This is a genomic window from Alistipes sp. cv1 (assembly GCF_900240235.1).
In the GTDB taxonomy this organism is placed as follows: domain Bacteria; phylum Bacteroidota; class Bacteroidia; order Bacteroidales; family Rikenellaceae; genus Alistipes_A; species Alistipes_A hominis.
In genome coordinates, this window is sequence record NZ_OEPW01000001.1 from 230,687 (window position 1) to 288,357 (window position 57,671).

Annotated in this window: 48 protein-coding genes (2 of these 48 running past the window's edge); 31 read left to right on the plus strand and 17 right to left on the minus strand. The window is 54.3% G+C overall.

The window, feature by feature from the left end:
- From C1A08_RS00990 to C1A08_RS01040, 10 genes are all read left to right on the plus strand, one after another.
- Positions 1 to 989 carry the 3' portion of a phospho-sugar mutase gene (locus C1A08_RS00990; protein ID WP_055203981.1) on the plus strand. Its footprint begins 751 nt before the window's first position, so the window shows 989 of its 1,740 coding nt (coding positions 752-1,740); its start codon lies off the left edge, out of view; its stop codon occupies positions 987 to 989.
- Positions 990 to 1,011: 22 nt separating this feature from the next.
- Positions 1,012 to 1,398, plus strand: coding sequence for an HIT family protein (locus C1A08_RS00995; RefSeq protein ID WP_055203979.1), 387 nt, complete (start codon positions 1,012 to 1,014; stop codon positions 1,396 to 1,398).
- Positions 1,399 to 2,041: 643 nt separating this feature from the next.
- A complete protein-coding gene (locus C1A08_RS01000; protein WP_055203977.1) occupies positions 2,042 to 2,530 on the plus strand; it encodes a helix-turn-helix domain-containing protein in 489 nt (162 codons plus the stop codon).
- A gap of 569 nt (positions 2,531 to 3,099) precedes the next feature.
- A complete protein-coding gene (locus C1A08_RS13020) occupies positions 3,100 to 4,731 on the plus strand; it encodes a hypothetical protein (protein WP_145996487.1) in 1,632 nt (543 codons plus the stop codon).
- Between the two features lie 19 nt (positions 4,732 to 4,750).
- Positions 4,751 to 5,305, plus strand: coding sequence for a hypothetical protein (locus C1A08_RS01015; RefSeq protein WP_145996488.1), 555 nt, complete (start codon positions 4,751 to 4,753; stop codon positions 5,303 to 5,305).
- A gap of 379 nt (positions 5,306 to 5,684) precedes the next feature.
- A complete protein-coding gene (locus C1A08_RS01020) occupies positions 5,685 to 5,954 on the plus strand; it encodes a hypothetical protein (RefSeq protein WP_055203970.1) in 270 nt (89 codons plus the stop codon).
- Between the two features lie 478 nt (positions 5,955 to 6,432).
- Positions 6,433 to 6,594 carry a hypothetical protein gene (locus tag C1A08_RS13185; protein ID WP_180951501.1) on the plus strand — a complete coding sequence of 54 codons (162 nt, stop codon included), beginning with the start codon at positions 6,433 to 6,435 and terminating at the stop codon, positions 6,592 to 6,594.
- Positions 6,595 to 6,768: 174 nt separating this feature from the next.
- Positions 6,769 to 7,251: a hypothetical protein gene (locus tag C1A08_RS01030; protein WP_101570782.1), complete on the plus strand. Its 483-nt coding sequence runs from the start codon at positions 6,769 to 6,771 to the stop codon at positions 7,249 to 7,251.
- Positions 7,252 to 7,437: 186 nt separating this feature from the next.
- Positions 7,438 to 8,298 carry a metal ABC transporter solute-binding protein, Zn/Mn family gene (locus C1A08_RS01035; protein WP_257937025.1) on the plus strand — a complete coding sequence of 287 codons (861 nt, stop codon included), beginning with the start codon at positions 7,438 to 7,440 and terminating at the stop codon, positions 8,296 to 8,298.
- Positions 8,295 to 9,053, plus strand: coding sequence for a metal ABC transporter ATP-binding protein (locus C1A08_RS01040; RefSeq protein WP_101570786.1), 759 nt, complete (start codon positions 8,295 to 8,297; stop codon positions 9,051 to 9,053). Before C1A08_RS01035 ends, C1A08_RS01040 begins: the two co-directional genes overlap by 4 nt.
- Before the next feature lie 68 nt (positions 9,054 to 9,121).
- Here the strand turns inward: C1A08_RS01040 and C1A08_RS01045 are convergent, their stop codons facing one another.
- From C1A08_RS01045 to C1A08_RS01095, 11 genes are all read right to left on the minus strand, one after another.
- Positions 9,122 to 9,406, minus strand: a complete 285-nt coding sequence (locus C1A08_RS01045) for a hypothetical protein (RefSeq protein WP_055203957.1) — start codon at positions 9,404 to 9,406, stop codon at positions 9,122 to 9,124.
- Between the two features lie 40 nt (positions 9,407 to 9,446).
- On the minus strand, positions 9,447 to 10,928 hold the full coding sequence (locus C1A08_RS01050; protein ID WP_101570788.1) for an NAD(P)H-hydrate dehydratase: 1,482 nt from the start codon (positions 10,926 to 10,928) through the stop codon (positions 9,447 to 9,449).
- A 25-nt stretch (positions 10,929 to 10,953) separates the two neighbouring features.
- Complete coding sequence (locus C1A08_RS01055) at positions 10,954 to 11,739, minus strand: gamma-glutamyl-gamma-aminobutyrate hydrolase family protein (RefSeq protein WP_153498015.1); 786 nt, start codon at positions 11,737 to 11,739, stop codon at positions 10,954 to 10,956.
- A gap of 79 nt (positions 11,740 to 11,818) precedes the next feature.
- Complete coding sequence (gene nqrF / locus C1A08_RS01060) at positions 11,819 to 13,063, minus strand: NADH:ubiquinone reductase (Na(+)-transporting) subunit F (RefSeq protein ID WP_055203952.1); 1,245 nt, start codon at positions 13,061 to 13,063, stop codon at positions 11,819 to 11,821.
- Between the two features lie 22 nt (positions 13,064 to 13,085).
- Positions 13,086 to 13,718, minus strand: a complete 633-nt coding sequence (nqrE, locus tag C1A08_RS01065) for an NADH:ubiquinone reductase (Na(+)-transporting) subunit E (protein WP_055203950.1) — start codon at positions 13,716 to 13,718, stop codon at positions 13,086 to 13,088.
- Positions 13,719 to 13,733: 15 nt separating this feature from the next.
- The gene (locus C1A08_RS01070; RefSeq protein WP_055203948.1) at positions 13,734 to 14,384 is read right to left on the minus strand and encodes an NADH:ubiquinone reductase (Na(+)-transporting) subunit D; all 651 of its coding nucleotides are present in this window, start codon (positions 14,382 to 14,384) and stop codon (positions 13,734 to 13,736) included.
- Complete coding sequence (gene nqrC / locus C1A08_RS01075) at positions 14,377 to 15,159, minus strand: NADH:ubiquinone reductase (Na(+)-transporting) subunit C (protein WP_101570790.1); 783 nt, start codon at positions 15,157 to 15,159, stop codon at positions 14,377 to 14,379. Before nqrC ends, C1A08_RS01070 begins: the two co-directional genes overlap by 8 nt.
- A gap of 9 nt (positions 15,160 to 15,168) precedes the next feature.
- Positions 15,169 to 16,353 (minus strand): NADH:ubiquinone reductase (Na(+)-transporting) subunit B, encoded by a 1,185-nt coding sequence (locus C1A08_RS01080; RefSeq protein ID WP_101570792.1) that lies wholly within the window; start codon positions 16,351 to 16,353, stop codon positions 15,169 to 15,171.
- A gap of 12 nt (positions 16,354 to 16,365) precedes the next feature.
- The gene (locus tag C1A08_RS01085) at positions 16,366 to 17,727 is read right to left on the minus strand and encodes a Na(+)-translocating NADH-quinone reductase subunit A (protein WP_101570794.1); all 1,362 of its coding nucleotides are present in this window, start codon (positions 17,725 to 17,727) and stop codon (positions 16,366 to 16,368) included.
- Positions 17,728 to 17,783: 56 nt separating this feature from the next.
- Positions 17,784 to 19,001: an aminopeptidase C gene (locus C1A08_RS01090; RefSeq protein WP_101570796.1), complete on the minus strand. Its 1,218-nt coding sequence runs from the start codon at positions 18,999 to 19,001 to the stop codon at positions 17,784 to 17,786.
- 114 nt (positions 19,002 to 19,115) lie between these two features.
- Positions 19,116 to 20,321, minus strand: coding sequence for a CapA family protein (locus tag C1A08_RS01095; protein ID WP_101570797.1), 1,206 nt, complete (start codon positions 20,319 to 20,321; stop codon positions 19,116 to 19,118).
- A 49-nt stretch (positions 20,322 to 20,370) separates the two neighbouring features.
- Here C1A08_RS01095 and C1A08_RS01100 point away from each other — a divergent pair, with 49 nt between their 5' ends.
- Both C1A08_RS01100 and C1A08_RS01105 read left to right on the plus strand, forming a co-directional pair.
- The gene (locus C1A08_RS01100; RefSeq protein WP_055203936.1) at positions 20,371 to 21,000 is read left to right on the plus strand and encodes a TatD family hydrolase; all 630 of its coding nucleotides are present in this window, start codon (positions 20,371 to 20,373) and stop codon (positions 20,998 to 21,000) included.
- Positions 20,997 to 21,716 carry a tRNA threonylcarbamoyladenosine dehydratase gene (locus tag C1A08_RS01105; protein ID WP_180951502.1) on the plus strand — a complete coding sequence of 240 codons (720 nt, stop codon included), beginning with the start codon at positions 20,997 to 20,999 and terminating at the stop codon, positions 21,714 to 21,716. The genes C1A08_RS01100 and C1A08_RS01105 overlap by 4 nt, the downstream gene beginning before the upstream one ends.
- Before the next feature lie 224 nt (positions 21,717 to 21,940).
- On the opposite strand, the gene gpmI is transcribed toward C1A08_RS01105, so the two are convergent.
- Both gpmI and alaS read right to left on the minus strand, forming a co-directional pair.
- Positions 21,941 to 23,464 (minus strand): 2,3-bisphosphoglycerate-independent phosphoglycerate mutase, encoded by a 1,524-nt coding sequence (gpmI, locus tag C1A08_RS01110; RefSeq protein ID WP_101570802.1) that lies wholly within the window; start codon positions 23,462 to 23,464, stop codon positions 21,941 to 21,943.
- 46 nt (positions 23,465 to 23,510) lie between these two features.
- Complete coding sequence (gene alaS, locus C1A08_RS01115; RefSeq protein WP_101570804.1) at positions 23,511 to 26,132, minus strand: alanine--tRNA ligase; 2,622 nt, start codon at positions 26,130 to 26,132, stop codon at positions 23,511 to 23,513.
- A gap of 173 nt (positions 26,133 to 26,305) precedes the next feature.
- On the opposite strand from alaS, the gene C1A08_RS01120 reads away from it, so the two are divergent.
- From C1A08_RS01120 to C1A08_RS01130, 3 genes are all read left to right on the plus strand, one after another.
- A complete protein-coding gene (locus tag C1A08_RS01120; RefSeq protein ID WP_055203928.1) occupies positions 26,306 to 27,274 on the plus strand; it encodes a peptidoglycan DD-metalloendopeptidase family protein in 969 nt (322 codons plus the stop codon).
- 4 nt (positions 27,275 to 27,278) lie between these two features.
- Positions 27,279 to 28,250: a M23 family metallopeptidase gene (locus C1A08_RS01125; protein WP_055203926.1), complete on the plus strand. Its 972-nt coding sequence runs from the start codon at positions 27,279 to 27,281 to the stop codon at positions 28,248 to 28,250.
- A gap of 103 nt (positions 28,251 to 28,353) precedes the next feature.
- On the plus strand, positions 28,354 to 30,540 hold the full coding sequence (locus tag C1A08_RS01130) for a glutamine synthetase III family protein (RefSeq protein ID WP_055203924.1): 2,187 nt from the start codon (positions 28,354 to 28,356) through the stop codon (positions 30,538 to 30,540).
- 201 nt (positions 30,541 to 30,741) lie between these two features.
- On the opposite strand, the gene C1A08_RS01135 is transcribed toward C1A08_RS01130, so the two are convergent.
- The gene (locus tag C1A08_RS01135; protein ID WP_055203922.1) at positions 30,742 to 31,992 is read right to left on the minus strand and encodes an aminotransferase class I/II-fold pyridoxal phosphate-dependent enzyme; all 1,251 of its coding nucleotides are present in this window, start codon (positions 31,990 to 31,992) and stop codon (positions 30,742 to 30,744) included.
- A 356-nt stretch (positions 31,993 to 32,348) separates the two neighbouring features.
- Here C1A08_RS01135 and C1A08_RS01140 point away from each other — a divergent pair, with 356 nt between their 5' ends.
- The 8 genes from C1A08_RS01140 to C1A08_RS01175 all read left to right on the plus strand — a co-directional run bounded on the left by C1A08_RS01140 (position 32,349) and on the right by C1A08_RS01175 (position 42,044).
- Positions 32,349 to 33,416, plus strand: coding sequence for an outer membrane protein assembly factor BamD (locus tag C1A08_RS01140; RefSeq protein WP_101570806.1), 1,068 nt, complete (start codon positions 32,349 to 32,351; stop codon positions 33,414 to 33,416).
- A complete protein-coding gene (locus tag C1A08_RS01145) occupies positions 33,397 to 33,741 on the plus strand; it encodes a DNA-directed RNA polymerase subunit omega (RefSeq protein ID WP_101570808.1) in 345 nt (114 codons plus the stop codon). The genes C1A08_RS01140 and C1A08_RS01145 overlap by 20 nt, the downstream gene beginning before the upstream one ends.
- Positions 33,742 to 33,771: 30 nt before the next feature.
- Positions 33,772 to 34,986: a bifunctional phosphopantothenoylcysteine decarboxylase/phosphopantothenate--cysteine ligase CoaBC gene (coaBC, locus tag C1A08_RS01150; RefSeq protein WP_101570810.1), complete on the plus strand. Its 1,215-nt coding sequence runs from the start codon at positions 33,772 to 33,774 to the stop codon at positions 34,984 to 34,986.
- Positions 34,987 to 35,038: 52 nt separating this feature from the next.
- Positions 35,039 to 36,706 carry a DNA repair protein RecN gene (recN, locus tag C1A08_RS01155; protein WP_101570812.1) on the plus strand — a complete coding sequence of 556 codons (1,668 nt, stop codon included), beginning with the start codon at positions 35,039 to 35,041 and terminating at the stop codon, positions 36,704 to 36,706.
- A gap of 207 nt (positions 36,707 to 36,913) precedes the next feature.
- On the plus strand, positions 36,914 to 38,428 hold the full coding sequence (locus C1A08_RS01160) for a 2-isopropylmalate synthase (protein WP_055203916.1): 1,515 nt from the start codon (positions 36,914 to 36,916) through the stop codon (positions 38,426 to 38,428).
- Positions 38,429 to 38,444: 16 nt separating this feature from the next.
- Positions 38,445 to 39,848, plus strand: coding sequence for a 3-isopropylmalate dehydratase large subunit (gene leuC, locus C1A08_RS01165; RefSeq protein WP_055203914.1), 1,404 nt, complete (start codon positions 38,445 to 38,447; stop codon positions 39,846 to 39,848).
- 38 nt (positions 39,849 to 39,886) lie between these two features.
- Entirely contained in the window at positions 39,887 to 40,480 is a 594-nt protein-coding gene (gene leuD, locus C1A08_RS01170; RefSeq protein ID WP_055203912.1) for a 3-isopropylmalate dehydratase small subunit, read from the plus strand.
- A gap of 13 nt (positions 40,481 to 40,493) precedes the next feature.
- Positions 40,494 to 42,044 carry an alpha-isopropylmalate synthase regulatory domain-containing protein gene (locus C1A08_RS01175; protein WP_101570814.1) on the plus strand — a complete coding sequence of 517 codons (1,551 nt, stop codon included), beginning with the start codon at positions 40,494 to 40,496 and terminating at the stop codon, positions 42,042 to 42,044.
- 88 nt (positions 42,045 to 42,132) lie between these two features.
- On the opposite strand, the gene C1A08_RS01180 is transcribed toward C1A08_RS01175, so the two are convergent.
- From C1A08_RS01180 to C1A08_RS13190, 3 genes are all read right to left on the minus strand, one after another.
- A complete protein-coding gene (locus C1A08_RS01180; RefSeq protein ID WP_101570816.1) occupies positions 42,133 to 43,050 on the minus strand; it encodes a ThuA domain-containing protein in 918 nt (305 codons plus the stop codon).
- 79 nt (positions 43,051 to 43,129) lie between these two features.
- Entirely contained in the window at positions 43,130 to 43,909 is a 780-nt protein-coding gene (locus C1A08_RS01185; RefSeq protein WP_055203906.1) for a 3-keto-disaccharide hydrolase, read from the minus strand.
- Between the two features lie 38 nt (positions 43,910 to 43,947).
- A complete protein-coding gene (locus C1A08_RS13190; protein WP_153498012.1) occupies positions 43,948 to 44,514 on the minus strand; it encodes a hypothetical protein in 567 nt (188 codons plus the stop codon).
- 497 nt (positions 44,515 to 45,011) lie between these two features.
- Between C1A08_RS13190 and C1A08_RS01195 the strand changes: the two genes are divergently transcribed.
- The 8 genes from C1A08_RS01195 to C1A08_RS01230 form a co-directional block, all read left to right on the plus strand.
- Entirely contained in the window at positions 45,012 to 45,941 is a 930-nt protein-coding gene (locus tag C1A08_RS01195; RefSeq protein WP_101570820.1) for an HAD family hydrolase, read from the plus strand.
- Between the two features lie 19 nt (positions 45,942 to 45,960).
- Positions 45,961 to 46,995 (plus strand): glycoside hydrolase family 43 protein, encoded by a 1,035-nt coding sequence (locus tag C1A08_RS01200; RefSeq protein ID WP_101570822.1) that lies wholly within the window; start codon positions 45,961 to 45,963, stop codon positions 46,993 to 46,995.
- A 68-nt stretch (positions 46,996 to 47,063) separates the two neighbouring features.
- On the plus strand, positions 47,064 to 48,374 hold the full coding sequence (locus C1A08_RS01205; RefSeq protein WP_101570824.1) for a family 43 glycosylhydrolase: 1,311 nt from the start codon (positions 47,064 to 47,066) through the stop codon (positions 48,372 to 48,374).
- A gap of 83 nt (positions 48,375 to 48,457) precedes the next feature.
- Positions 48,458 to 50,287 carry a hypothetical protein gene (locus C1A08_RS01210; protein ID WP_101570826.1) on the plus strand — a complete coding sequence of 610 codons (1,830 nt, stop codon included), beginning with the start codon at positions 48,458 to 48,460 and terminating at the stop codon, positions 50,285 to 50,287.
- Positions 50,288 to 50,316: 29 nt separating this feature from the next.
- Positions 50,317 to 52,164, plus strand: a complete 1,848-nt coding sequence (locus C1A08_RS01215; protein ID WP_145996491.1) for a hypothetical protein — start codon at positions 50,317 to 50,319, stop codon at positions 52,162 to 52,164.
- Between the two features lie 2 nt (positions 52,165 to 52,166).
- Complete coding sequence (locus tag C1A08_RS01220) at positions 52,167 to 53,978, plus strand: hypothetical protein (RefSeq protein ID WP_101570830.1); 1,812 nt, start codon at positions 52,167 to 52,169, stop codon at positions 53,976 to 53,978.
- Positions 53,979 to 54,012: 34 nt separating this feature from the next.
- On the plus strand, positions 54,013 to 55,899 hold the full coding sequence (locus C1A08_RS01225; protein ID WP_101570832.1) for a hypothetical protein: 1,887 nt from the start codon (positions 54,013 to 54,015) through the stop codon (positions 55,897 to 55,899).
- A gap of 130 nt (positions 55,900 to 56,029) precedes the next feature.
- Positions 56,030 to 57,671: the 5' portion of a hypothetical protein gene (locus C1A08_RS01230; protein WP_257937026.1), read on the plus strand. It continues 257 nt past the right edge of the window; the window shows 1,642 of its 1,899 coding nt (coding positions 1-1,642); the start codon lies at positions 56,030 to 56,032; the stop codon falls past the right edge of the window.

The window sequence follows — 57,671 nt, forward strand, 5'->3', positions numbered from 1 at the left end:
GCAAATTCGGCTTTACGAACGTCGTCACGGTAAAAGAACAGAATATCCCGGACGGCAACTTTCCGACCGTAGCGTCCCCGAACCCGGAAGAACGCGCGACCATGAAAATGGCGATCGACCTGGCCGCCCGGCAACAGGCGGAGATCGTCCTGGCCACCGACCCCGACGCCGACCGCATCGGGATGGCCCTGCGCGACCGCGACGGATCGTACATCTTGCTGAACGGCAACCAGACATGCGCCCTGCTCGTATATTATATCGTAAGAAGGTGGAGCGAACTGGGAAAACTTCACGGCCGGGAGTACATCGTCAAAACGATCGTTACGACGGAACTGGTCGCCCGAATCGCCGAATCGTTCGGCGTGAAACATTTCGAATGCCTGACCGGCTTCAAGTATATCGCCACGGTCATCCGCAACCTCGAAGGGAAAATGCAGTACGTCTGCGGCGGAGAAGAGAGCTTCGGATTTCTCGCCGAAGATTTCGTCCGCGACAAGGACGCCGTCAGCGCCTGTTCGCTGGCCGCAGAGGCCGCAGCCTGGGCCAAGAGCCAAGGAATGACGCTGTATGACCTACTGAAGGAAATCTACGTAAAATACGGCTTCTTCGACGAAGCGCTCGTCTCGATCGTCCGCCAGGGCAAAGAGGGACAGGAGGAAATCGCCCGAATGATGACCCAGTACCGGAACAATCCGCCGCAAAGCCTCGGAGGATCGCCCGTAATCACCGTGAAGGATTATCTGACCGGAGAATCGCTCGACGTAAAGAGCGGCCGCAAAACGCCCATCGATATGGAAAAATCGAACGTATTGCAGTTCATCACAGCGGATTCGACCATCGTATCGATCCGTCCGTCGGGCACCGAGCCGAAAATCAAATTCTATTTCGGCGTCCGGGGAGAATTGTGCTGCGAAGATAAATTCGAAGAAACGCGCCAAACGATGGAACGTAAGATCGAATCGATCAAACAGGAGATGAAACTGATTTAAACCGAACCAAAAACCGTAAAAAATGGCTTCCGTATTCACACGTATCGTAAAAGGGGAGATCCCGTGCTACAAGGTAGCCGAGGACGACAGATATTTTGCATTTCTGGATATCAATCCGCTTGCAAAGGGTCACACGCTGGTCATCCCGAAAGAGGAGACCGACAATATTTTCGACTTGGACGACCGGACGCTGGCGGACATGATGGTTTTCGCCAAACGGATCGCGCGTAAAATACAGGCTAATATAGCTTGTAAAAAAGTCGCCGTCGTCGTTCTCGGGCTCGAAGTTCCGCATGCCCATATCCACCTGATACCGATTAACAGCGAAAAAGACGTCGATTTTCATCGGGAAAAACTCCAACTCACCCCGGAGGAATTCCAACGAATAGCAAAGACAATCAGCTTATAATAAAACACTTAAATTCAAAAAACGGAGCCTGAAGAGGTTCCGTTTTTTATTTAACATAATTAAACAGGAAATCTCTCCATATAAGAATCCAATCGAAGTCCCGGCAGGGTAGGGATTATTCTTGTAAAAAAATAGGATAAAACCGCCCTGGTATTTCCACTTTTGTAAAATTAACACTTGTAAATACCGGGCGTTTAATCACAAATGTAACCAAACCCCCGATGCAACTCGATTTTGTCAACTATAAATACATCTGTAAAATATGAAATAAAGATCAAATATCAAACACGATAAATTCATGTAAAAATATTTATATTATATATACAAATACATAAAAATCAGTACTGTAAATCTTATTACATAAACTTAATAATGATATAATCAATCGAAACATGATTTAACCGTCATACAAAAGGCTTATTACAACGACAATTAAAGATTATAGTCATTGAAAATCAGTATTATATATTATATAAAATAAATAATCAATTTATATTAAATAAAAGACCTTCCTTTTCGAGGTCTTCTTCCGTTTCCAATATTTCACACATGTAACTTATCCTTTTTTACATATGTATTTACATTCGTGAAATACGGTTTGTTTATTTTTGTAAAACTGTTTAACTTTGTAAAAAATCCGAATATGCGGGAAAGATTGCTGAAATTTATGGAAATGGAGAAGCTATCGGCTTCCCGTCTGGCTGAAATTCTGGGAGTGCAACCGGCGACCATATCGCACATCATCAGCGGACGCAATAAACCCAGTTTCGAGTTTATCGAAAAAATGCTGTTACGTTTCCCGAAAGTAAATCCGGAATGGTTTCTACTGGGGAAAGGTTCCGCATACCGTCCGGATGTTTCGTCTTCGCCGAATCCGAATCCGTCGCAGGAATTCCGGCTGTCCGCGAATCTTTTTGAAACGGCGAATATCCCGGCAACGGAATCTTCGGTCGGCCAACCGGAACGAAAGATTCCGGGAACTCCCGGTGCGACTTCCCCGGAAGTACCAACCAACCATCCATCCATAGATACAAAAAAACAGATATCGAAAACCGAGTTCTCGGAGCCGGACATCGAGCGCATCGTAATCTTCCTGAAGAACGGCACCTGCATCTCTTACAAGCCCCGGTAAAAAACAGAAAATCATTTAACATAATGTAACCCCTGATAAACCTTTCTACGATTCCCTTATAGACCGGATTGCGTTCGGAGAAAACGATTCTTGCTCGGTATTTCATTGATTACATCCCGATATTCCGGACATCTTTATTTTATGCTAAAAAAGATCTCCCATTAATAATAACAAGAGTCGGCGGCCGATCTCACGATTCGCCGACCGATCGCGGTTCGCCTGAAAATACGGACAGTTATCTCTGAATCGATTTGCATAATTCATACATGATTCGATCGTTTGCGGCGCTCTTACGATTCGGAAATATTTTTGATTATAATATATATTATGTTAAATAATGCTTAAGGATTACGTCATCGAAGAATAAAAAAGACACTTATAAGGAACCTAAATAGATCCCCTGCTTTTTATATTTATAATCCAAACATATAATATACAATAATTTATCAATAAAAGGAGGTGGAAACTTTGTAAAAAATCAACTATCGCATCGGGAAGTTACGCGCTTCCCTTCCTGGAAACGGGAAAAAAACTACCCTAAAATTTATTTACGAACCAAAACTTAATTTATGAAGAACCGACTATGGCGGCTGGCTGGTACTACGGCCGTCGTCTTATTTTTCCATTGTTGCACGAACGATCCGTGCGATTATGGAGGGGATGTCGGAGAAAAGGCATCCGAACATTTTCCGGCGCAGGAAGCCCGCGCCTATTTCGAACAAACGGCCGAAGACCTGCGCATGGTGCATATAGGCTGCCGACACGAACACGGAGACTGCGGACACGGTCACGGACAGTCGACCAAAGGGATACTCAACGAGGTGGAACAGGCCGCCCTAATGACGCCTCTATGGAATGACCTGCGGCAAACCTACGAAAACGGCAAAGTCGTTACCCTCGAAGTTCCGCTGCGCGTCGGAGGCACTCCGCTGAAAGCCTGGTCGCCGCGAAAAGCCGACGGACATGCCGGAAGCGTCGACGGCTCGACCGTAACGATGAAATTGATTCTGCAAAAAAACATCGAAACCGGAAATAAACGCTATTTTATCGCTACCTTTATTCCGGATTCGTCCTGCTACAACAAACGGAAAGACATGAAAACCCCCTATCGGTTTATGAGAGACCGCGATTATTCGGGTTATGTAATCATTTCGGACGTGGAAGGCCGGTATATTGTATCATTTCTCCATCGTAACGGGACACGGCAAGCTGTGAACATTCGACAATGTACCGCAAACGATTACACCACCGATACGGCGCGAATCATTGACAGATTGTATATATCCTCACCTATTCCGTCCATAATGACTCGCAGTAGCGATGCAGAAGAAGACGAAACCCAAGGAAATTACTGCGCCTTATGTGGACAATTCTACTATGGAATATATTGCCCCAATAATTGCGGTTTCGAGGTCGAGCAACCCACCACCTGGTGTTCGGTTTGCAACTTTCCAACAGAGCGTTGCATATGTTGTAGATACTGCGGGAAACATCCATGCGTTTGTAACGCGAGCAATATCGAAGAGAGACCTTTGGCTGGAGAATACGGCAAAGACTTTGTTTGCCCAAACCCGAACTGCACTTACGGAGAATTTTGCATCGGCATATGCGGATACGGCTCCGGAGGAGGCACGACAGGGAGTCCCGGGGGCGGCGGCGGAACTACGCTTCCTGACAATGTCGTATTTACCAATGTATTAAATAGCGTAGCCAAAGCTATCGATACTTACTCGGATACGATCATCAGTTATTTGGAAAAACAAATACTGGACATCGCAATTCCTGATAATTTGAAACTGGCCGGAATGATCGGCCCCCAAACAGACTTAAACGGCAAGATAGTTCAATACAGATGCCGCATCCACAAAGCTACCTTCAAAGCAGCTTCTTCCGATGGCAAATTATTGCTGGTTTTCCATGAAATCATGCATATGATATATTGGAAAGAACGGGGGTACGACCCATCTAAAAAAGATCAATACAATGATCTGCATCACCAACAGATGGTGGGGGACCCTCGAACAATCAGATGGCTAAAAGCTCTGTTACCCAAATATACGGACACCCAAATCAAGGATGCTATAAGATACGTGGGAACTGAAGCAAGTCCTGTTTTTGAATCATTACCTCGATCACAAAGAGCTTACATTGAAGGTTTATTTCGTAGAAAAGGAATAATTTTCGAAGGGAAGGCAAAATAAAATCTAAAAACACAATACTATGGCAAAGTTATTTTCTTTACTATTCTGTATACTGATTTCTCAACTCACTACAGCCCAAACAAGATCCGACATATATCTCATCTGCAACTCTTCTAAAAACGAGATTTCGGAAGGAATGTGGAGAGGTGATATTAAATATGATAACGATCCCGTATATAATCATCCGCCTATTACCTTTTTATTTGAATCTAAAAACGTAGGATATACGATATGGTTTACTCATTATAGTTTCAACCTCGACAAATTAAAGAAAGAAAGACCCATTCAAAAAGACGATTACCAAATGCAAATCTTAATTAAGCCTAAATCATTCTATAACAACACTATATTAAAAGCGAATCCGATCTATATAGATCGAATAAAAGAGACCTTCAAAACAGCAAAAGAGGCTTGGGCATGGGCAGACGGACTAAGAGAAAAGACAATCTATCTGTTCGACGGAAGCGATCCGATGAACTGGGGGGAAGAAGGAGATGGGACAACCATCCGATTAATCGAAGTCAGAATGGTAGCAACCAATGAGCCCAGAGAGGAATTGGTATTTCCGGACTAAAAAATCACGTTTTTCTTCTTCAGAGCCGGTTTCAACCGGCTCTGTTTTTTAATTATTATCAGTATATTGCATTTACGGAACAATCAATATGAAAAAATTACTTTTTATACTACTTGTCAATGCACTTGCATGGCAAACGGGATCGGCTCAATCAGGTTCCGATATATACCTGACCTGCAGCTCATTATCGAAAGATCATATAACCGAAGGGATCGGAAGATTCGAAGACCCCAGTGACGACGACGATCCTACCTATAATTATCGGGCCGTTATGTTCTTAATGCATTCTGACAGTAAAGACATTAATATTGATTTTATACACGTCAATTTTAATCTAACCGAACTGCGTAAAATCAGAGAGCCCAAATGGTACGACCAATTGAAGATCATCTATAAACCGAGGACGTTTCTCAGTACCATCGAACGGGCGAAACCGATCCACCTGGAAGAAAAACTGAAATCGTTCAGAAACAACAAAGAAGCATGGATGTGGGCAAATAACCTGAAAGGAAAAGTGCTCTACATGCTCGATTGGAACGACCCGATCAACTGCGTAGAAGAAGGCGACGGGTCGACGATCAAGCTGATACAGGTTATGCTGCTGAATACCAACGAACCCAAACAGGGAACCGTTATCCAACCCGAATAATTGAAAAACAAAATAGAAACAGCCGAAATGCATCGTCATTCCGGCTGTTTTTATTATTTTTATAGTAAATACTCTCACCATGAAAAAATTACTTCTTATACTGTTTGTCAGTGTAATTGCATGGCAAACGGGATCGGCTCAATCAGGTTCGGATACATATCTGACTTGCAGTTCATTATCAAGAGATCATATAACCGAAGGCATCGGAAGGTTCGAAGATCCCAGTGATGATAACAACCCTCTCTATAATTACCGAGCCGTCATGTTCCTAATGAATTCCGATAGTAAAGACATCAGTATCTGGTTTCTACACTCTAATTTAAACTTATCCGAACTCCGTAAAATCAGAGAAACTAAATGGCATGACCAGTTAAAAATCATCTATAAACCGAGGACGTTTCTCAGTACCATCGAACGGGCGAAACCGATCCACCTGGAAGAAAAACTGAAATCGTTCAGAAACAACAAAGAAGCATGGATGTGGGCAAATAACCTGAAAGGAAAAGTGCTCTACATGCTCGATTGGAACGACCCGATCAACTGCGTCGAAGAAGGCGACGGATCGACGATCAAGCTGATACAGGTTATGCTGCTGGATACCAACGAACCCAAACAGGGAACCGTTATCCAACCCGAATAATTGAAAAACAAAATAAAAACAGCCGAAATGCATCGTCATTCCGGCTGTTTTTATTATTTTTATAGTAAACTTCCCTCTATGAAAAAATTACTTCTTATACTGTTTGTCAACGTAATTGCATGGCAAACGGGACCGGCTCAGACAAAATCCGACCTATACTTAATATGCAACTCATTGCCGATCGATTCGGTCACGGAAGGCGTCGGTAGATACGAAGATATCAGGAACGACAACGACTCCATATATGACCATCGGCCGATCTCGTTTTTGATGGTATCCCGAAGCAAAGATATCAGAATCTGGTTCGACCATTACTGCTTCAATACGAACGAACGCCGTAAAATAGTTGCAATCGACCGGACGGACCAACTGAAAATTATCTATAAACCGCGGTCGTTCCTAAAGACGATCGAGCAGGCAAAACCGATCCGGCTGGAAGATCGACTGGAAGCTTTCGAAATAAACGAAGAAGCCTGGCTATGGGCGAAAACGCTGGCCGGAAACATACTGTACCTACTCGACCGGAACGACCCGGTCAATTCGGCCGAAAATGGCTACGGCCCGACAATCAAGCTGATACAGGTAAATCTGGGCAGTACGAATAAGCGGGAACAGGAACTCTTTTTTCACGAAATCCACAACCGGTTTCTGCCCTGAAACGGAACGCCCGGAAACAAAAACCTTTCGGCAGTTCTGTTCCTTATCAGAAAACGACAGATTTTCGGCGCAGGAATTGTGCGATTCCGACCCGTTTTCATTGGGCGCATACCGATAAATTCCCTATTTTTGCACGACATATGCAGAGGTTATGACAATAAACTCTCTTTCACTAAACCGCATCGAATGAAACAATTAAAACATTACATATCAATCATTTGCGCAACAGCCTGCATGTATTCCTGTACTGCCCCCGACAACGCTCCGCAAAAAGGGATCACAGTCAGCATCGAACCGCTGCGCTACGTTACCGAACAGATCGCCGGAAACGATTTCGACATCCGGGTGCTGGTTCCTCCCGGATCGAGTCCCGAAACCTACGAGCCGACGCCCGAGCAGATGAAGCAGGTAGCCAATTCATTGGCATACATCGATATCGGCCTGATCGATTTCGAACGCAACCTGGAAAACGCCATCCGCGAGAATATGCCGAGCGTCCGGGTTATCAATACCTCCGAAAACGTCCCGTTGCTGGCAGGAACCTGCGGGCACGAAGCGCACGATCACGGACACGGAACCGATCCCCATATCTGGCTCTCTCCGAAATGCCTGAAGATCATGGCAGAGAACGTCTACGGTCAACTGTCGGAACTATATCCCGACTCGGTCGAATACAAAGCCGGTTACGAACGTTTCGACCGGCAATTGGATTCACTGGACCGCGCATTGCAAGAGACTTTCGCCGGACGGCAAACCGCCTTTATGATCTTCCATCCGGCGCTGACCTACCTGGCGCACGATTACGGACTGACGCAAATTCCACTCGAAAACGAAGGGAAAGAGCCTTCGGCGGCACACCTCCGCAACCTGATCGAAACCGGCCGCAATTCCGGAATCGGGAAGGTATTCTTCCAACGGCAGTTCAGCAAAAATACGGTCGATGCGATCGCCGCCGAACTGGGATTCGAAGCGGTAGCGATCGACCCGCTGGACGGAAACGTCACCGACAATATACTGCATATCGCTCAATTAATAGCGAACCCATGAAACTGGTATCCCTGCATCACGTGTCGGTCAGCTACGACAAGGTTCCGGTACTGACCGACGTCGACCTGGATATCCGGAACGACGATTTCATCGGAGTGATCGGCCCGAACGGAGGCGGTAAAACCACGTTGGTAAAAGCTATCCTGAAGGCGGTTCCCTACTCCGGCGAGGTCATTTACGCCCCGGAGATCGAAAACCGGGGATGCCGGCGGATCGGATACCTGCCCCAGATATCCGAGATCGACAAATCGTTCCCGATCTCCGTACGGGAGGTGGTTCTGTCTGGTTTACAGGCCAGGAAGCGACTGTTCGGCCGGTACACTGCCGAGGATCGGCAAAAAGCCGACGAACTGCTGCACACCTGTCGGATCGAAGAGATCGCCCGGAAACCGATCGGGGCTCTGTCCGGCGGACAGATACAGCGCACGTTGCTGTGCCGCGCCCTGATCTCCGACCCGGAACTGCTGATTCTCGACGAACCGACCAATTTCGTCGACAACCAGTTCGAAAAAGAGTTGTACTTGCTACTGAAGCGTTTCAACGAAAAAATGGCGATCGTAATGGTTTCCCACGACCTGGGAACGATCTCAAGTTACGTCAGATCGATCGTCTGCGTCAACCGTCGCGTGCACAGACACGATTCGAACATCATTACGGCGGAACAACTGCACAATTACAACTGCCCGATACAGATCGTCTCCCACGGAGACGTTCCGCACACCGTGCTGGCGAAACACCCGAACGCGCGGTCATAAAAAATCCGTCCGGACAACCCGGACGGAGGATAAATACGGGCCGCCTGCAAAACGGCCTGAAATTCCTGCTATTTACAGATATCGCTCAATTTCCCGAACAGGGCGTCGATGCGGGTCATCATATCCCGGCGCATCTGCGCGTAATGTTTCTTCACCAGGCTTTTATTCTGTTTATCGGCCGGATGATTGGCCCGCTGGATCATCTCGTTACGGAAATCGACCGCCTCCTCGATGACGGCGACGATCCCCTCGCGTTTGCTCTGATCGTTGAAATAAAGAGCCATGTAACAATCCGAGATCACCTCGCTCACCAGGTAATCGATATCGTTTTTAATTCCTCTGAGACTTGCCATAACCTATTGTTTTTTAATGATTGTACAAAGGTAATAAAAACTATTGAATCTCAGCCAAAGCCTCTCCCAAAAAATCGATCAGGTCGGCGGCATTCATACCCTCCTGTCCGTAATAGGCCGCAGCCTTATCGCCGGCCGCGCCGTGGACATACACGCCGAGCAAAGCCGCCGACAGCGGATCGTATCCCCGCGCCAGCAGTCCCGCGATATAGCCGGTCAGCACGTCGCCGCTGCCTCCTTTGGCCATTCCCGGATTCCCCGTCGCATTGAAATAAAGCTGTCCGTCCGGAGAGCAGACCATCGTATGCGCTCCTTTCACGACCATACAGCATCCGTAGCGCGCCGCGAACGTCCTCACCTTTTCGATTCGGTCTTGATCGTCGTTCCACGTTCCGACCAAGCGGCGCAATTCGCCCAAATGGGGAGTCAGTACGCATCCCGGAGGCATCGACCCGGCCAATTCGGGACGGGCCGCCAACATATTCAACGCATCGGCATCGATCACCATCGGCATCCCGCACGACAACAACGCCTCGAAAGCCCGCACGGACAAGTCGTGCCTCCCCACCCCGCTGCCGATCCCTACGGCGGCATACTTCGTCATATCGTCCGGCAACCGGGAGAACACGGACATCGGATCGCCGCTGACCAGCGCCGACGGGCAAGACGTATGCAGAACGAACCGTTCTTCGGCAGGAACATGCGCCGTCACCAACCCGCATCCGGAACGCAGCGCGGCCCCTGTCGCCAATACGGCAGCCCCCATCATGCCCTGCGAGCCGCAAACCAGCAAGGCGTGCCCATAGGTTCCTTTGTGGGCAAAACGGCTACGGGGCAATACCAGTTCCGATACGTACCGACCGTCCGCATAATAATACGGCGACCGTGCCTGTCGTTTATAGTTCTCGTCCAGTTCGATCGGCAGAATAACGATTTCGCCGGCAGCCTCCCCCGCCTCGGACAGCAACAGCGCCAGCTTCGGGAACTCCAGCGTCAGCGTAACGTCGGCATACACGATCTCGCGCCCCGCATTGCCGTATTCGGACAACATTCCCGAAGGCAGGTCGATCGAAATCACCCGGCAGCCGAGCCCGTTGACAAGGGCGATCGCGCCGCGAACAGGCTCCGAGAGCCCGCCGCGGACGCCCGTACCGAGCAAAGCGTCGATCGCCACCGCATCCTCGGCAACTTCCACCCGATCCATGCCCTGCACCCGCACGCCGTGCGGCAGCCGTTCGAGGTTGTAGCGGCACTCGACCGACAGTTGCCGCTTATCGAACAAAACGTACACGGAACAGGAATACCCCACGTTGTGCAACATGCGCGCAACCGCCAGGCCGTCTCCGCCGTTGTTTCCTTTTCCGATAAAAAAAGCCAAAGGCTGCTCCTGCGGAATGTTGTTGCAAATCCACTGGGCGATCACTTCCGAAGCCCGTTCCATCAGCGCGAGACTCTCGATCGGTTCGTGTTCGATCGTATACTGGTCGGCCTCGCGTATCTGCGATCCTGTCAGAATTTTCATCGTATCATTTTTTAACGCCCGCGGATCAACGGGCTTTTTTGCCCGCTTCGCGAACCAGAAATTCAAAAAATTTCACCATCACGGTATCCCCGGCGACCGTATGATCCTCCGGATGGAACTGCGTACCGAAGACCCCCCTGTCCGGGTCCTCGATCGCCTCGACCACGCCGTCCGTCGCCGTAGCGGCCACACGGAATCCATCGGCCACCCGTTTGACGGCCTGATGGTGGAAACTGTTCGTCCGCAACGTATCCATACCGGTCGCCACTGCAACAAACGAGCCTTTCTCGACACGCACGGTATGCGTCGGTACGTACCCCGGCACCGCCTGCATGTGACACACCGAAGTATCGGCATATTCCGACGGCAAATCCTGATACAGCGTTCCGCCGAAGGCCACGTTGATCATCTGTATTCCGCGGCAAATGCCCAGCACCGGGATCTTATGTCGGGCGGCCAGTTCGATCAGCCTGAAATCGAACGTATCGCGCGGCGCATTGACATGCCCGAGATGCGGAGACGGCTCCTCGCCGAAATAGGCGGGATCGACATCGCCGCCGCCGGTCAGAATCAGTCCGTCGATCGACTGCAACAGTCCGTCCAGCTTCTGTTCGTCCCCGATCAGCGGAATCAACACGGGGACTCCCCCGGCCCGCAATACCGCATCGAAATAGGTGCGCGACACGGTCACCGTGCCTCCGTTGCAAAAATCGGAAATTCCGATCACCGGAACCCGCGATTCCGGCCGGGAGCCGCAGGCGCAGAGCACCGAGCAGAACCCGACGATAAACAATCCTAAAAATCGTTTCATAATAATCCCTCGATTTATACGAAGGCTGCCGGCGATAAACAACCGCCGGCAGCCTTCCAGTTCAAACGCCTTCCGGACATTAAGCCCCGAAGTTATCGTACATAATATTCTCTTCCGGCACGCCGAGTCCGTCGAGCATCTTGGTCATTGCGGCCGTCATCATCGGCGGTCCGCACAGGTAGTATTCGATATCTTCCGGCGCGTCGTGATTCTTCAGGTAGTTTTCGAAAATAACCTGGTGAATAAATCCGGTGTAGCCTTTCCAGTTATCCTCTTCCTTCGGCTCCGACAGCGCGATGTGGAACTTAAAGTTCGGGAATTCTTTTTCGATCTCCTCGAACTGCTCCTCGTAGAAAATTTCACGCTTAGAACGCGCCCCGTACCAGAATGTTACAGGAGTGTCGATTTTCTCGGTCTTGAACAAATGGAAGATATGCGAGCGCATCGGCGCCATACCGGCGCCGCCGCCGATAAACATTTTTTCGTTCGGAGTATCCTTCACGAAGAATTCGCCGTAGGGTCCCGAAATCGTCACTTTGTCGCCCGGCTTGCGCGAGAAAATATACGACGAACAAATTCCCGGGTTCACCTTCATAAAGGCCCCTGCGGCCCGATCCCAGGGCGGCGTGGCGATACGGATATTCAGCATGATGATATTCCCTTCGGCCGGATGGTTGGCCATCGAATAAGCGCGGAACGTCGGCTCCGGATTTTTCGTAACCAACCCCCACATCTTCATGTGATCCCAGTCCTCATGGTATTCCTGTTCGATGTCGAAATCGCTGAACTTGATCTCGTCGTATTTCGGAATGTCGATCTGGATATAACCGCCCGAGCGGAATTTCAGATGTTCGCCTTCGGGCAACTTCACGACGAACTCCTTGATGAAGGTGGCCACGTTGTGGTTCGACACCACTTCGCACTCCCATTTTTTAACGCCCAGGACAGCTTCGGGCACCTTGATCTTCAGGTTTTCCTTCACTTTTACCTGGCATCCGAGGCGCCACTTCTCGGCCTGTTGCTTACGAGTGAAAAAGTTCACCTCGGTCGGTAGGATATCGCCGCCGCCTTCGAGCACCTGACATTTGCACATGCCGCACGAACCGCCGCCTCCGCAAGCCGAAGGCAGGAATATGCCGTTGTTGCCAAGCGTCGACAGCAACGTACTGCCGGGTTCCACGGTCAATGATTTTTCGCCGTCGTTAATATCGATTTTAACCTCTCCCGAAGGGGTCAGTTTCGCCTTGGCATACAGCAGCAACGCCACCAGGATCAAGGTTACTACCAGGAATGCTACGATCGCTATAATGATTGATAATCCCATCTCTATTTCACTATTTTACGGTTTACAACTGAATCCCCATGAACGTCATGAAGGCGATCCCCATCAGGCCGGTCAGGATGAACGTAATCCCGGCGCCGCGCAGCGGGGCGGGAATGTTCGAATAAGACAGCCTCTCGCGGATAGCGGCCATCAGAATGATCGCCAGCCACCAGCCGATCCCCGAACCGGCCGCGAACGCGGTAGCTTCGCCCAGAGAAGCGTAATCGCGCTCCTGCATGAACAGCGAACCGCCCATGATCGCGCAGTTCACCGCGATCAGCGGCAGGAAAATTCCCAACTGATTGTACAATGCCGGCGCGAATTTCTCGACCACCATTTCGACCAACTGCACGAACGAGGCGATCACGGCGATAAAAACGATGAAACTGAGGAAGCTCAGGTCGATCTCGCTCTCGCCGCCCGGCCCGTAAGCCGGATTTATCCAGCCGAGGGCTCCCGGAGAAAGGATAAACTCGTTGAGCAGGTAATTGATCGGCACGGTCATCACCATCACGAAGATAACGGCGATACCGAGTCCCATCGCGGTTTTGACGCTCTTGCTGACGGCAATGTACGAACACATGCCGAAAAAGAACGCGAACACCATGTTGTCTATGAAGATAGACCTTACGAATATGCTGATAATGTTTTCCATACGTGCTTCGCTTTATTATTTCTCGATCAGGTTCTTGTTACGGCTGCGCTGCACCCAGATAATCAGGCCGACGCAGATCAACGCCATCGGCGGCAGGATCATCAGACCGTTGTTGACGTAACCTACGCTGTAAAGCCCGAGCTTCTCGAAAACGGGATACCCCCAGATGCTGCCCGATCCCAACAACTCGCGGACGAAGCCGAGGATCACGAGGATCAGCCCGTATCCCAGGCCGTTGCCTATACCGTCGAGGAACGACGCCCAGGGTTTGTTACCCAGCGCAAACGCCTCGATCCGCCCCATAATGATACAGTTGGTAATAATCAGCCCGACAAACACCGAAAGCTGTTTGCTGACGTCGTAAACGAACGCCTTGAGCACCTGATCCACCAGAATCACCAGCGCGGCCACGACGACCAACTGCACGATGATCCGGATCCGCGACGGAATCCCTTTGCGGATCAATGAAATAATCAGACTCGAAAACCCGGTGACGACGATTACCGACAGCGCCATCACGAAAGCGGGTTTCAATTTTGCCGTGACCGCCAGCGCCGAACAGATACCCAGTATCTGCACCGTGATCGGGTTGTTCTGACCGAACGGCGAGGTCAGCAACTTCAAATTCTTAACCGAAAAAATCGGCTCTTTTTCCTGGCTACTCATTGTTTTCCGAATTATTGGTTACTACTTCCGCCGTTTTACCCGGAGACGCCGCAAGCTGTTTCCGGATATAGGCGTCATAATCGCCGAGGCAGCTTTTCAGCATATTCTCGACGCCGATACTGGTCAGCGTACCGCCCGAAACGGCATCCACCGCATAAGGATCGCCCTGTTGCGCGCCGCCTTTCTGCAGACGGATCGCCACGACTTTACCGTCCTTGAGAATCTGTTTCCCTTTGAACTGAGCCTGGAACTGCGCAGTCGAAATTTCGGCGCCCAGCCCCGGCGTTTCGCTCTTGTGGTCGAATACGATACCTTCGACCGTGTCCCAGTTGTCCGCCAGCGCGACATACCCCCAGACCGGACCCCAAAGTCCGGCGCCCCAAACCGGGATCACGTAGCTGACACTCCCCTCGTCGTTTTTGCTGACGAATACGGGCAGTTCCCTTTCGGCGGCCGGCTTGTCGTATTCGGCTTTCAGGTTCGTCAACAGAGCGAACGCGTCCGCCCCTTCGACCTTATCTCCTTCGACGTTGACGGCATAACTGTCCACGATGTATTTTTTATACTGCTCGTTGATATAGGCCGCTTTGTTCGGCGCCTTGTCCGCATCGCCGCCTTCGCCGATCGAGCGCAGGATATCGCCCATTTTCTCGATTCTCACGTTCTCGGCCTGAATATTTTTCAGCGACAGCGAAGCAAACGAGAGCACCGCCGCCACGATCACCACCATGACCGAAGCATAAGTGATAATATACGTATTACTGTTCTTATTCATACCCCTACTCTATTTAGCTAATTTCAAACGACGGTTCCGGCGACGGATATTGGCTTGCACCACATAGTAGTCGATCAGCGGAGCCACCGCGTTCATAAACAGGATCGACAGCATCATGCCTTCCGGATAACCGGGATTCAGCACCCGGATCAGCACCGCCATCACCCCGATCAGGAATCCGTAAATGTACTTGCCGACGTTCGTCTGGCTGCCGGTCACCGGATCGGTCGCCATAAAGACCGCACCGAAGGCGAACCCGCCGATAATCAGGTGGTAATATGCCGGAATATCCATGTAGGCGTTCGCGCCGATCAAGTTGAACAACAAGCCCATCAGATAGCCGCCGGCAAACACGCTGAGCATCACGCGCCAACTGGCGATGCCCGTCCACAGCAGGATCGCCGCGCCGATCAGGATCGCCAGCGTCGAAGTCTCGCCGATACATCCGGGTATCGTCCCGAGGAACCAGTCCAGCGGACCGCCCTGCGTCCAGTGTATCTGCTGCGAGCCGGTCAGCACGGCCGACGCCGCATCGGCCAGCGGAGTCGCCCCCGAAAAACCGTCTACGACGCCCTCGCCTTTGGTCAGGCCGGCGATCCAGATCTTTTCGCCTGAAATATAGGGCGTATAAGCGAAGAAAATAAACGCCCGGGCCAGCAAGGCCGGGTTGAAGATGTTCATTCCGGTACCGCCGAACACTTCCTTGCCGATAATCACGGCGAAAGCGGTCGCAACGGCCACCATCCACAGCGGCACGTCGACCGGCATCACCAGCGGAATCAGCATTCCGCTGACCAGAAACCCTTCATTCACCTCGTGATGGCGAATCTGCGCCGAAATAAATTCGATCCCCAGACCGACCACGTACGAGACAATGATGATCGGCAGCACTTTCAGCAAACCGAACCAAAAACACGTCCAGAACGGAGCGTCACCCGCGCCGATGGCCCGGAAATGCTGCAATCCGGTATTGTACATCCCGAACAGCAAAGCCGGCATCAATGCCACGACCACCACGATCATCACCCGTTTCAGGTCGATGCTGTCGCGGATATGGCTGCCGCTGCGGGTTACGTGATTCGGTACGAACAGGAACGTCTCGAAAGCATCGAACGTCGAATGAAGTTTTTCGAACTTGCCGCCCTTTTCGAAGTTCGGCTTGATCTTATCTATAAAATTTCTTAATCCTTTCATGGGTCGTTCAGGTTAGTTAAGCTCTTTGATCATCAGTTCGATCCCGCGGCGGACGATATCCTGCATCTCGGTTTTCGACGGATCGACGAATTCGCACAGCGCGAAATCCTCCTCGACCACCTCGTAGATGCCCAGGTTCTCCATTTTGTCGATATCTCCGGCGAGAATCGCCTTCAACAGATAGAGCGGATAGATGTCCATCGGCAGGTATTTGTCATACAGCCCGGTTACCACATAAGCGCGGACGCCGCCGTTCATGTTGGTATCGAGATTATAACGCTTGCGGGGCGTCAGCCACGAGAAATAACTCTTCGACACCGAGAACTTATCCAGCCGCGGCATACCCCAACCGAGGAACTCGTATTTGTTCCCTTCGGGGATCACGGTCACCTGGTTGCTGTAAAATCCGAGGTATCCGTCCGGTTCCACCTTTTTACCGGTCAGCACGTTGCCGCTGATCAGGCGCACCCGATCGCCCGCGCGCTGCGGACGGATCTCGACCTGGCGCGCGATGCTGCCGACCGGAATGCCCGACAGCACGCTAAAATAGCGCGGATCGGTCGTCTCTGAACCGGTCAGCGCAACGATCTTGCTCATATCGACCCGGCCGGTACGGAAAAACCGTCCGATCATCGCCACGTGCTGAATATCGACCGTCCACACCAGGTCGCCTTTGTTGATCGGATCGATATGGTGAATCTGAACGCCCACGTTCCCGGCCGGATGCGGCCCGTCGAACGCGCGCACTTCCACGCCTTTCACCCGATCCAACACCCCGGATGTTCCGGCTTTCAAACCCAGGTAGACTTTCCCCGGCGTCAGCTTCGACAGCATGGCGAAACCGGTATTCAAATTATCCAACTCTTTCTCCAATACGTAATTCATATCGGGAGCCAGCGGCGCCGAATCGAATCCGGAAACGAAAACGGCTTTCGGCGTCTGTCCCGGATCGGCGATGATTCCGTAAGGACGCTGAACGATCATCGGCCACAGACCGGAACTCAACAGCGCCGAAGTGACGTTTTCCTTGTCGGCGGACTCTTCGGTGGGAACCTCGAACGGCTCGTAAACCTGTTCGGCGGTCGGAGCGATCACCACGTCGAGGATCTTACGCTTATCCCCGCGGTTTATGGCGGTCACCTTCCCGCTGACCGGCGAGGTGAACAACACCTGCGGACGGTACTTGTCGTAAAACAGCGGCGTTCCGGCCTTCACGACGTCGTCCACCCGAACCAGCATCTTCGGGATGACCCCCTTGAAATCGTCCGGTTTCAGCGCATAGGCATGTACCAGCGGCAGCCGGGTCAACTCGCGTCGGGCTTCCCCTTGCAACCGGATATCAAGGCCTTTTTTCAACTTTATGACTTGCGACATATTCGGTAGATTATTGATAGTAATTTATTAAGGTGTCTTTTTCATTCGTTTTTCGGTCAGCGGATTCCCAGCTTATCCTTTATATCCTGGGGAATCGCCTCGCGATGTACCTGGATACCGACCGTTTTATAAAGCAGGAAAGGTTCCGAAGCGTAAAAATAACCTTTATACAAACCCGTTTCGCCCCAGGAGTTTTTCACTTTGTAGAATTTCCGGCCGTGCTGGTCCGCCGCGATCCCCACCAGCAGCATCCCGTGATCGTCGGTCGTCTCGTAACGATCGAAAGCCTGTTGCCGCATTTCGGGCGTGATTTGGCGTTCGGGAAGCACGCCCGTTTTCAGGAGCGTCCGTTTCCGAATCTCGTCGTCGGTAAGCCCTTTCCAGCGCGCGCTGTCCGCCGCAGGAATTTCCGCCGCCGACTCGACCGGAACGATCGCACGGCCCTCCCGAAAGCCGAATCCGTTCTCGCTGACGTCGGACGCCCAGTTGACTGCATATCCTTTCCGCAGCGAAACGTCGACGATCCGGCCCAGCTCCTCCATCGTTACGTTGTAGAACGGAGACCAGTTCCAATTATCGGGTATTTCGAGCGGGAAAGCCGTATAAAGCGGATGGTGCGTCATTGCCGTGAACACTACGTAATCGTCGCGGCGAATACCCAGCTCCTGCGCAAAACTTTTCGGAGTATATTCTTTTCCGTCGTGAACGAATTTTTCGGGACAGGGGCCCAGGTAAGCGTCCAGTATCCCGTTCAGACCGTCGATCCAAGACGCGGAAAGCCGTTTGGACGGATTCCCGATCACCGCATCCGTATAGGCTTTGAGAGCAACGCTCAGTTCTTCGTGCGAGTGCCTCGACGCGCCGTCCTTCAGTCCAGAATAGACCGTCTCGGGCACGATTCCGTAACGGTCGACGATGTATACGACGTCATCCAGCGTCCCCCCCTCGGAGAAATTGGCTTTACCGTGCAGGCGGGCGTATTTGATCGCTTTTTCGAGGTAAGTATGGCGGACGATCCACATTTCGGAAAGGTCGTAAACGCCTTTCCCGCGACGAAGCAACTCGCTCTCCGCCATCGCCGTGCCCGAAAAGCTCCAGCAGGTGCCGGACTTCGCCTGATCCTTCACCGGCGTCACGGGCACCAGCACTTTATCGGTAAATACATAGGCTCCGGTATCCTTTCCGTCCTCCTTGGTCTGTTTCGACGTATTTTTCGCACCGGCGACACCGATCAGCAGTGCGCACAACACCCCACACAGCAGATATTTTTTCATGCGTTCGACACAAAATTTAATTTTGCGTTACAAATATAACAATAATTATTTTATTTTTCTTTTCCAGGACGGATGCAGTCGCCGAATCCGGCACTATTTATCAACAATCGGTCGTCAATCGCCGGGCAACGTTCCGGCGTCCCCGCTTTTCCGGTAATCGTCCGTTATCTCGGTAAAGCCGCGACTGTAACGCTGCATATAATCCCTCGTCCGCCGGACGAAGCGATCCAGCCCCGGCCGTTGTTGCGGCGAAACCGTTTCGCGGGAATAGGCCGGAACGATCTCGTAACGATGCCCCGAGCGACTCCCCGGGTCGGATGAGATCGACGTCCAGTGAATCAGGTACTCGGGACGGTAAGCCGTCCGCCCGTCTGCGCCGAGCGACAGCCCGATCCGCACCGATATGCCGCCGTCCGTACCGGGAAAACGCTGGTTCGAAACAAAATTGCCCATCGAAAAAACGGTCGCCCCGCAAATCCTGCCCGACGAATCGGATACCGTTTCGACCGACTGAACGACGTGCGGATGCGAACCGATCACCAGATCGGCCCCCCAGCGATGGCTCCGGGCGGCCAAGTCGCGCTGCCAGCGATTCGGCAACGTCTCGTACTCGTTGCCCCAGTGCAGAAACAGCACCACGTGCGTCGCCCCGTTGCCGCGCGCGCCGGCGATATCCTGCCGGATACGGAGCGTATCGATCCGGTTCACCGTATAACCGCGCGGGACGGACAGTCCGTTGGTCCCGTAAGTATAATTCAGCAATGCCACCCGAAAATCCCCTTTCCGCAACCAAAGCGGGTGGCGGGCCGGATCGGGAAGCGTATCGGCGAATACCCCGGTATACTCCAGGCCGGCCTGCACGAGCGTATCGAGCGTAGAACGGATTCCGGCCCCGCCGCGGTCGCAGATATGGTTGTTCGCCGCGACGGCCACGTCGATACCGACCCGGCGCATCGCCCCGGCCAACGCGCCGGGCGAGCGAAACTGAGGATACCCCGAATAGGGTTCCCCGCCGAGCGTGGTTTCCAAATTGGCAATTACGAAGTCGGCCGAAGCGAAATAATTTTTCAACCGCGAAAAACAGGCGGTGTAGTCGATTCCGCCGTCTCGTCGGAAGGCGGCCTGCACCTGCGGAAGGTGTTGCATCAGGTCTCCGGTAAAGATCAGCGTCAACTGTCGGTCGTCCTCAGCCGGAACGGCAACGCACGCCGGGATGTCCGGCGCCCCGGAATGCCGGATTATCCGGTACACGGAAAACGTTCCGACCGAAACCGTAACGATGATCGCGCACACCAACCAGACGAGGGACCGTTTGCTCATTGGATACCGTTTATTACCTTTGCTCCGCAAAGCTAATCATTTTTCGCAGATGTACCCGCTTATCGACATCCATACGCACCGGAAAGAACCGGACGCCGCCGCCTTGCGGTCGATACGGCTCGGCACGGATGCCGTGCCTTCCGACGGTTCGCTCTTTTCGGCGGGCATCCACCCGTGGGACAGCGAAAAAGCCGATCCGCAAGGACTGCGGCAGCTCGAAACGCTGCCCTGCGCGGCGATCGGCGAAATCGGGCTCGACTACGCCGTATCGGTCGACCGAACGGCACAACGCGAATGGCTGGTTCGGCAACTGGAGATCGCCCGCAGACGCGGGCTGCCGGTTATCTTGCACTGTGTCAAAGCCTACAACGAAATGCTGCCGACCCTGCGCCCGTTCGACATACCGGCCGTTTTCCACGGATTCGCCGGATCGGAACAACTGGCCGGACAGGTGTTGAAAGCGGGATATTACCTGTCGTTCGGCGAAACGGCGTTCCGTTCTTCGAAAACGGCGGACGCGCTGCGCAATACCCCATCCGACCGTCTTTTCCTCGAAACGGACGAAAGCGCGGCCGGGATCGGCTCCATCTACGAACGGGCGGCGGCGATCCGGGGAGTCTCCGTCGCGGAACTGGCCGCCGAAATCCGTAAAAACTATCGAAAAATATTCGCCGCATGACTCATTGGCTCGAACGAACGGAACTGCTGCTGGGCAGCGAAAAGACGAAACGGCTGCAAAACGCGCGCGTACTGGTGGTCGGTCTGGGAGGCGTGGGTGCCTATGCCGCCGAAATGCTCGCCCGCAGCGGCATCGGCGCGCTGACGATCGTAGACGCCGACGACGTTTCGGAAACGAATATCAACCGGCAACTGGTCGCCCTGCATAGTACGGTCGGACGGCCGAAAGCGGAAATACTGGCTGCTCGCCTGCAAGATATCAACCCGCAGTTGCGCCTGACCGTACTCCGGGAGTATGTCCGGGACGAAGCGACCGACCGGCTGCTCGACGGAGAAAAGTTCGATTACGCGGTCGATGCGATCGATACGCTGTCGCCGAAAGTAAATCTGATCAAGGGAGCCCTCGACCGCGGGATTCCGCTGGTCAGTTCGATGGGGGCCGGAGCCAAAACCGATCCTACGCTGATCGAAATCAGAGACATTGCGAAATCGCATCACTGTCCGCTGGCGCACATGCTGCGAAAAAGATTGCATAAAGCGGGAATCCGGACGGGTTTCCGGGTCGTTTTTTCACCCGAAGCGGTCCGCGAAGGCGCCATGATCCTATGCGAGGAAACCAACAAAAAATCCAATGTCGGCACGATATCCTACATGCCCGCACTGTTCGGCTGTCACTGCGCATCGGTCGTCATCCGGGGGCTGATCGGGGAATTATAACCGGCTTCGATAAAAAATACCGGCGGCGGCCCCAAAAACCGTTCCTTTACTCTTACTTTTCGATCGGTTTGACCCGGCAAGGCAGTTCGACCCAGAAAGCGCTGCCTTCGCCCTTCTCCGAGACGACTCCGATCGTCCAATTATAAATACCCAATGACGCGATCCATCCGGCAGGTATAAATTACGCCGTTTTCAATCAAGAGATCAAAAACGGCGTTCATGCGTTACATTTCGACCAAAACTTTCCCGGTCATCTCGGGCGGCTGGGACAGGCCCATCAATTTCAGCACGGTCGGGGCCACATCGGCCAACACGCCGTTGCGGACGCTCTTAACGCGGTCGGACACCACTATAATGGGCACCGGATTCAACGAATGAGCCGTATTCGGGGTTCCGTCCGGATTCTCGGCATGGTCGGCATTACCGTGATCGGCGATAACGACGACCTCGTAACCGTTCGCCTTCGCCGCCTCGACCACGTCGCGCACGCAGGCGTCCACCGCTTTGACCGCCTTGACGATCGCATCGTAAACGCCGGTATGTCCCACCATGTCGCCGTTGGCGAAGTTCAGGCAGATGAAATCGAATTTTTTCTTGTTCAACTGCTCGACCAGAGCGTCCTTTACCTGATAAGCGCTCATCTCGGGTTGCAGATCGTAAGTAGCCACTTTCGGGGAAGGGATCAGAATCCGTTCCTCTCCGCCGAAAGTCTCTTCGCGGCCGCCGTTCAGGAAAAACGTCACGTGCGCGTATTTCTCCGTTTCGGCGATGCGCAACTGACTGAGGCCCTGCGACGATACATATTCGCCGATCGTATTGGCCACGTTGTCTTTGTCGAAAAGGATGCGCAGGCCGGTGAACTTGGCGTCGTAAGGGGTCATGCAGCAATAGTACAGCGACAGCTTCTTCATGTCGTAATCGGGCATATCCTCCTGCGTCAGCACGACCGTCAGCTCCTTCGCCCGGTCGTTGCGGAAATTGAAGAAGATCACCACGTCCCTGTCCTGGATCGTACCGACCGGATCGCCCTGTCCGTCAACGCAGACGATCGGCTTGATAAATTCGTCGGTCACCCCTTCGTCGTAGGATTTCTGCACGGCGGCGGCGGCGTCCGTCGCCTTTTCGCCCACGCCTTTCACGATCAGGTCGTAAGCTTCCTTGACCCGTTCCCAGCGCTTGTCGCGGTCCATCGCATAATAACGGCCGATGACCGAAGCGATTTTTCCGGCCGAATGCTTCAGGTGCCCCTGCAATTTCTCCACAAATCCCTTTCCGCTGCGCGGGTCGGTATCGCGGCCGTCCATAAAACAGTGTACGAACGTCTTATCGACCCCGTATTCTTTCGAAATATCGCACAGTTTGAACAGGTGGTCGAGCGAACTGTGCACGCCGCCGTCCGACAGCAGGCCCATGAAATGCACCTGTTTGCCGTTCATCTTCGCATAGGTGAACGCTTTTACGATCTCCGGATTCTTCAGGATCGAATTGTCGCGGCAAGCCCGGTTGATCTTCACCAGATCCTGATATACGACGCGTCCGGCGCCGATATTCAGGTGTCCTACTTCCGAATTACCCATCTGTCCGTCGGGAAGGCCGACGTTTTCGCCGTCGGTCAGCAACTGCGCCGACGGATATTTGGCCTCCAGGCCGTTGATATAGACCGGGTCGGCCGAATAAACCACATCGTCGTGGCCGTGATCGCCTTTGCCCCAGCCGTCCAAAATCATCAGTAATACTTTGTTTGCCATCGTCTTTCTTTTTTCGGGGAAACCTGTCCGTTTCCCGCTCTTCCACTTATTTCAATTCTCCTTTGATCAATTCCACGGCTCTGAAAATAGCCTTTTCGAGTCCTTCGGGTTTCTTACCGCCGGCCGTCGCGAAGAACGGCTGCCCGCCGCCTCCGCCGCCGATCTCTTTAGCCGCCTCGCGGATCACTTTCGACGCATTCACACCCCGGGCCACGATCTCGTCGCCCAGCATAATCGTCAACGTCACCTTGTCGCCGAAGGCCGATCCGGTCACGAACACGAGATTCGGAAATTTCGGCTTCAGCCCGAAAGCGATTCCTTTAATGACGTCGGGCATCAAATCCAACTGGCGAGCGACCAGTACGACGCCGTCCTCCTCGGTCAGGTTCGGCTCAATGGATGCCACCAGCGATTGGATACGCTCCTTGCGCTGCTGCTCCATCTGTCTGTTCAGTTCCGAATTCTCCTCGACCAGCTTTTTGATCGCCTGAGTCACCGAAGGATTATTCACATACCGCTGAACAGCTCGCAGGGTATCCTCAAACGAATAGACGTATTCCATCGCCCGGTCGCCCGTCAGCGCTTCGATACGCCGCACGCCGGCCGAAATGGCGCTTTCGGAAACGACCTTGAAAAAACCGATGCTGCCGGTCGCAGGAACATGGGTTCCGCCGCAGAGTTCGACCGACTTTCCGTACTGGATCACCCGCACGCGGTCGCCGTATTTTTCGCCGAACAACATCATGGCCCCGAGTTTACGGGCCTCTTCGATCGGGTATTCGCGGCGTTCCTGCAACGGAAAGTTGCTGCGGATATCCCGGTTGACCAACTTTTCGACTTCGCGGATCTGCTCGTCGGTTACCTTCTGGAAATGCGAAAAGTCGAAACGCAGGTAATCGGAACATACGAGCGACCCTTTTTGTTCGACATGATCGCCGAGCACCGTACGCAGCGCTTTATGCAACAGGTGCGTGGCCGTGTGATTAGCCGCCGTGTTCGCCCGCGCTTCGCCGTCCACTACCGCACGGAACTTCGCCGAAAGATCGTCCGGAAGCCGATCGACCAGATGGACGGTCAGGTTGTTCTCCTTTTGGGTATCGGTGACCGGAATCTTCTGTTCGTCGCTCTCGATGTACCCGCGGTCGCCGGTCTGCCCGCCCGAATTACCGTAGAAAGGCGTCTGGTCGAAAACCAACTGATAGTAAGTCTTGTTCTTGGCGGTAACGCGACGATAACGCGAAATCCGCACGTCGCTTTCGAGCGTATCGTAACCGATGAAGCGACTCTCGGCGATCGGAAACAGTTCGACCCAATCGTCGGTATCGACCGCCGCCGCGTTGCGCGAACGCTCTTTTTGTTTCTGCAGTTCGGCAGAGAATTCCTCGCCGTTTACCGTCATGCCGTTTTCCTGAGCGATCAGTTCGGTCAGGTCGATCGGGAATCCGTAAGTATCGTACAGCAGGAACGCTTCGCTGCCGCTGATCACCCGGCTGCCGGCGGCCTGTTCCTTTTTGATCACATTGTCGAGCAGATTGATCCCGGTAGCCAATGTCCTCAGGAATGCGGCTTCCTCCTCGGCGATCACTTTGGTAATCAGATCCTGCTGCGCCGCCAGTTCGGGGAACTGTTCGCCCATCTGCCGGACGAGTCCGTCGACCAACTGGCAGATAAACGGCTCGTTGAAACCGAGGTAAGTATATCCGTACCGCACGGCGCGGCGCAGGATACGCCGGATCACGTACCCGGCCTTCACGTTCGACGGCAGCTGCCCGTCGGCAATCGAGAAAGCAATCGCCCGCAGGTGGTCGGCAACCACCCGCATCGCGATATCGGCCCTGCGATCCTGACCGTAAACTTTTCCGGACAGTTCGGCCAGACGCCGGATCGTCGGTTGGAATACGTCGGTATCGTAATTGCTCTGTTTGCCCTGCAACACCATGCAAAGCCGTTCGAAGCCCATGCCGGTATCCACGTGGCGGGCCGGCAGCAATTCCAGTTCGCCGCTGGCCTTACGGTTGAACTGCATGAAAACCAGGTTCCATATCTCGATGACCAGGTGGTGCCCCCGGTTCACCAACTCGCGTCCGTCCAACGCGGCCCGCTCCTCGTCCGAGCGCAGATCGTAATGGATTTCGCTGCACGGGCCGCAAGGCCCCGTATCGCCCATTTCCCAGAAATTATCGTGACGGTTTCCGAGAATGATATGGTCTTCGGGCAGGAACTGCTTCCAATACTGGTAGGCCTCGTTGTCACGGTCGATATTTTCATCGGGACTCCCCTCGAAAATCGTCGCGTACAAACGCTCTTTCGGCAGGCCGTACACGTCGGTAAGCAACTCCCACGCCCACGAGATCGCCTCTTTCTTAAAATAATCCCCGAACGACCAGTTGCCGAGCATTTCGAACATCGTGTGATGGTAAGTGTCGTGGCCGACCTCCTCCAGGTCGTTGTGCTTGCCCGACACGCGCAGACATTTCTGCGAATCGGCCACCCGGCGGTCTTTGATCGGAGAGTTCCCCAGGAACAAATCTTTAAACTGGTTCATCCCGGCGTTGGTGAACATCAGGGTCGGGTCGTTCTTGACGACCATCGGAGCCGACGGCACGATCACATGCCCTTTGCTGCGGAAAAAATCGAGAAAAGTTTTTCTGATTTGATTAGAATCCATACCTTACTTATAATATCTGCGTACTGCGATGCGTTATCTTGTAGGAAATTGCAAAATTAAGTAAATTAGTCTAATTTTGTCACATTTCCCGTTGATAAAATACTTTTTTAGTGTCCGAACTTGCGGCGGCATCCGGAAGAAAGCCTCCCAATATCTGACCGATCATCGAATGCATGGCAAAAAAGCGGTATAAATTCAATCCACAAACCCTGACCTACGAGGTGATGGCGATCCCGTTCCGCATCCGGTTCTACCGGATTCTGCGGAAGGTGCTGATCGGCTTTATCCTGGCTTCGGTGGTCAACCTGCTTTTCTCCTTTTTCTTCTACACGCCGAAGATGTACCGCATCGGCGAACGGAACAACGAACTGATGCTGAAGTACAACATCCTGAACGACAAAATCCGCGCGGCGACCGCCAAACTGCAGGAACTGCGTCACCGCGACAACAACGTGTACCGCTCGCTGTTCGCCGCCGACTCGCTGAACTTGCACGGAATCTATACGCCCTATCCCGACACGAAATACAGCTTCCTGGAAGGAGACATGTACACGCCGGAGATGATCGGCACGTGGAGAGACCTCGACGCAATGACCCGGATGCTGTACCTGGAGTCCAAATCGCTCGACGAACTCGAGGTGCTGTCCAAAAACAAAGCGCTGATGGCCGAAGCGATTCCCGCGATCTGGCCGCTCGACCGCCGGAAACTGCGCGGCAACATCGGCGCGTTCGGCACGCGGGTACACCCGATCACAGGACGGGTGAAAGGACACCAGGGCGTCGACCTGGGATCGAACATCGGAACGCCGGTTTATGCCACCGGGGACGGATTCGTCGCCTTCAACAACGAAGGGACGCGGGGATACGGGCGTCAGATCCTGCTGAACCACGGATTCGGCTACAAAACCCGTTACGCCCACCTGAGCAAAATCGAAGTGATGCCGGGGCAAAAGGTGAAGCGCGGCGAGAAGATCGGGGAGGTCGGCAATACGGGACTGTCGAAAGGCCCCCACCTGCATTACGAAGTTATATATAAAGGTGTCCATGTCGACCCGATCAACTACCTGAGCCGCGACATGACCGAAGCCGAATTCCAGAAGATCATCGAATCGGCGCAGTACACGACTTACGAAGGCGATTAATCCGATGGACAACAAACGAACCCCGAAATTCAAGGAGCTAGTTCCCCGCTGGTACGAGCAACGCGAAAAATTCAAGAAGAAATTTTGGCGCGGCGTGATCCATCTGTTCGCATGGATCGGGATCGCCGTCATCTATTACGCCGCCTTCTCGTTCTTTTTCGACACGCCGCTGGAGTACCAGATGAAACACTCCACGCGCAAGCTGCGCCAGGAATACGACTCGTTGAGCAAACGCTATGCGACGGTCGAAAAAGTGCTGTACAACGTCATCGACCGCGACAAGCAGGTGTTCCGGACGCTGTTCGAATCCGACCCGTACAATTTCGACACGGAATTCGAGAAAAAACGCTGGGAAACCCATGAAAAACTGCTGACCAAATCCAACAAGGAACTGGGCAAGGAGTTTTTCGGGAAACTCAATACCCTCGAAAAACGCGCCGGCGAACACCTGTACACGCTGGCGACCCTCGAACAAACCGCCGATTCGCTGAAAGACCGAATCGACAACATCCCGGCGATCCAGCCGGTCATCAACAAAGACCTGACGCTGCTGACCGCCTCGTACGGTATGCGGATCCACCCGTTCTATAAAATTCTAACCGCCCACCAAGGCGTGGACTATACGGTGAGCGAAGGTTCGCGCGTTTTCGCGACGGCCGACGGCCGGATCAAGGACGTCGTTACGCGTAACACCACGTCCGGGAATACCGTGGTCATCAACCACGGGAACGGCTACGAAACGACTTACAGCCACCTGGGAAAAATCTACGCTAAAAAAGGCGAATTCGTCAAACGGGGCGACATCATCGCCCAATCCGGCAACACGGGTCTGTCGCTGGCGCCCCACCTGCATTACGAAGTCAAGCACGACGGTATGCGGGTAGACCCGATCCACTATTTTTTCATGGAACTGAATTACCAAGATTACCAAAAAATCATCCGGATCGCCCAAACCGGGATGCAATCGTTCGACTAAGCGTCCGAAAAAACATTTTTTTCGCGAATACCCCTGCAAAAAAATAGGGGCATTCGCGAATATTTGCTACTTTTGTCCGTTCAAATACAAACAACGAATCGACATGGCAATATTACGTTTCAAGGCGCTTGACGAAATGTCAAAACGGGAGCCGGTAAAAGCCGACCTGCCGGACAAAAAGATATCCGATTATTTCGGCGCGGACGTATTCGACCGCGAAAAAATGCGTCAATACATCCCGAAAGAAGCTTACGAAAGCCTCTGCACCGCTGTCGACGAAGGACGGCGGATCGACCGCAAGATCGCCAACCAGGTCGCCCAGGGGATGAAAACGTGGGCCATGGAAAAAGGAGCAACCCACTATTCGCACTGGTTCCAGCCGCTGAACGACTCCACCGCCGAGAAACACGATGCCTTCTTCGAACCGATGTTCGGAGGCGGATCGTTCGAAGCGTTCAAAGGCGAGCTGCTCGTACAGCAGGAACCCGACGCATCGAGTTTCCCGACCGGAGGCCTCCGCAACACGTTCGAAGCGCGCGGTTATTCGGCTTGGGACCCTTCGTCGCCCGCGTTCATTCTCGACCGGACACTCTGTATCCCCAGCATATTCATCGCCTACACCGGCGAAGCGCTCGACTTCAAAACGCCGCTGCTCAAGTCGCTGCAGGCCATTGATAAAGCCGCCGTCGAAGTGTGTCAGTTGTTCGACAAGGACGTAAGGAAGGTCAATGTCACGCTGGGCTGGGAGCAGGAATATTTCCTGGTGGACGAAGCGCTGTTTCTGGCCCGTCCCGACTTGGCGCAGACCGGACGTACGCTGATGGGGCACATCGCGGCCAAAGACCAGCAACTCGACGACCACTATTTCGGAGCCATTCCGAGCCGCGTGCTCGAATACATGAAAGACTTCGAACTGCAAGCCTACCGCCTCGGCATCCCGATCAAGACCCGGCACAACGAGGTGGCCCCGAATCAATTCGAATGCGCGCCTGTATTCGAGGAAGCCAACATCGCCGTCGATCACAACACATTGCTGATGACCCTGATGCGCCGGCTGGCGCAAAAACACAAGCTGCGCGTGCTGTTCCACGAAAAACCGTTCGCCGGCGTCAACGGATCGGGCAAGCACTGCAACTGGTCGCTGCTGACCGACACGGGCGTAAACCTGCTTGCGCCGGGCAAAACACCGAAAAACAACATCCAATTCCTGACCTTTTTCGTCAATACGATCATGGCCGCCCACAATTACGGTCCGTTGTTCATGGCGTCGATCGCCACCCAGTCGAATTCGCACCGGCTCGGCTCGCACGAAGCGCCGCCGGCCGTCATGTCGGTATTCACCGGCTCGACCCTGTCGGCCATCCTCGACTCGCTCGAAGAACGCCTGAGCGACAAGAAACTGACTCCCGACGAAAAAACCGAGATCAAACTCGACATCGGAAAGATCCCGGAAATTCTGCTCGACAACACCGACCGCAACCGCACCTCGCCGTTCGCCTTCACCGGCAACCGGTTCGAATTCCGGGCGACCGGTTCGTCGAACAACTGCGCCGCGCCGCTGATTCCGATCAACACGGCGGTCGCCGAACAGCTCACCCTATTCAAAGCCGAAGTCGACAAGTTGATCGACAAAGGGGTGAAAAAAGACGAAGCGATCCTACAGATCATCCGCAAATACATCATCGAATCGAAAAAAATCCGGTTCGAAGGCAACGGATACAGCGCCGAATGGCTGCGCGAAGCCGACAGACGCGGGCTCGAAAGCATCCAGAGCGTTCCGGACGCATTCAAGATTTTCAGCAGCAAAGCCTATTCGAAACTGTTCGACAAACACAAAGTGTTCAACGAATCGGAAATCCACGCCCGTTACGAAATCAACATGGAAAATCTGATCAAGAAAATCCAGATCGAATCGCGCGTACTGGCGGATATGGCGGCCAACCATATCGTTCCGACGGCTATTCATTACCAGAATATCCTGATTAAGAACGTCCAGGGACTCAAGGACATCCTGCCGAACGAGTACCTCGACCTGGCGGCCGAGGAAATCCGTACGATCCAGACGATCGCCAAGCACGTGAAGGCCATTCGCGAGAACACTTACCTGATGGTCGAAGCCCGTAAAAAATACAACCACATGGACAACCTGGTGGCGCGGGCGACCGGTTATTCGGAAGACGTGCTGATCTATCTCGACAAAATCCGCCACGACATCGACAAGCTCGAGCTGATCGTGGACGACGAACTCTGGCCGCTGCCCAAATACCGCGAAATGATGACGATCAACTAATGCCGCCGCAAAACGGCATACGCGACGACCTGTAAAAAGCGAAGCCGCCGGGAGATTTCCGGCGGCTTCGCTTTTTATCGGCATACGGTCGCCGGGACAATAACATCAGAAATCGAAATACGAAGGGCGGCAATCCGAAAACGCCGCCCTTCAGAATTCGAAGCTGTTTTCCGGCGGTTCGGAGACCGCCTTCGCATCAAACTATTTTTCGCCCATGTCCGGCATCGGCTTCTTGTAATCGCCGTTCTTAAGTTTCGCATGGCACTTTTCGAAGCAATCCAGCGTATACTCCACGTCTTCGAGCGTATGTACGGCCGTAGGAATAATCCGCAGAATGATCTCCCCTCTCGGAATCACCGGATACACGACCACCGAACAGAACAGGTTATAGGTCTCGCGCAGATCGACCACGATATTGCAGGCCTCGTCCACCCCGCCTTTCATGTAAACGGGCGTAACGGGCGACAAGGTGCCGCCGATATCGAACCCGCGCTTGCGGAAGCCGCTCTGCAACGCATGGACGATCGTCCAAAGGTTGTCCTTGAATTCCGGATGCTTGCGGATCATATCCAGACGCTTCAACGCCCCTTTGACCATCGGCATCGGCAGCGCTTTCGCATAGGTCTGCGAACGCATGTTGTAACGCAGGTAATCCACGATATATTTTTCAGACGAAACGAAAGCGCCGATCCCGGCCATCGACTTGGCGAACGTATTGAACAGTACGTCCACGCCGTCGATCACGCCGAAATGCTCGGGCGTTCCGGCGCCGGTCTTCCCCATCGTTCCGAACCCGTGCGCGTCATCGACCAGCAGGCGGAACTTGAAATCCTTCTTCATGGCGACGATCTCGTCGAGCTTGCCCAGGTCGCCTTTCATGCCGAACACGCCCTCGGTGATTACCAGCACGCCGCCGCCGTTCTCTTCGGCCAGCTTCGTGGCATGACCGAGCTGCTTGCGGCAGGCCTCCATGTCGTTATGCGGATAAACGAAACGCTTGCCGGTATGCAACCGCAACCCGTCGATGATGCAGGCGTGCGCCTCCGAATCGTAAACCACCACGTCGCGGCGGGTCAGCAGCGAATCGATGATCGAGATCATCCCCTGATACCCGTAGTTCAGCAGGAACGCGTCGGGCTTGCCGACGAATGCGGCCAACTCCCGTTCGAGCTGTTCGTGCCATTTGGTCTGCCCGCTCATCATACGCGCCCCCATCGGATACGCCATACCGAATTCGGCGGCGGCTTCGGCATCGGCCTTCCGCACCTCCGGGTTGTTGGCCAGCCCCAGGTAGTTATTCAGGCTCCAGTTCAATACTTCCCGCCCGCGGAACATCATCCGGGGACCGATTTCTCCTTCCAGTTTCGGGAAAGAATAGTAACCGTGACTCAATTTCTGATACTGACCGATCGGGCCGCCGGCGTTCTCGTGTATTCGTTCAAAAATATCCACTGTAGTATAATTTGTTTGGTTGAATTCCACAAAAAATCACACAAAGTTAACCTTTTTCTACAAAGCATAAAAAATTTAACCTTTTTTTATGTTCCGTTTCCGTTTTTCCGCCCGGCAATCGAACGCAAAACGCACCCGCCGCATCCGCATCGGAACGCTTCCCGCCCGCGCCGCCGCATCCGCGGGAAGCAGCCCTCCTTACCGGAGATCGGCATCGGAACGCTCCGTGCCCGCATACAAAATATAAATCGAAAAAAAACAATATATGTTTTCCCAAATCGTTAAAAATACATAACTTTGCCCGTCCGGTAAATATGGTGTTTTCCGTGCGAAGCGTTTAAACCCTGTAAATAACGATGAAATTTTATCCTGCGAAAATTTTTATTGCGTTAATGCTTTTGACGACCGTGTCGTGCAGCGAGTACAACAAACTCCTGAAAAGCGGCAGCAACAAGCAAAAGTACGACAAGGCTCTCGAATACTTCAATGCCGGGAAATACAGCAGGTCGCTCACCCTGTTCAAGGACATCGAACACATCTTCAGTCAATCCGATCAGGCCGATACCGTCGCTTTCTACACAAGCCTGTGCTCCTACAAAATGGGGGATTTCGAAACCAGCTCCCAGCAATTCGACGAATTCCGCCGGCGTTTCGGGCGAAGCCCGTTCCTCGAAGAGTCGGAATACTATTTCGCCAAAGGGTTCTATTACCTGTCGCCGAAGCCCGAAAACGATCAATCGTTCACGTTCCAGGCCATGCAGGCCATCAGCGAATATTTGGATCGGTATCCCAAAAGCCAAAAACGGGACGAGCTGCTCGAAAACATGATCGAACTGCGTCAGAAGCTTTACGACAAAGCTTTCCTGAACGCCAAACTCTATTACGACGTAGGTTATTACAATTCGGCCGTTACGGCGTTGCGCAACGCGATCCTGAAATATCCGGAAAGCAACCACCGCGAGGAACTGGCTTATCTGATCGTCAGCGCGCAGTGTCTCTATGCCCGCAACAGCGTTCCTGCCTTACAGCGTCAGCGTTATCTGGATACCCAGAACGCTTATTACAGCTTTATCGACGAATATCCGGAAAGCAAATACCGCAAAGAAGCCGACAAAATGCAGGACGAGGCTAAAAAATTCCTGGAGAAATACAAAGAGAAGCCCGATGGCACCGAAGCGGAAGACAGCGAAGAGGTAACGGAATCGGCTCCGTCCCTCAATTTCTCCGACCAGACCGGCACGACGGCAAAGCGTGGGAAAGCGGAACGGAAAGAAAAGAAAGAAGCAAAAGCCGCTGTCGAGAAAGAGCCCAAACCGGCCAAAGAGTCCAAAGCGGCCCGGGAGCCCAAGCCGAAAAAAGAAAAGAGCGAAAAATCAAATAAATCCGATAATTCCGAAACAAGCAATGGAACTGAAGAAAAGTAGTATTCCGACCAACACCGTAACGCGTAAACTGACGGATCTGGACGCTCCGACGGGCAACATTTACGAATCGGTAGTCATCATCGCACGCCGCGCCAACCAGATCTCCAGCGAAATAAAACAGGAACTGACGCGCAAGCTGGCCGATTTTTCGAGCGTTAACGACTCGCTGGAAGAGACTTTCGAGAACCGCGAACAGATCGAAATATCGAAATATTACGAACGCCTGCCGAAACCGGCGATCGTAGCTACCGAAGAATTTCTCTCCGGAGAGATCTATTTCCGGGATACGAAAGCGGACGCAACCGAGGAGCTGCCGGCAGAATAAACCGGATCGTTCCGACAATTTTCAAATACGATGCTCAGAGGGAAAAAAATACTCGTCGGGGTAACGGGAAGTATCGCAGCCTACAAGGCTGCGATACTCGTCAGATTGCTGGTGCGCGAAGGAGCCGAAGTGCGGGTCGTAATGACCCCGCTGGCCAAACAGTTCATCACGCCGCTGACGCTGGCGACCCTGTGCAAACATCCCGTTCCGGTCGAATTCTTCAATCCGGAGAACGGGGAATGGAACAGCCATGTCAGTCTCGGCACGTGGGCGGACGCTTACCTGATCGCCCCGGCTACGGCCAACACGATCGCGAAAATGGCGACCGGCGTGGCGGACAACCTGCTGCTGACCACTTATCTGTCGGCGCGGTGTCCCGTTTTCGTCGCTCCGGCGATGGATCTGGACATGTACTCCCACCCTACCACGCAATACAACCTCGACTCGCTGAAAAGCTACGGCAACCAGGTGATCGAGCCCGCCGAAGGCGAACTGGCCAGCGGCCTGTCGGGCAAAGGCCGCATGGAAGAACCGGAGAAGATCGTCGCTTTCGTATCGGATTTTTTCGCCAAGAAACGCAACCTGACCGGCAAAACGATCCTCGTAACGGCCGGCCCGACGATCGAACCGATCGACCCGGTACGCTACATTTCAAACTTCTCGTCGGGCAAAATGGGGTATGCGATCGCCGCCGAGTTGAAAGAACGCGGCGCCGAAGTGATCCTCGTAACCGGTAAAACGGCCTTGACGCCGCCGGACGGCGTGCAGACGGTCGACGTGGTGACGGCCGAGCAGATGTTCCGGGCCGCTACGAAAGCTTTCGACCGATGCGACGCGGCGGTCATGTGCGCCGCCGTGGCCGACTATACGCCGCAGGCAGTCGCCGACACGAAAATCAAAAAGGAAGGATCGGCATGGAACATCGCCCTGCAGCCGACCCGGGATATCGCCGCTGCGATCGGAGCGGTCAAAGGAACGCGCCTCGTGGCCGGATTCGCGCTCGAAACCGACCACGAACGAGCCAACGCGCAATCCAAGCTGGAACGCAAAAACATGGATTTCATCGTACTGAACTCCCTGCAGGACGACGGCGCCGGATTTGGAGGCAATACCAACAAGATCACGATACTTCGCCGCGACGGAAGCGAAACCGTATTCGGGCTGAAAAGCAAAACTGAAGTAGCCGCGGACATCGTCGACGAAATCGAAGCGTTCTGGGCGCCGAAAAACGCCCGTCCCGAATAACCGAACGCTCAACAATACCTATAAACCGTCTGGATAAACTTTTGAAATCGCCATGCTGAATCGTTTGTCGGTTGAAAATTACGCGCTGATCGACCGGTTGGACATCGAACTGGCCGCCGGGCTGAATATCGTCACCGGAGAGACCGGAGCCGGAAAATCGATCCTGCTCGGGGCTCTCGGCCTGATTCTCGGTAATCGCACCGATGCCGCGGCGATTAAGAACAGCCAGCGCAACTGCGTCATCGAAGCGGAATTCGACATCGACGGATACGGACTGGAGGTATTGTTCGAATCGTTGGACATCGACTACGAAAACCGGACAATCATCCGGCGCATCGTCACGCCGGGAGGAAAAAGCCGGGCCTATGTGAACGACATTCCCGTACAGATGAACACCTTGCGCGAGATCGGCAGCCGGCTGATCGACATTCATTCGCAGCACCAAACCCTGCTGCTCGCGGACAACCGTTTCCAGACCGGTATCGTGGACAGCGTCGCTTCGCACGACGGTCTGCTGTCGCGTTACAAGGAGGCGTTCGCTGCACTGCAACAATCCGAACGCGAACTGAACCGGCTGCGGCAACAGGCTGAAGCGAACGACCGCGACCGAGAATACCTCGCCTTCCAGTCGGACGAATTGCAAAAGGCCAAACTAAAAGAGGGAGAACAGGCTGAACTCGAAGCGCAACAGACCGAATTGTCCCACGCGGCCGAAATCAAGGATACGCTGCTATGGATCTCGCAGGAGATGACCGGAGCCGATGAAAACCTGCTCGGTCGGATCAAAGAGATCGAAGTGTCGCTCGGTCGGATCGCCAGGGTCTATCCGCAGGCCGACGCCTTCTATACCCGGCTGCACAGCGCCGCGCTCGACCTGAAAGACATGGCCTCCGAGATCGCCTCCGAAGGAGATCGCTTGGAAGCCGATCCGCAACGACTCGAATCGGTGTCGCAGCGGCTCGACCTGATCTACTCGCTGCAACAAAAGCACAAGGCGGATTCCGTCGAAACGTTGCTCGCCCTACAGGACGATTACCAAAAGCGCCTCGCGCAGCTCGAAGGATCGGCGCAGGCCATCGAAACGCTATCGCGGCGGATCGGAGAGTTACGCGTAAAAGCCGCGAAGCAGGCCGCAGAAATCACCGCCGGACGCAAAAAAACCGTCCCGCACGTCGAAAAGCAGGTCAAAGAGATGCTCGCAGAACTGGGAATGCCGGCGGCCGAGTTGCGTATCGGAATCACGCCGGCAGCGGAACTGCAACCCGACGGCGCGGACGACATCCGCTTTTTGTTCACGGCCAACCGCCACATGCCGCCGCAGCCGATCGAACGAGTCGCCTCGGGCGGCGAAATGTCGCGGCTGATGCTGAGCCTCAAAGCGATCGTCGCGCACCACAGCCAACTGCCGACCATCATCTTCGACGAAATAGACACCGGCGTGTCCGGGTCGATCGCCGACCGGATGGGCGAGATCATCAGCCGCCTGTCGGACGACCTTCAGGTCGTCAACATCACGCACCTGCCGCAGATCGCCAGCAAAGGCGACCATCACTTCTTCGTATACAAAGAAGAATCCGGATTGACCACGACCACCCGCATCCGCAAACTCGATCAGCAGCAACGCATCGACGAAATCGCAAAAATGCTCAGCGGCACGGACGTCACCGCAGCCGCGCGCGAACAGGCACGGCTGCTGCTGGATATCAGGCCGGAACAGTAACCCTTCATGCTTTTCCCCCGGACAGGTTGACGTCGTACATTTTGCGGCGGCACGGGAGCGTATCGCATTTATTATGGACTCTTTAGTCGCGCCGTTTTGCTTTTTTGCCGTCGTATTTGTATATTTGCGACTTGACTACTTTCGAAATGAAACCGCTAATTTTGTAAATGAAAGAATGTAGAATTACGGTTTAAAAGACTTGATGCCATGAGTGAGAAATTATTTATTTTCGACACGACGTTGCGCGACGGAGAACAGGTTCCCGGTTGCCAGTTGAATACGATTGAAAAGATAGAAGTAGCCCGCGCCCTGGAAGAACTGGGCGTAGATATCCTGGAAGCAGGTTTCCCGATTTCGAGTCCGGGCGACTTCAATTCGGTGCGCGAAATTTCGAAGGCGGTTTCGAATCCCACGATCTGCGCGCTGACCCGCGCCGTACAGAAAGACATCGACGTAGCCGCCGACGCGCTGGCGCTGGCCAAACATAAGCGGATCCATACCGGGATCGGCGTGTCCCACTCGCATATTTACGACAAGCTCAAATCGACCCCCGAAGAGATCATCGAACGGGCCGTAGCCGCCGTGAAACACGCGAAGAAATATGTCGAAGACGTCGAATTTTACGCCGAAGACGCCGGCCGGGCCGACAACGAATACCTGGCGCGCGTCATCGAAGCGGTCATTAAAGCGGGCGCTACGGTGGTCAATATCCCCGACACGACCGGATACTGCCTGCCGCAAGAGTACGGGCGGAAAATCAAATACCTGATGGAAAACGTCGGCAACATCCACAAGGCGATCATCTCGACGCACTGCCACAACGACCTCGGAATGGCGACGGCCAACACGCTGGAAGCCGTCATCAACGGCGCCCGCCAAGCTGAAGTGACGATCAACGGGATCGGCGAACGCGCCGGCAACACCTCGCTCGAAGAGGTGGTAATGGCACTGCGCTGCCACAAGCACTTGAATGTCGATACGTCGATCAATTCGAAATTGTTGACTTCGACCAGCCGCATGGTAGCCAGCATGATGAACATGCCGGTACAGGCCAACAAGGCGATCGTCGGACGCAACGCCTTCGCCCACTCGTCGGGAATCCACCAGGACGGCGTGCTGAAAAGCCGCGAAAGCTACGAGATCATCAATCCGGTCGATGTCGGACTGGACGAATCGGTGATCGCCCTGACGGCCCGCAGCGGCCGCGCGGCGCTGAACCACCGGCTCGAACTGCTCGGATTCAAACTCGAACAGAAAGAACTGGACGAAGTATACGCCAAGTTCCTCGAACTGGCCGACAAGAAGAAGGACGTCCGCGACGACGACCTGCTCTATCTGGTCGGGGCCGCCACCGGCGAAAAGGTCGGCAAGCGGATCAAACTGAAATACCTGCAAATCCTGACCGGCACGCTGATCCCCACCGCGACGGTCATCGTCAAGATCGGCGACAGCGAACGCACGGCCACCTGCACCGGAAACGGCCCGGTGGACGCGGCGGTCAAAGCGATCAAAACGCTGATCAACGAAACGGTACAGATCACCGAATTCCTGATCCAGGCGATGAACAAGGGCAGCGACGACGTAGGCCGCGTACACGTACAGGTCAAATGCGGGTCGATGCTGGTCCACGGTTTTTCGGCTAATACGGACGTCGTAAAAGCGGCCGTCGAAGCTTTCGTGGACGGACTGAACCTGCTCAATGTAACGGAAAAAACAGAATAATCATAAACACACGAAAATGGGAAAAACACTTTTTGACAAAGTTTGGGATGCACACGTAGTCCGTCAGTTGGACGGCGGCCGCAGCGTATTATATATCGACCGTCATTATATTCACGAAGTAACCTCGCCGGTCGCTTTTCTGGGACTCAAAAACCGCGGGATCAAAGTAGCCCGGCCGCAGCAGACGACCGGAACGCCGGATCACAACGTGCCGACCCTGAACCAGGATCGACCCGTCGCCGAAGAACAGAGCCGCAAACAGCTCGAATCGTTCAGCCGCAACTGCGAGGAGAACGGTGTGGAATACTTCAAGCTGGGCAGTCCCGGACACGGTGTCGTGCATATCGTCGGGCCCGAACAGGGGATCACTCAGCCCGGCATGACGATCGTATGCGGCGACAGCCACACCTCGACGCACGGGGCTTTCGGCGCCGTCGCATTCGGAATCGGCACGTCGGAAGTCGAAATGGTATTCGCTTCGCAGTGCATCCTGCAGCCGAAGCCCAAAACAATGCGCATTACCGTGAACGGCAAGCGCGGCAAAGGGGTGACGGCCAAAGACATCGTCCTGTACATCATCTCGAAGATATCGGCGTCGGGCGGAACGGGACATTTTATCGAGTTCGCCGGCGAAGCGATCCGCGACCTGTCGATGGAAGAGCGGATGACCGTCTGCAATATGAGCATCGAATGCGGCGCGCGCGGCGGCATCATCGCCCCCGACCAAACGACGTTCGACTACGTGAAAGGCCGCAACCGAGCCCCGCAGGGAGCCGATTTCGACAAAGCCGTAGCCGCCTGGAAAGAACTTTATTCGGATCAGGACGCGCATTTCGACACCGAATACGCGTTCGACGCCGCCGATATCGAGCCGATGATCACGTACGGTACGAACCCGGGCATGGGAATGGGCATTACCGGCACGATTCCGTCGGGCGAAGGACTCAGCGGCAGCGACAAGGTCAGCTTCGACAAATCGCTGAATTACATGGGCTTCCACAGCGGCGAGAAGATGCTCGGCAAAAAGGTCGATTACGTGTTTCTGGGTAGTTGCACCAACGGTCGGATCGAGGACTTCCGGCAGTTCGCCAACGCCGTGAAAGGCCGCAAGAAAGCGCCGAACGTAACCGCATGGCTCGTTCCGGGTTCGAAGATGGTCGAAGCGCAGGCCAAAGCCGAAGGACTGGAAACGATCCTGAACGAAGCCGGTTTCGAACTGCGACAGCCCGGTTGCTCGGCCTGCCTGGCGATGAACGCGGACAAAATTCCTTCGGGCATGTACAGCGTATCGACCTCGAACCGCAATTTCGAGGGACGCCAGGGTCCGGGAGCCCGCACGATGCTGGCGGGACCGCTGGTAGCCGCCGCCGCCGCCGTAACCGGCGTGATCTCCGATCCGCGCGAAGTATTCAACCTTTAATCCGATAACAAGCACGAGGTGCATAATTTTCAAATACCATGGCTATTCCAAAATTCACGAAATTAACGACTACGGCCTGTCCGCTGAATATAGAGAACGTCGATACCGACCAGATCATTCCCGCCCGCTTCCTGAAAGCGGTCGAACGCAAAGGCTTCGGGGACAATTTGTTCCGCGACTGGCGTTACGATAAGGCCGGCAACAAGGTGGACTCCTTCCCGCTGAACGATCCGAAATTCGGCGGCGAGATCCTGGTGGCCGCAAAAAACTTCGGCTGCGGTTCGTCGCGCGAACATGCCGCGTGGGCGATTTTCGACTACGGATTCCGGGTGGTGGTATCAAGCTTTTTCGCCGATATTTTCCGCAACAACGCGCTGAACAACGGCCTGGTAATGGTACAGGTCAGCGACGAGTTCTTAAACAAAATATTCGCCGCCATCGCTGCCGATCCGAAGGCTCAATTCGAAGTCGACCTGCCGAATCAGACCTTCACGATCTGCTCGACCGGCGAAAAAACTTCGTTCGAAATCGACGGATACAAAAAAGAATGCCTGTTGAACGGGTACGACGACGTAGACTATCTGTTGAGCATCCAAGACGATATCGCCCGTTTCGAAAAGGCCCGGGCCTAACTTCCTTACGCTTATGGTAAAAGAGATTGAGATACTCGATACGACGTTGCGCGACGGCGAACAGACCTCCGGGGTTTCGTTCGCGGTACGCGAAAAACTCAGTATGGCCCGCCTGCTGCTCGACGAACTGCACGTAAACCGGATTGAAATCGCTTCGGCACGGGTGTCGGAGGGCGAATTCGAATCGGTGCGCAGGATTGCGCAGTGGGCTGCCGCACGCGGGTATCTGGATCGTGTGGAAGTACTGGGATTCGTCGACAACGGGGTATCGTTGAAATGGATCGCAGACGCCGGCTGCCGGGTAGTCAACCTACTGGCGAAAGGCTCGCGCCGTCATTGCGAACTTCAACTGCGCAAAACCCCGCAGCAACACTTCGCCGATATCAAAACGGCCATCGCGCAAGCGACCGAAATGGGCATCGCGGTCAACATCTATCTGGAAGACTGGTCGAACGGGATGCGTTTTTCGCCCGACTACGTTTACGAGATGGTCGATACGCTGAAAAGAGAGCCTATCCGGCGCTTTATGATTCCCGACACGCTCGGGGTGCTGAACCCGGACGACTGCTACGCTTTTTGCCGCGACATGGTGGAACGCTATCCGGAGCTGCATTTCGACTTCCACGCGCACAACGACTACGATCTGGCGGTCGCCAACGTCGCCGCAGCCGTCAAAGCCGGAGTGCAGGGCATCCATACGACCGTCAACGGATTGGGCGAACGGGCCGGGAATGCGCCGCTGTCGAGCGTGATCGCCGTGTTGAACGACCACCTGAAAGTGCGTAATACGATCGTCGAGAAGAGCATCAACCACGTCAGCCGGATAGTGGAAACCTACACGGGCATCCACATCCCGGCCAACGAACCGGTCGTCGGCGAAAACGTATTCACGCAGTGCGCCGGCATCCATGCCGACGGGGACAATAAGGACAACCTGTACTACAACGACCTGTTGCCCGAACGGTTCGGACGGGTGCGCGAATACGCGCTCGGAAAGATGTCGGGCAAGGCGAATATCAAAAAAAATCTCGATACGCTGGGCATCGACCTCGACGAGGAAGCGATGCGCAAAGTGACCGAACGGATCATCGAACTGGGCGACAAGAAACAGGCCGTAACGTCGGAAGACCTGCCTTACATCATCGCGGACATCCTGAAACAGGACGTTTACGACGTAAAGGTGCATATCCTGAATTACAATCTGTCTCTGTCGTATGGCCTTAGGCCGGTGGCGACCGTGAAAATCCGGATCAACGATCGGGATTACGAGGAAACCTCGTCGGGAGACGGGCAGTACGACGCATTCATGCGGGCCATCCGGAAAATCTACAAGGAGCAACTGAAACGCGATTTCCCGATGCTGGTCAACTATTCGGTATCGATTCCTCCGGGAGGACGCACCGACGCTTTCGTCCAGACCTACATCACGTGGGAATACCGCGGCGAAACGTTCAAGACCCGCGGGCTGGACGCCGACCAGACGGAAGCCGCTATCAAGGCGACGCTCAAAATGTTGAACAAAGTCGAAAACATCCTCAATCAACAGTCGTCCGGCGAAAATTAATAACCGGAATCCCGCAAAACCGAAACGGGCGGCCCCTCAAGATTGGGCCGCCCGTTTTATCTGGTGAACAAACCATACAGCAAAGCATTCAAGGCTTCCGGTAATCCTTACGCAAACTGCTTTTCCGCTCCGTCGGGAAGTCGTCGGGGACCCGCTGACGGACTTTCCCGGTAGCGGCCCATTCCGACCCGCGCAGCAACAACGTTTGAAACCCCGTGCACTGCATGGCCGGATTGTCTTCGAGACTCGGTCCCGCATGACCGATCATCAAGTGAAATATGCGGGCTTTCCCGTAATCGACGGTAAAAACCAACGGCTCTTCGCGTCCGGAACCTCCTCGTCCGGGATCGGCATAGGCCGTGTACAGCAATTCCGCGACATTGGCCGGACCGCGCATCCGATCGTACAGCTCGTCGGTCGCATGTATCCACCGCCCGGGCAATCCCCGGACAACCGGATGTTCGGCATTACGGCCATTCATCGAGTATTCGCGCTGTTCGCCGTGCGAGCCTCCGGGCCCCTTCGTCGTGTCTCTTACCAAACTTCCGTCCTTCCAGTACAGGTACGGGCCGGAACGCTCGTCGCGACCTCCCCAACCTCCGAGAGCGGCAATACGATTAAATTCCTCCCAATCGGGAAAAGCATTGTCGGCGGCGTGGTAGAGCACCACTCCGCCTCCGTCGCGGACATAATCCAGAAAACGCCGCTCGGTCGAAGCGCTCCAGCGGTCTCCGTTATAATCCAGGATCACCACCCGATAGGCGCTAAAATCGGGATCGAAAGCATCCATATCGCCGCCCTGCGGCGGAGAAACCGCCAGATCGACGGCAAACAGTCCGGAATTTTGCAGGATGGCCTGCAACGCCCGGTGGCTGACGGGCCAGTTGTGGTTATTCTGCCCGGTGACGATCAACGCCCGGATCGGTCTGCGGGCGCAGGACACACCGGGAAAACAGACGACGCATACCAGCAGCAGCGCAGCCTTCAAAATCGTTTTTCTATACATAAGGTTAACGTTCAGGTGATTCCTAAAGATAGCGAAAGGGAGCCGGAATCCGCCTCCCTTTGCCGGTAAGTCCTCCGGATTACAGTTCGCGGATCCAGATATTGCGGAAACGCACCGGATTCAAATGATCCTGCAAGATGATCGGGCCCTTGCCGTGCGCGACGATCCGCGGGAAACCGATAAACTCGGTCGTTCCGAGAATCATCGTATTGTTCTGCACCAAAACACCGTTATGCAGCACGGTAATGCGCCCGTGCGATTGCAGCGAGCCGTCCTCCTTGAAACGCGGAGCGGTATAGATAATATCGTAAGTATTCCATTTGCCCGGTTTCTGGCAGGCGTTCACCAGCGGCGGAGTCTGCTTATAGATACTCCCGGCCTGGCCGTTCGCATAGGTTTCGTTCTGGTAGTTGTCGAGAATCTGCACTTCGTACATGCCTTGCATAAACACGCCGCTGTTGCCGCGTCCCTGGCTTTCGCCGACGATTTCGGTCGGTGCGCTCCACTCGAGGTGCAACTGGAAGTCGCCGAAATCCTTTTTCGTGCGGATGCTGCCGGAGTGCGGCTTGACGGTCATGATCCCATTCTCGATCTGCCAGCCGACGGGCTTGCCCTCCTCGCAGTTTACCCATTCGCTGATCGCGTTGTCTTTCAGCCCCAGCAGAACGACGGCGTCGGACGGCGGCGCAACCACCGCATTGTCCATATCCGGAGGCGTAACGATTTTCGGTTGCGGCGTCCAGAACTCGGACATGTCGTGCGTCATCGGCGCGGGATCGGGGTATTTTTTGGCATCCTGACCGGCGGCGCCCGCGCATACCCCCACGCACCAGGCACTCAACAATAATAAATGTTTCATTTTTTAATGTATTGGTTAATGTTCGGTAAATGTTCCGCTCATTCGGCCGGCGTTTCCGTAGTTCCGGAATCGTCCGGGTTATCCGGATCATCGGGATTATCCGGATCGTCGGGTTGTTCAGGCTCTTCGGGCTCGGGATCCGGTTCCGGCGGCTTGACAGGATTCAGGATTACCCGGATCCGGTCGTGACGACGGTTGTTTCCGGTATTGGCCGGATGCGTGTAAAGCAGTTTCAGAGCGACCGTATCGGGCTTCAGCAGCGTCTCCGGATAAATCTTCAATACGATCTCCGAACGCAGCGTATCGGCAGTCACGAACCGCACGACCGAATTAACCAACTGATAGTTGTCGGGATCGACGGCCGTAGTGTATTCCGGCAGCACCTCGAAAGCGAGGGTGTCGACGGCATATTCGACTCCTCCCAGGCGGTAGACATAAATGGGCTGCTCGACGGGAACCCGCAACGACGTATCGACATCGACCGTCTGGGTCGCCGTCCGGAACCAATAAACATCCGTAACAAAACTCGAATCGTCCGTCTTATCGCACCCTCCTGAGAGAAAAATAAAAATCAGGACGGCACCAAGCATCCATTTTCCTTTCATAAACTCCATTTTTGCAACCGCAGAAATACGTATCCGGCAGCTTTTGCCCCGGTTGCCGGATACGTCCGCCGGATGACGAACCAAAGTTACAACTAATTCATTAAAATCTTACAAAACCCGAATTTGTTTTTCTTTTTCGCGAATTTTAACCGTTAAACCCGTAAATCGGAACAGGATTGCAAAAAAATGGATAGCTCATGAAAAAAAATGCCTCGCAAAAGGTCTAATATTGCACGTAGGAAAAGTTGATAAACCGGTAAGCGTATGGCGGAACGAAATCGAACGGCTTAAGCAAATTGGTTCTCAGCGAAAAAGGTTAATGTTAAGGTTAGTTTTAGGTTAGGTTAGCTGCGATGCAGTTAGGTAAAGTTGGGTTAAGTTAGGTTGGGTCCGGTATTTATACCGGACCTTTTTTGTATATTTGACATCCGAATCGTTTTTCAGAATCGACTTATACCATATCTGTAATCCGTATATTGTTTCAAACCCGAACCGACATGATCAAAAAAACCTTCCGGTCGATCGCACCGCTCGTTTTCGCGATGCTGGCATGGAGCGTCAACGCCCAAACTTACCGCCCGATCGCCGGCTTCTCCGCCGAAACGAACCGGAAACTGGAATCGTTTCTGAACTCCACCCGCACGATGAAAGAACGCAAGGTAGCCGTTTTCGACTGCGACGGCACGCTGCTCGGCCAAACGCCGTACTACCTCGCCGACGAAGCCACTTACGATTTCGCCCGTAAAAATTACGAAGGCAAAAAGGATGAAAATTCGAAAACGAAGTGGGCGGTCTGCCGGCAGTTGATCGACGGGGACAACGTCACTTTCTCCTACATCGAAAATTACATCCGGTTCTATGCCGGAATGACTCCCGACGAGATGTGCCGGGTCGGCTGGGAGTGTTTCCACGACAAATTCCAGCGGAAATTTTATCCGGAGATGAAAGAACTGCTCGGAAACCTCGAGGAATACGGCATCGAAATCTGGGTGATTACGGCCTCTCCTGAACTATTGTACCAGCGGTTTATCCACGAAGAGCTGGGGATTCCGGTCGACCGGATCATCGGAGTCAAATCCTGCATCCGCGACGGGATCGTCACCGACGAAACGGTGCGTCCGATCCCGCAGGACGCCGGTAAAGCCGAAGCGCTCAACACCTTTATTAAGGCCCGGCCGATCCTGGTCGGTGGCAACTCGCGCGGAGACATGGAGATGATGCTCGAATCGGTCGGTCTGCGCGTGATCGTCAACCCGGACGACACGAAACCCGAAGAGGCGATGGGCGGCAAAACGGTAAAGGCTTTCTGGGAAACGGACCCGAATACGATCGCCGTCCGCTGCAACGACGTGCCGGACGAAGGTTACGACTGGGCATGTAAGGCATACGGAATTCCGCAAAACCGCACCAATTCTGCAATTCAATAACGCAAATCCGATACGACCCATGAAAAACACAATCCTCGTTTTCTTATTATGCAGTCTACTGGCGCCTGCTACGCACGGCAGCGCCCGAAATCCGGAATCCGAAAAAGACACGTACACGAATCCGGTACGGACGACCGACGGAGAAGTGTTGCAAGTCGCCGACCCGTTCGTATACGAATACAAAGGTACCTATTACATGACCGGAACCACGGCCGGAGACTGCGGTTTCGATTACTATACCTCGAAAGACCTCGTGACGTGGGAATACGGGGGGCCGCTGTTTCGCAAATCGGCCGGGCATTTCGGCGCCGGGGCATTCTGGGCTCCGGAGGTAAAGTACTATAAAGGAAAATTCTACATGACGTACAGTTGCCTGAACGCCGAACGGGGCGTACTGTTGTCGTGCCTGGCCGTCAGCGACACGCCGGACGGGCCGTTCGAAGAACTTTATACGCCGTGGTTCGACCTGGGATATTCGGCCATCGATTGCCATATTTTCGTGGACGACGACAAAGCGAAAACGCCCTACCTGTACTTCAGCAAAAACGGAAATCAGGACGGTTATGGATACGGAGAGAACTACGTCGTGGAACTGAAAAAGGATCTTTCGGGAATGGTCGGCGAACCGCGGCTGGTCTCACGTGCATCGCAACCGTGGGAAAAAGTGCGCTGGAACGTAAACCGTTGCAACGAAGGGGTCACCGTCATCAAAAAAGGGAAAACCTATTATATGACCTACTCGGCCAACGACACCGGATTCGAGTTCTACGGAATCGGGATCGCGACGGCCCCCCACCCGCTCGGCCCGTGGACGAAATACGACGACAACCCGCTGATGACGACCGACCTGAGTAAAGGAGTATCGTCTCCGGGACACAACTCGATCGTCCGAACGAAGGACGGGAAACTATGGATCGTCTATCATCGCCATACCGATCCCGCCTGTCCGAAGCCGTCGTTCGACCGGGTGGTGTGCATCGACCGGCTGTTCTTCGACAAAAACGGCAAACTGAAGACGGACGGCCCGACTTCGACGCCGCAGCCGGTACCGTAAAATCGATCGCATATACGTTATCGTTTTAATCCGATTTTTATTAACTTTACCCAATAGACCATCTGGAAATGAAAAAATCACTGTTTATTGCCGGCCTGCTGGCTTGCGGCACGCTTTACGGACAAAACCCGATCGTTCCGCCGGGAGTATACCTGGCCGATCCCGAAGGACACCAATGGAAGGACGGGAAACTGTACCTCTACGTTTCGCGCGACGAAAGCCCGGACTACTACTGTTCGTGGAGTTACGACCTGCTGTCGACATCCGACCTGAAAAACTGGAAGATCACCAAAAACGCTTTCGCCTCGAAGGGGCCGAACGACCAGGTTCCGTACAGCGACGGCGAACTCTACGCTTCGGACGCCGCTTACAAAAACGGCAAATACTATTTATATTACAGTATGCGGGACGCGATCGACGAAGGCGTGGCTGTATCGGACTCGCCCGACGGACCGTTCAAAAACGGTCAGCCGATGAAAGGTATTTCGCAGATCGACCCGGCGGTCTTCGTCGACGACGACGGACAGGCGTACCTCTACTGGGGGCAATTCTCGGCCAAAGGGGCCAAACTGAAAGACAACATGCTGGAAGTGGACACTACGACGATAGTAGACGGACTGGTCACTGAAAAAGATCACTTTTTCCACGAAGGCAGCAGTATGCGCAAGCGCAACGGAATCTATTACATGGTTTACGCTCACCTGCGCAAAGGACGTCCGACCTGCATCGGCTATGCGACGTCGAAATCGCCGCTCGGACCGTTCAAATACGGCGGCGTAATCGTCGATAACGCCGGATGCGATCCCGAATCGTGGAACAACCACGGCTCGATCTGCGAGTTCAACGGACAATGGTACGTACTCTACCACCGGACGACGAACGGCGCTCGGTCGATGCGCAAAGCCTGTATGGAACCGATCACATTCAACGAAGACGGAAGCATCAACGAAGTGGAAATGACCTCTCAGGGAGCCGGCGATCCGCTGAACGCATTCGACAAAACCGGGGCGGAACGGGCGTGTCTGCTGTGGGGAAATACGCGGATACGCCTCTGCGCACCGGATAACGAAGAACTGAGCGGCATACAGAACGAAAATTACGCCGTCTATAAATACCTCGATTTCGGAGACGGGGCCGACAGCTTTACGGTGGACGTCACCCCGAAAGCCGGAGGCAAGATCGAAGTATGGATCGACAACCTGTGGACCCCGCCGGTAGGCGTCGTCGATGTTCCGGCGTCGGACGACGGGAAACCGGTCACGCTGACCGCAAAAATACAGCCTGTCAAGGGGGTACATGCCCTGACGCTGCGTTTCACCGGCGACAAAGACGCAGACGAGTTGTTTACGGTCGACGCGTTCCGTTTCGGAAAGCAGTAGACGACCCGATACGACCGGAACAGCCGGAGTCGGACTCCGGCTGTTCCTTTAACCTGCAAACCTACGACCTTAAAACCTAATCTATGAAAAAACTCTACCTAAGCATCTTACTGGCAACTGCTCTGACGACGCCGCAAACGCTGTTTTGCGCTCCCCCCGCGACGCGCCCGCAGACATGGACGGCGCAGGATGCACTGGGACGCACGATCGGATCGACCGAACAGTACGGCGCTCCGAGACCGGGCAAAACGGTCGGCATGTTCTTCGTCATCTGGCACGGCACGAGCGGTTACGACACCTACATGAAGCAATTGCCCGACGAAGGCGTCCGCATTCCGCAGCCGACCGATACGCTGAGTCCGTACGACAACCAGAAACTGATGACCGAAAATCCGCAGAATCCGCAATACGGACCGCAGTGGGTATTCCATCACTGGGGAGAACCCTACCTGGGTTACTACCTGGCCGACGACGATTGGGTAATCCGCAAACACGCGCAAATGCTGACCGATGCGGGCGTGGACGTCATCATCGTCGACCTGACCAATGCGGTGATCTACCTGCCGCAGTTGAAAAACCTCTGCAAAGTATATACGCAGATCCGGGAAGCAGGCGGAAGAACCCCGCAACTGTCATTCATCTTCAACACGCAGGCCCGGGAGACCGTCCAACGTCTGTACGACAATTTTTACGCAAAAGGACTGTACAAAGATCTATGGTTCTACTGGAAAGGGAAACCGCTGATCCTATGCCCTCCGCAGGACGTAACGCCGCAGTTCGCCGACTTTTTCACGATCCGGCATTCGTGGTTCTGCTCGCTTCCGGAGTGGGAGTGGTTCGGCGACGGACGCGACAAATGGCCGTGGGCCGACTACTATCCGCAGAATGCGGGCTGGCACGAATCGCCCGATAAGCCGGAAGCGGTTTCGGTCGCTCCGGCCACCCACCCGATCACCGACGGAGGACGCGTACGCCGCGTCGGACGCAGCTACCACAACGGACAGCAACCCGACAAGGCGCATCAACATTCGGAGCAGGGGCTCTGTTTCGCCGAACAGTTCTCGCGAGCAATGGAGCTCGATCCGGAATTTGTCTTCTTCGCCGGATGGAACGAATGGACGGCGATCCGGATCATCGACCACAACGACTTTCTCAAGTGCGGCGACCGGGATCTGAAAGAGGGTGACACTTATTTTTGGGATCTCTACAACCACGAATACAGCCGCGACATCGAACCGCTGCGCGGCGGGTTCGGCGACAACTACTACTACCAGCTCTGCGACTTTATCCGCCGCTACAAAGGCGTGGAACCGATCGAGGTACATTCGGACATTCACCGAATCGACCCGGGCGACATGACGACCTGGCAGCAGGTCAAAGCCGTTTACGCGGACGACCGGGGCGACACGTTCCACCGCAACCACATCGGTTACGGACGGATCGGACAGTTGATCAATACGACCGGACGCAACGACATCGTCGAAGCGAAAATGGCCAACGACGGAAAAACGCTGTGGTTCTACGTCCGCACCGACCGGCCGATCACGTCCTGCACCGACCCGAAATGGATGCGGCTGTTCATCGACGTGAAAGGCTCCGGGCTGCCCGACTGGGAAGGATTCCAGTATGCGGTCGGAAATCCGGCCGCCGACGGATCGAAAACCGCGCTGTCGCGGTCGCGCAACGGATGGAATTGGGAAAAGATCGCCGACCTGGATTACCGCGTCTCGGACAACGAAATGGTCGTTGCGGTTCCGTTCGCCGCAATCGGAGTGAAAAATCCGAAGAACTTCACCGTGGATTTCAAGTGGATCGACAACGCGGTCGATCAGGGAGACATCCAGCAGTGCCTCTCGGACGGAGACGCCGCGCCCAACGGACGGTTCAGATACCGATACGCCTTCAGCAGATAACCCGGCAAACAAACCCAACAAACCTATCTATGAAAACGATAAAATTCAGAATACTACGCCTCGTCTGCTTGCTGAGTATAACGGGCGGGGCGGCTGCGGCGCAGGTCGTGCCGCCGACCTGGACGGCGCAGGACGCGCTGGGACGCACGATCGGCACGGACGCTCAGTACGGAAAACCGCGTCCGGGCAAAACGGTCGGCATGTTCTTCGTCGTCTGGCACGGTGCGCACGGATACGACCACTACGAAGCGCGCCCCGACATGGATGTGATCGTCCCCGGCAAAAACGACACGCTGAGTCCGTACGACATCCAGAAATTGCTGGACGAGCGTCCGGACGACCCGCAGTACGGACCGGTCGGGGCTTTCCACCACTGGGGCGAACCCTACCTGGGCTATTACGTCGCCAACGACGAGTGGGTCATCCGCAAACACGCGCAAATGCTTTCCGACGCCGGCGTGGACGTTATCATCATCGACATGACCAACGAAGTGATCTATCTGCCGATCGTGACCAAGCTGATGGAAGTTTACCGGAAAATGCGCAGCGAAGGAAACCGGACGCCGCAGATCTCGTGCGTATTCCACACGCTGCTGCCCAACGGCAAAGAGACGCTGAAAAAGATGTACGACAACATCTATTCGAAAGGACTGTACGAAGAACTGTGGTTCCGCTGGCAGGGCAAACCGCTGGTATTCTGCCCCCGGGAAGCGCTGACTCCGGAAATGGATGCGTTTTTCACGACGCGCCACTGCTGGTTCGACTCGCGGGAACCCTGGTTCCGCGACGGCCAGCGCTGCTGCCCCTGGGCGGACTACTATCCGCAGAACTACGGATGGGACGAAGACCCGAACGTCGCCGAAATGATGTCGGTCGCTCCCGCCACCCATCCTACCGATCGCCGGGATCGCGTACAGAGGATCGGCCGAAGCTTTCACAACGGCCGCCAACCGCTGACCGAAGCGGAACAACGCTCCGGCGAAGGACTCCATTTCAACGAACAGTTTTCGCGGGCCATGGAGGTCGATCCGGATTTCCTGTTCTTCACCGGATGGAACGAATGGAGCGCGATGCGCTTCATCAATCAGGGCGAGATCCTGACCCTGGCAAATAACGAGTGTAAAATCGGAGACAGCTATTTCTGCGACGACTACAATCACGAATACAGCCGCGACATCGAACCGCTGCGCGGCGGGTTCGGCGACAACTACTACTACCAGCTCTGCGACTTCATCCGCCGCTACAAAGGCGTGGAACCGATCGAGGTACATTCGGACATTCACCGAATCGACCCGGGCGACATGACGACCTGGCAGCAGGTCAAAGCCGTTTACGCGGACGACCGGGGCGACACGTTCCACCGCGACCACTTCGGTTACGGACGGATCGGACAGTTGATCAATACGACCGGACGCAACGACATCGTCGAAGCGAAAATGGCCAACGACGGAAAAACGCTGTGGTTCTACGTCCGCACCGACCGGCCGATCACGCCCTGCACCGACCCGAAATGGATGCGGCTGTTCATCGACGTGAAAGGCTCCGGGCTGCCCGACTGGGAAGGATTCCAGTATGCGGTCGGAAATCCGGCCGCCGACGGATCGAAAACCGCGCTGTCGCGGTCGCGCAACGGATGGAATTGGGAAAAGATCGCCGACTTGGATTACCGCGTCTCGGACAACGAAATGGTCGTTGCGGTTCCGTTCGCCGCGATCGGAATGAAAAATCCGAAGAGCTTCACCGTGGATTTCAAGTGGATCGACAACGCGGTCGACCAGGGAGACATCCAACAGTGCCTCTCGGACGGAGACGCCGCGCCCAACGGACGGTTCAGATACCGATATATTTTCGAACAACAACCTGATAAAACCCGATAATCATGAAAAAAACCACTATCTCGGCGCTTTTGCTGTCCGCTTTGCTGACGGCAATCGGGACGGAAGCCCCGGCGCAGACCAAACCGGATACCTGGACGGCGCAGGATGCGCTGGGTCGTAAAATCGGTACGACGGATCAATACGGCAAACCCCGCAAAAACAAGGTCGTCGGCATGTTTTTCGTCATCTGGCACGGCGTGCACGGATACGACCGACCGGCATCGAACCCCGACAATGCAGTGATGGTTCCCACCGCAGCCGACTCGCTGAGTCCGTACGACAACCAGAAAATCATCGATGCGAACCCGCAGAATCCGCAATATGGCGCGGAACACGCGATGCATCATTGGGGCGAACCCTACCTGGGCTATTACGTCGCCAACGACGAATGGGTCATCCGCAAGCATGCTCAAATGCTGTCCGACGCAGGCGTGGACATGATCATGTTCGACGTAACCAACCAGGCGATCTACCTGCCTGTGGTCAAACAAATCTGCGACGTCTACACCAAAATGCGTAAGGAGGGAAACAAAACCCCGCAAATCTCGTTTATCTTCAACACCAACGCCAAGGAAACGCTGGAAAACCTGTTCGACAGCTTCTACGGTAAAAATTTGTACAAAGAGCTGTGGTTCCGCTGGAAAGGCAAGCCGCTGATCTTCTGTCCGCCGGAAGGAATCACGCCGGACATGGCCGGCTTTTTCACCGTGCGTCATTCGTGGTTCTGCTCGGCATGGGACTGGTTCGGCGACGGACACGACAAATGCCCGTGGGCGGATATCTATCCGCAGAAATACGGCTGGCACGACCGTCCCGACAAACCCGAGATGATCGCGGTATCGCCCGCGACGCACCCGATCGTTACGAACGACATGAAACAGGTGGGACGCAGCTATCACGACGGCGCGCAGCCGGACAAAGAGCACTGGCGCTCCGGCGAAGGGCTCTGTTTCCGGGAACAGTTCGAACGCGCCATGGAGGTCGACCCGGAATTCATCTACTTCTCCGGCTGGAACGAGTGGACGGCCATGCGGTTCGTCAATCCGGGCGGCATCCATAAAGTAGGCGAATACGATTGCAAAAAAGGGGACAGCTATTTCGTGGATCTTTTCAACCATGAGTTCAGCCGCGACATCGAACCGCTACGCGGCGACTTCGGCGACAACTATTACTACCAACTCTGCGACTTCATCCGCCGCTACAAAGGCGTGGAACCGACGCCGGTCTATTCGGCTTACCAGACGATCGACCTCGGCGACATGCAGGCATGGAACAAAGTAAAAGCGGAATTCGCCGACGACAAAGGGGATGTCTTCCACCGGAACCATTACGGTTACGGAAGCGTAGGACAGTACGTCAACAACACGGGACGGAACGACATTCTGACCGCAAAAGTCGCCAACGACGGCAAAACGCTCTATTTCTACGTCCGCACGGCAGCGCCGGTAACCCCGTTTTCCGATCCGAAATGGATGCGGCTGTTTCTGGATGTCAAAGGCAGCGAATCGGGTAACTGGGAAGGTTTCCAGTACCGGATCAACAACGACGTGACCGACAATAAAACGAGCCTCGAAAAGTCGTTGAACGGCTGGAACTGGCAGAAAATCGCCGATCTGGACTACCGGGTCGCCGGCAACGAACTGGTCGTGGCGGTTCCCGCCCAGGCGATCGGAATCGCGAATGCGAACGATTTCGCGATCGACTTCAAATGGATCGACAATGCGGTCGAAGAAGGCGATATCCAGGAATGTCTCTCGGACGGAGACGCCGCGCCGAACGGACGCTTCCGCTACCGCTACCAATTTAAAAAATAAAAACGTCTGAATTTTAATAACCTAAAACACACCCATGAACAAATTCGTTTGCGTGCTCCTTTGCACGCTGCTGACCGTCGGGTGCAAAGACGACAAGACAAATTCCGATAACCAGGGTCCAGGGCCAGACCCCGGACCCGATCCCACGCCTCCCGCCGAAGAAGTGATCGCCGAAGTGGATCCCCTGTCGTGGACGTCGGTCGACGGCCTCGACAGAACCATCGAACCCGGCGTGAATTACGAAACGCCCGAAACCCGCGGAGAAAAAACAGTGGGCATTTTTTACTTCCTGTGGCTGGGATGCCACTCGTACGACACCGGATTGCCGACCTACACGGGCGGCGTTCAGAAGCCGTCCGCAACCGATGTGGAAAGTCCTTACGACATCCAGAAGCTGCTCAATGCGAATCCGACCGATCCGGCACTGGGGCCCGAAAACATTTTCCATCACTGGGGAGAACCCTACATGGGGTACTACGTATCCGACGACGAATGGGTCATCCGCAAACACGCCCAGATGCTCAGCGATGCCGGCGTCGACGTGGTGCTGTTCGACGTAACCAACGGATTCACCTACCTCGACGTAGTCAAAAAGGTAGGAGACGTCTATACGGCGATGCGCAAAGAAGGCTCTCAAACGCCCCAATTCGCGTTCGTTGTGCACTCCGGCGCATCTGAGACAGCACATTCCGTGTACCGGGACATTTACCTGCGGGGACTGTACAAAGACCTCTGGTTCCAATGGGATCACAAACCGCTGCTGCTCTGTAACCCGGACGAAGTTTCGTCGACCGTCAAAGGATTCTTTACGATCCGCCACGCCTGGTTTCTGAGCAACAACAGTTCGGCGGACGCCTGGTTCGGCAACGGAGAAGACAAATGGCCCTGGGGATCGGTCTACCCGCAAAAAGTAGGCACGCACAACGGCATCCGCGAATGCGTTTCGGTGATGCCGGCGACCCACCCCACCTCGAACATCGGCCGCAGTTACAACGTAAACACCCAGGTGCAGCCGGGACCGAGCGCCCTGCGTTCGGGAGAAGGCATCCATTTCAAGGCGCAGTTCGAAAGGGCGTATACCCTCGATCCGCAATTCCTGTTCTTTACGGGTTGGAACGAATGGGTCGCCCAACGGTTTATCTCCAAAAGCGGCGGAGATTACATGCTGGGCAAACCGTTGCCCGCCGGCGGCTCCTACTTCGTCGACCAGTACAACCACGAGTTCAGCCGCGACATCGAACCGCTGAGAGGCGATTACGGAGATAATTATTACTACCAGATGGCCGACTTCATCCGTCGTTTCAAAGGAACCAAACCGTCGCCTACGTTCACGACGACGGACACCATCCGGATCGACGGCCAAACCGACGAATGGAAACCGGTGCAGGCGGCTTACGCCGACGACAAGGGCGACATCGCTTTCCGGAATCATTTCGGATACGGACGCATGGGACAGTTGGTCAATACGACCGGCCGCAACGACATCGTCCAGGCGAAAGTCGCTAATGACGGCACTTACCTCTACTTTTACGTAAAAACCGCGTCGGATATCACGCCGTACAAGGACAAGAACTGGATGCGACTGTTTATCAACGTAATCGGAAGCGACAAGCCGAATTGGGAACATTTCCAGTATATGATCAACGGCGAGGTGACCGACGAAACGACCACCTCGCTGGCCGTATGCCGCGGCAATTGGAACTGGGAAACGCAGCAGGAGATCAGCTACCGGGTCGAAGGCAGCGAAATGGAACTCGCGATCCCGATGGCGAGCCTCGGAATCAAAAACGTCCGGGACTTCAAGATCGACTTCAAATGGATCGACAACGCCGTATCCAAAGGCGACATCCAAGAGTGCCTGACCGACGGAGACGCCGCCCCGAACGGGCGGTTCCGTTACCGTTACCAATTCAAAAAGTAAAATCTTCGGATCGGCCGGATTCCGGCAGAACGTTTCTTGCCGGAATCCGGTTGTCCCGAAAAAATATTTTTGTAATTTTACGAATACAACTATTAACCAATTTCCCTAAAATTTCAAATGTATGATACGTATGAAAAATTTTTTAAGGCTATCCGTTCTGGCGATGATGCTGGCTCTGCTGGCGGGCTGCTCGAAAGACGAACCGGAGAAAGGCGACGGCGGCGAAGGAGGCGATAACGGCGGCAATACGCCCGGTCCTGTTTACGAAGAAGCGCAGGTAAACAGCGACCTGTGGACGGCCACCGATCCGCTGGGACGCAAACTGCCCGACTACGAACAGGCCGGCACAAAAAAGAAAAACAAATACATAGCCATGTTCTACTGGACGTGGCACAACCCCAACATGGTCAGTTACGGTACGGTCGGAAATATTTCCCAAATTTTGAAAGAGAACCCCAATGCCATCAAGGAGAAGGACAACCCGGTATGGGACCGCGGAGGCAGCAATACGCACTTCTGGGGCGAACCGCTGTTCGGCTATTACCGGACGACCGACCCGTACGTACTGCGCAAACATGCCGAAATGCTCGCCGACGCCGGAGTCGACGTCGTGTTCTTCGACTGCACGAACGCGCCGTTCCTGTGGGACGAGTCTTACAATGCCCTGATGAAAACCTGGGATCAGGCGCGTAAGGACGGCGTGAAAGTCCCGAAAATTTCGTTCCTGCTTCCTTTCGGGCCGAGCGACGCATCGTACGACATGATCAAAAGGCTGTACAACGACGTGTATAAAGTCCGCAAATACCAGAACCTCTGGTTCACCTGGCAGGGCAAGCCGATGCTGATGGGTTATAACGACAACATCCCGACGAACAACGCCGAAGACCGTGAAATGAAGAATTTCTTCACATTCCGGCCCGGTCAGGCGGACTACGTCAACGGCCCTTCGAACAACACCCAGTGGGGCTGGCTGGAGATTTACCCGCAGAACAAATACGCCTATAACGAGGAAGTAGCGGTCGGCGTAGCCCAGAATACCTGCGCTTCGAACTACTACCATGCCAGCGCATTCAATATTCCCGGTACGTTGGGACGAAGCTACACGGGAAAGAACAAAAGTTGGGACACGCGCCCGGACTCTTACCTGTACGGAGCCAATTTCCAGGAACAATGGGACCGCGGCATCCAGCTCGATCCGTACCTGATTTTCGTCACCGGATGGAACGAATACATCGCCGGGAAATGGGATACGGGATGGCAGGGCGACCCGTTCTCGTTCGTCGACCAATTCGATTGGGAACACAGCCGGGACATCGAACCGAACAACGAATGGTGGGACGCCGACGGCAATTACAGGGGAGACACCTATTATTACCAACTGATCCAGAACGTGCGTAAATTCAAAGGCATGACTCAGCGCGAATATGCGTCGGAAACCAAAACGATCAAACTCGACTCGATGGCAGCTTGGACAGACGTGAAACCCGACTTCAGGCACTACAAGGGAAACGCGATCAAGCGGGCCCACGCCGGGCATGCCGACAAGTATTACAACAGCTCGCTGGGACGCAACGATATCGTCGATGCGAAAATCGCCCGCGATGCCGAATACATCTACTTCTATGTCGAAACCGCTTCGGCGATGACTTCTCCGCAGGACGAAAACTGGATGATGCTTTTCATCGACATCGACCGGAACAAATCGACCGGATGGGAAGGCTACGACTACGTCGTCAATTACGAAACGCCGGACGCATCGACCGGAACCGTCT

Excerpts from the sequence above, each read along its gene's own strand:
- C1A08_RS01080 (WP_101570792.1), bottom strand. The coding sequence starts at position 16,353 with ATGAAAGGATTAAGAAATTTTATAGATAAGATCAAGCCGAACTTCGAA.
- C1A08_RS01215 (WP_145996491.1), top strand. The coding sequence starts at position 50,317 with ATGAAAACGATAAAATTCAGAATACTACGCCTCGTCTGCTTGCTGAGT.
- C1A08_RS01130 (WP_055203924.1), top strand. The coding sequence starts at position 28,354 with ATGGCAATATTACGTTTCAAGGCGCTTGACGAAATGTCAAAACGGGAG.
- leuC (WP_055203914.1), top strand. The coding sequence starts at position 38,445 with ATGGGAAAAACACTTTTTGACAAAGTTTGGGATGCACACGTAGTCCGT.
- C1A08_RS01050 (WP_101570788.1), bottom strand. The coding sequence starts at position 10,928 with ATGAAAATTCTGACAGGATCGCAGATACGCGAGGCCGACCAGTATACG.
- C1A08_RS01085 (WP_101570794.1), bottom strand. The coding sequence starts at position 17,727 with ATGTCGCAAGTCATAAAGTTGAAAAAAGGCCTTGATATCCGGTTGCAA.
- C1A08_RS01220 (WP_101570830.1), top strand. The coding sequence starts at position 52,167 with ATGAAAAAAACCACTATCTCGGCGCTTTTGCTGTCCGCTTTGCTGACG.
- nqrF (WP_055203952.1), bottom strand. The coding sequence starts at position 13,063 with ATGGGATTATCAATCATTATAGCGATCGTAGCATTCCTGGTAGTAACC.
- C1A08_RS01210 (WP_101570826.1), top strand. The coding sequence starts at position 48,458 with ATGAAAAAACTCTACCTAAGCATCTTACTGGCAACTGCTCTGACGACG.
- C1A08_RS01120 (WP_055203928.1), top strand. The coding sequence starts at position 26,306 with ATGGCAAAAAAGCGGTATAAATTCAATCCACAAACCCTGACCTACGAG.
- C1A08_RS01180 (WP_101570816.1), bottom strand. The coding sequence starts at position 43,050 with ATGTATAGAAAAACGATTTTGAAGGCTGCGCTGCTGCTGGTATGCGTC.
- C1A08_RS00995 (WP_055203979.1), top strand. The coding sequence starts at position 1,012 with ATGGCTTCCGTATTCACACGTATCGTAAAAGGGGAGATCCCGTGCTAC.
- C1A08_RS01015 (WP_145996488.1), top strand. The coding sequence starts at position 4,751 with ATGGCAAAGTTATTTTCTTTACTATTCTGTATACTGATTTCTCAACTC.
- C1A08_RS13190 (WP_153498012.1), bottom strand. The coding sequence starts at position 44,514 with ATGAAAGGAAAATGGATGCTTGGTGCCGTCCTGATTTTTATTTTTCTC.
- C1A08_RS01045 (WP_055203957.1), bottom strand. The coding sequence starts at position 9,406 with ATGGCAAGTCTCAGAGGAATTAAAAACGATATCGATTACCTGGTGAGC.
- C1A08_RS01090 (WP_101570796.1), bottom strand. The coding sequence starts at position 19,001 with ATGAAAAAATATCTGCTGTGTGGGGTGTTGTGCGCACTGCTGATCGGT.
- C1A08_RS01185 (WP_055203906.1), bottom strand. The coding sequence starts at position 43,909 with ATGAAACATTTATTATTGTTGAGTGCCTGGTGCGTGGGGGTATGCGCG.
- nqrC (WP_101570790.1), bottom strand. The coding sequence starts at position 15,159 with ATGAATAAGAACAGTAATACGTATATTATCACTTATGCTTCGGTCATG.
- C1A08_RS13185 (WP_180951501.1), top strand. The coding sequence starts at position 6,433 with ATGTGGGCAAATAACCTGAAAGGAAAAGTGCTCTACATGCTCGATTGG.
- C1A08_RS01105 (WP_180951502.1), top strand. The coding sequence starts at position 20,997 with ATGACTCATTGGCTCGAACGAACGGAACTGCTGCTGGGCAGCGAAAAG.
- C1A08_RS01000 (WP_055203977.1), top strand. The coding sequence starts at position 2,042 with ATGCGGGAAAGATTGCTGAAATTTATGGAAATGGAGAAGCTATCGGCT.
- C1A08_RS01035 (WP_257937025.1), top strand. The coding sequence starts at position 7,438 with ATGAAACAATTAAAACATTACATATCAATCATTTGCGCAACAGCCTGC.
- C1A08_RS01225 (WP_101570832.1), top strand. The coding sequence starts at position 54,013 with ATGAACAAATTCGTTTGCGTGCTCCTTTGCACGCTGCTGACCGTCGGG.
- leuD (WP_055203912.1), top strand. The coding sequence starts at position 39,887 with ATGGCTATTCCAAAATTCACGAAATTAACGACTACGGCCTGTCCGCTG.
- gpmI (WP_101570802.1), bottom strand. The coding sequence starts at position 23,464 with ATGGCAAACAAAGTATTACTGATGATTTTGGACGGCTGGGGCAAAGGC.
- nqrE (WP_055203950.1), bottom strand. The coding sequence starts at position 13,718 with ATGGAAAACATTATCAGCATATTCGTAAGGTCTATCTTCATAGACAAC.
- C1A08_RS01100 (WP_055203936.1), top strand. The coding sequence starts at position 20,371 with ATGTACCCGCTTATCGACATCCATACGCACCGGAAAGAACCGGACGCC.
- C1A08_RS01200 (WP_101570822.1), top strand. The coding sequence starts at position 45,961 with ATGAAAAACACAATCCTCGTTTTCTTATTATGCAGTCTACTGGCGCCT.
- coaBC (WP_101570810.1), top strand. The coding sequence starts at position 33,772 with ATGCTCAGAGGGAAAAAAATACTCGTCGGGGTAACGGGAAGTATCGCA.
- C1A08_RS13020 (WP_145996487.1), top strand. The coding sequence starts at position 3,100 with ATGAAGAACCGACTATGGCGGCTGGCTGGTACTACGGCCGTCGTCTTA.
- recN (WP_101570812.1), top strand. The coding sequence starts at position 35,039 with ATGCTGAATCGTTTGTCGGTTGAAAATTACGCGCTGATCGACCGGTTG.
- C1A08_RS01140 (WP_101570806.1), top strand. The coding sequence starts at position 32,349 with ATGAAATTTTATCCTGCGAAAATTTTTATTGCGTTAATGCTTTTGACG.
- C1A08_RS01195 (WP_101570820.1), top strand. The coding sequence starts at position 45,012 with ATGATCAAAAAAACCTTCCGGTCGATCGCACCGCTCGTTTTCGCGATG.
- C1A08_RS01175 (WP_101570814.1), top strand. The coding sequence starts at position 40,494 with ATGGTAAAAGAGATTGAGATACTCGATACGACGTTGCGCGACGGCGAA.
- C1A08_RS01205 (WP_101570824.1), top strand. The coding sequence starts at position 47,064 with ATGAAAAAATCACTGTTTATTGCCGGCCTGCTGGCTTGCGGCACGCTT.
- C1A08_RS01145 (WP_101570808.1), top strand. The coding sequence starts at position 33,397 with ATGGAACTGAAGAAAAGTAGTATTCCGACCAACACCGTAACGCGTAAA.
- C1A08_RS01125 (WP_055203926.1), top strand. The coding sequence starts at position 27,279 with ATGGACAACAAACGAACCCCGAAATTCAAGGAGCTAGTTCCCCGCTGG.
- C1A08_RS01095 (WP_101570797.1), bottom strand. The coding sequence starts at position 20,321 with ATGAGCAAACGGTCCCTCGTCTGGTTGGTGTGCGCGATCATCGTTACG.
- C1A08_RS01055 (WP_153498015.1), bottom strand. The coding sequence starts at position 11,739 with ATGAAACGATTTTTAGGATTGTTTATCGTCGGGTTCTGCTCGGTGCTC.
- C1A08_RS01040 (WP_101570786.1), top strand. The coding sequence starts at position 8,295 with ATGAAACTGGTATCCCTGCATCACGTGTCGGTCAGCTACGACAAGGTT.
- C1A08_RS01160 (WP_055203916.1), top strand. The coding sequence starts at position 36,914 with ATGAGTGAGAAATTATTTATTTTCGACACGACGTTGCGCGACGGAGAA.
- alaS (WP_101570804.1), bottom strand. The coding sequence starts at position 26,132 with ATGGATTCTAATCAAATCAGAAAAACTTTTCTCGATTTTTTCCGCAGC.
- C1A08_RS01070 (WP_055203948.1), bottom strand. The coding sequence starts at position 14,384 with ATGAGTAGCCAGGAAAAAGAGCCGATTTTTTCGGTTAAGAATTTGAAG.